Genomic DNA, 57,671 nt, shown 5'->3' on the forward strand with positions numbered 1-57,671 from the left:
GCCGGCGGGCGTTTCACCGTGCGGCTGGACAACTTCGAGGGGCCCTTCGACCTCCTCCTCCAGCTGATCTCCAAGCACCGGTTGGACGTCACCGAGGTCGCGCTGTCCAAGGTGACCGACGAGTTCATGGCGCACATCCGCGCGATGGGCCCGGACTGGGACCTGGACCAGACCACCGAGTTCCTGGTGGTGGCCGCGACCCTGCTGGACCTGAAGGCCGCGCGGCTGCTGCCCGCCGCCGAGGTGGAGGACGAGGCGGACCTGGCGCTGCTGGAGGCCCGGGACCTGCTCTTCGCGCGACTGCTCCAGTACCGCGCGTACAAGCAGATCGCCGACATCTTCAGCGGGCGGCTGGACGACGAGGCCCGGCGCCACCCGCGCACGGTGGGCCTGGAGCCGCACCACGCCGAGCTGCTGCCCGAGGTGGTCATCAGCATCGGCGCGGAGGGCTTCGCCCGGCTCGCCGTCAAGGCGATGCAGCCCAGGCCGAAGCCCCAGGTCTACGTCGATCACATCCACGCCCCCCTGGTGAGCGTCCGGGAGCAGGCGGAGGTGGTGGTCGCGCGACTGCGGGCGGCGGGGGAGGCGAGCTTCCAGGAACTGGTCGAGGACGCGCCGGACACGCTGACCGTCGTGGCGCGCTTCCTGGCCCTGCTGGAGCTCTACCGCGAGAAGGCGGTCACCCTGGACCAGGAGGAGGCGCTGGGCGCGCTCACGGTCCGCTGGGCCGGCGGCGAGGGCGCCGAGCCGCGGGTCACCGACGAGTTCGACCGCGAGCCCACCCGGGACGAGCCGGACGAACCCCACGAGGCGAACGAGACGCACGGGCGGGATCCCGACCACCGGGAGCACCGGGAGCCGGACGGAGCCCCCGTACGGGCCCCCGAGCCGCAGGAGGAGACGGCATGAGCGAGCAGCACCCGGAGACGGTCGCCGACCTCGAACTGAAGCCCGCCCTGGAGGCGGTGCTCATGGTCGTCGACGAGCCCGCCACCGAGGACCACCTGGCCAAGGTCCTCCAGCGGTCGCGGCGGGAGGTCGCCGACGCGCTGCGCGCCCTCGCGGACGAGTACACCGTCCAGGGCCGAGGATTCGAGCTGCGGCTCGTCGCCGGCGGCTGGCGCTTCTACAGTCGGCCCGACTACGCCGCCGCCGTCGAGGGCTTCGTCCTGGACGGCCAGCAGGCCCGGCTCACCCAGGCCGCGCTGGAGACCCTGGCGGTGGTCGCCTACCGCCAACCGGTCAGCCGTTCCCGCGTCTCGGCCGTGCGCGGGGTGAACTGCGACGGCGTGATGCGCACCCTTCTCCAGCGGGGTCTGGTGGCCGAGGCGGGCACGGAACCCGAAACAGGTGCGATCCTGTACACGACGACGAACTACTTTCTGGAGCGGATGGGCCTTCGTGGCCTGGACGAGCTCCCGGAGCTCGCGCCCTTCCTCCCGGAGGCGGACGCGATCGAGGCCGAGACGCAAGAGGGTGTGCCGTCGTTCGATCCGGACGCACCGGACACCGACGCAGACGACAAGACGGAACTTTGATGCGAAGCAGCGGCAGCGGCAAGAACAGCGGACGCGGTAACTACCGGGGCGCCGGCAACCAGCGCGACGACAGGCAGGGGCAGCGTCCCCGCCGTCCCCGGCCCGAAGAGCGCCGCTACGACGTCGGCGGCCCCGCCGAGGAGAGCGGCCAGCGCCGCGGTCGTGGCACGGCCGCACGCGGTGGCGCCAAGGGCGGCCCGAAGGCCCCGCAGAACCCCCAGGGCGCCCGGCGCGGCGGCCCCCAGAGCGGTCGCAGCGGCGCCCCGGCCCGTTCGCGCGAGCTCGACGCCACGATCGAGCAGCGCAACCGGGACCGGTACGCGAACAAGCCGCAGATCAAGACGCCCAAGACCTTCCCCGGCGCGGAGCAGGAGGGCGAGCGGCTGCAGAAGGTCCTCGCCCGCGCCGGCATGGGCTCCCGCCGGGCCTGCGAGGAGCTGATCGACCAGCGCCGCGTCGAGGTCAACGGCGAGATCGTCACGGAGCAGGGGCTCCGCGTGGACCCGGAGAAGGACGAGATCAAGGTCGACGGGCTGACCGTGGCCACCCAGTCGTACCTGTTCTTCGCGCTCAACAAGCCCGCCGGTGTGGTCTCCACCATGGAGGACCCGGACGGCCGCCAGTGCCTCGGCGACTACGTGACCAACCGGGAGACCCGGCTGTTCCACGTCGGCCGCCTGGACACCGAGACCGAGGGCATCATCCTGCTCACCAACCACGGTGAGCTGGCGCACCGCCTCACCCACCCCCGGTACGGCGTGCGCAAGACCTACCTCGCCGCCATCCAGGGCCCGCTCCCGCGCGAGCTGGGCAAGCGGCTCAAGGACGGCATCCCGCTGGAAGACGGCTACGCCCGCGCCGACCACTTCCGCGTGGTCCAGAACACCGGCAAGAACTACCTGGTCGAGGTGAGCCTGCACGAGGGCCGCAAGCACATCGTGCGCCGCATGCTCGCCGAGGCCGGCTTCCCGGTCGACAAGCTGGTCCGCACCCACTTCGGCCCGATCGCCCTCGGCGACCAGAAGTCCGGCTGGCTGCGGCGGCTGACCAACACGGAGGTCGGCATGCTGATGCGCGAGGTCGAGCTCTAGAGACCGCGGGCGACCGTACGGGTGCCGTGCTCCCGGCCGTGGCCGATGGTGGTCGCGGTGGGCGGATGATTCCGCCGGTCAGCACCGTCGTGGTCGCGCGCCGTCGCGGCGGGTTGGTCGGCCCCACCCGCGCACGGCGCGCGCTCCGCGCACCGCGGCGGACGTGCTCCGGCCCCCGTACGGACCGGCGAGTGAGCCGAAGGGCGCGCGGCTGCCGAAAGGGAGAGCGCGCGGAGCCTGTGAGGAACGAGCAGGCGAGCACGGTCGACCGTCGGCAGTCGCTGAGAGCGCCCGGAGGCGAACCGAGCCTCAGAGACTAAGACCAGACCGCGAGGCCGGTGGCGCGGCCCTCCGCGTCGCGTTCGACCTCCAGCATTCCCACCACCGCGGTGCGGTTGATGTGGCCGAAGACGTGCGGGAAGAGGACCTCGGGCCCCACCCCCGGCGGCGGCTCCGGGTCGGCGGCCTCCCAGCGGACCAGGACGTCCAGCCGGTGCTCGTCGATCATCAGCGCCATCAGCGGGCCCGGCACCTCGCGGAAGAAGGCGTTGGCGACGGCGAGGGTGGTGCTCTCGTCGGGCGAGCAGTGCACGAAGCCGTCCTCGGCGAGCGAGGCCGGGGCGTAGGGGCGGTCGGGCGCGACCAGCCAGTCGTCGAGGCGCACCAGGTGGTAGATCATGCCCATGGTTGTACCCGAGAAGGCGCCCGCCCGTCTCGCTGGCCGGTCGCTGCGACAGCCGGGCCGACCTGGTCGTTAGGCTGATCAGGGAAACGAACAGAGTGCGGAGGGGTGCGAGGACGTGGCGGTACGAGCGGTCCGTGGGGCCGTCCAACTGGACCGGGACGAAGCCGGGCACATGCATGAGCGGGTCGCCGAGCTGCTCACCGCCATCCTGGAGCGCAACAGCCTGGAGCCCGAGGACCTGATCAGCGTCTGGTTCACGGCCACCCCGGATCTGCACTGCGACTTCCCCGCCGTCGCCGCCCGCCGGCTCGGCATCACCGACGTGCCGCTGATCTGCGCCCAGGAGCTGGATGTCGCCGGCGCCATGCCGCGCGTGGTCCGCATCCTCGCCCACGTCGAGACCGAGCTCGCCAAGTCCGCCGTCGCGCACGTCTACCTCGGCGCCGCGGCCGCCCTCCGCAAGGACATCGCCCAGTGAGAACCGCCCTCGTCATCGGCACCGGACTGATCGGCACCTCGGCCGCGCTGGCCCTCCAGAGCCGGGGCGTCCAGGTCCACCTCGCCGACCACGACCCGGCCCAGGCCCGCACCGCGGCCGCGCTCGGCGCCGGCACGGACGAGGAGCCGGGCGGTCCGGTCGACCTGGCGATCGTCGCCGTACCGCCGGCCCACACGGCCCACACCCTCGCCGACGCGATGCGCCGCGACGTCGCGCGCGGCTACCTGGACGTCGCCAGCGTCAAGGCCGGGCCGCGCCGCGAGCTGGAGGCCCTCGGCCTGGACCTGAGCCGCTACATCGGCACCCACCCCATGGCGGGCCGTGAGCGCTCCGGCCCGCTGGCCGGCACCGCCGAGCTCTTCGAGGGCCGGCCGTGGGTGCTGACTCCCACCCGGGACACCGACACCGAGGTGCTCAACCTCGCCCTGGAGCTGGTGGCGCTGTGCCGGGCGGTGCCGGTGGTGATGGACGCGGAGGCCCACGACCGCGCGGTGGCGCTGGTCTCGCACACCCCGCAGCTGATCTCCAGCATGGTCGCGGCCCGGCTGGAGGAGGCCGACGAGACGGCGGTGCGGCTGTGCGGGCAGGGCATCCGCGACGTCACCCGGATCGCCGCGTCGAACCCCGCCATGTGGCTCGACATCCTCTCCGCCAACCCCGGCCCGGTGGCCGATGTGCTCGCTGCCGTCGCCTCCGACCTGGAGGGGACGGTACGGGCACTGCGCGCGCTCCAGTCCGCCGAGGAGGACGAGCGGGACGGCGGCGCGGCCGGCATCGAGGACGTGCTGCGGCGCGGCAACGCCGGCCGTGAGCGGGTGCCGGGAAAGCACGGCGCGGCCCCGGCGGCGTACGAGACGGTGACCGTCCACATCGGCGACCAGCCCGGTGAGCTGGCCCGCATCTTCGCCGACGCCGGCCGGGCCGGGGTCAACATCGAGGACGTGCGGATCGAGCACGCCACCGGCCAGCAGGCGGGTCTGATCCAGCTCACCGTGGAGCCCCAGGCTGCCCCGGGCCTGACCGCGACCCTGCGGGAACGGGGCTGGTCGATCAGGCAGTGACCCCGTGGCTGTCCGAGGCGGCCGTGTGAACCAGTAACCTTGTCCGAGGTTCACAGATGAGGTCATGGGGTTCGGTAGCGGGCCCCGCCCTCCGCCCCCGTGCATGAGAAAGGTGTCTGTCACCGTGGAAACCGCCGCCCGGACCGCTCCGGCAGCAGTGATCGTCGCGATCGACGGCCCCGCAGGCACGGGCAAGTCCAGCACCTCCAAGGCGGTCGCGGCCAAGCTCGGCTTCGGCTACCTGGACACCGGCGCCCAGTACCGGGCGATCACCTGGTGGATGCTGGAGAACGGCATCGACGTGGACGACCCGGTGGCGCTGGCCGACGCCGCCGACAAGCCGCAGATCGTCTCCGGCACCGACCCGTCGGGCCCGACGATCACCGTCGACGGCGTGGACGTCTCCGGCCCGATCCGCACCCAGCATGTGACCTCGCACGTCAGCGCGGTCAGCGCGGTGGCCGAGGTGCGCACCCGGATCACCGAGCTGCAGCGCGCCATCGCGACGGGCGCGGAGCGCGGCATCGTGGTCGAGGGCCGGGACATCGGCACCACCGTCCTCCCGGACGCCGACCTCAAGATCTTCCTCACCGCCTCGGCGGAGGCGCGCGCCGCCCGCCGCAGCGGCGAGCTCAAGGGCAAGGAGGCGGCCGACCTCGCCGCCACCCAGGCCGCGCTGGCCAAGCGCGACGCCGCCGACTCCGGTCGTAAGACCTCCCCGCTGGCGAAGGCGGACGACGCGGTCGAGGTGGACACCACCGAGCTGACCCTGGACCAGGTCATCGAGTGCGTGGTCACCCTCGTCGAAGAGAAGCAGCAGGCCAAGGCGTGAGCCGGACCGCGGTGGCGGTCCCCTCCGCGAGCGGGGCCGCGCTCGGCCGCCGTATCGGCATCGGCCTGATGTACGGGCTGTGGCGGCCGCGGGTGCTGGGCGCCTGGCGGGTGCCGGCGGCCGGCCCGGTGATCCTCGCGGTGAACCACGCGCACAACATCGACGGCCCGATGCTGATGGGGACGGCGCCGCGGCCGGTGCACTTCCTGATCAAGAAGGAGGCGTTCGTCGGCCCGCTGGACCCGTTCCTGCGGGGCATCGGACAGCTGAAGGTGGACCGCGCGAGCACCGACCGCGCCGCGATCACCAACGCCCTGGGCGTACTGGAGCGCGGCGGGGTGCTGGGGATCTTCCCCGAGGGCAGCCGGGGCGAGGGCGACTTCGCCTCGCTGCGCGCCGGGCTCGCCTACTTCGCGGTCCGCTCCGGCGCGCCGGTGGTCCCGGTCGCGGTGCTCGGCAGCGCCGAGGCGCGGGGCAGGCTCGTATCGGCGCTGCCGCCGCTGCGCGGCCGGATCGACGTGGTCTTCGGCGAGGCCTTCGCGGCGGGGGACGGCAGCGGTCGGCGCACCCGCAAGGCCCTGGACGAGGCCACCGAGCGCATCCAGCGGCGGCTGACCGCCCACCTGGAAAACGCCAGGCGTTCCACCGGACGCTAGGCAAGACTTGACCTGGCGCTTCGGCACCGGAGCGGCACGGACGATGAACGACGAGGAAACAGGCTTCATGAACGACCACATCCACACCGGCGACGAGCACGGTGAGCTTGGCGACGCCGAGTACGCGCAGTTCATGGAGCTCGCCACGCAGGAGGGCTTCGACGCGGAGGAGATCGAGGGCGCCCTGGAGGAGGCCGGCCACGGCCCGCTTCCGGTGCTCGCCGTCGTCGGCCGCCCCAACGTCGGCAAGTCGACCCTGGTGAACCGGATCATCGGCCGCCGCGAGGCGGTCGTCGAGGACCGCCCGGGCGTCACCCGCGACCGCGTGACGTACGAGGCCGAGTGGGCCGGCCGCCGCTTCAAGGTCGTCGACACCGGCGGCTGGGAGCAGGACGTGCTGGGCATCGACGCCTCGGTGGCCGCTCAGGCCGAGTTCGCGATCGAGGCCGCCGACGCGGTGGTCTTCGTGGTGGACGCCACCGTCGGCGCCACCGACACCGACGAGGCCGTGGTGAAGCTGCTGCGCCGGGCCGGCAAGCCGGTGGTGCTCTGCGCCAACAAGGTCGACGGCCCGTCCGGCGAGGCGGACGCGGCGATGCTGTGGTCGCTGGGCCTCGGCGAGCCGCACCCGGTCTCCGCGCTGCACGGCCGCGGCACCGGCGACCTCCTCGACGAGGTGCTCAAGGCGCTGCCCGAGGCGCCCGCGCAGACCTTCGGCGGGGGCGTCGGCGGCCCGCGCCGCGTCGCCCTCATCGGCCGGCCCAACGTCGGCAAGTCCTCGCTGCTCAACAAGGTGGCGGGCGAGGAGCGCGTGGTCGTCAACGAGCTGGCCGGCACCACCCGCGACCCGGTCGACGAGCTGATCGAGCTGGGCGGCAAGACCTGGAAGTTCGTGGACACCGCCGGCATCCGCAAGCGGGTCCACCTCCAGGAGGGCGCGGACTACTACGCGTCGCTGCGCACCGCCGCCGCCGTCGAGAAGGCGGAGGTCGCGGTCGTCCTGATCGACACCAGCGAGTCCATCAGCGTGCAGGACCAGCGGATCCTCACCATGGCCGTCGAGGCCGGCCGCGCGCTGGTCATCGCGTACAACAAGTGGGACACCCTCGACGAGGAGCGCCGGTACTACCTGGAGCGCGAGATCGAGACCGAGATGCAGCAGGTCTCGTGGGCGCCGCGGGTGAACGTCTCGGCTCAGACCGGACGGCACATGGAGAAGCTGGTCCCGGCGATCGAGACGGCGCTGGCCGGCTGGGAGACCCGCATCCCCACCGGGCGGCTGAACGCCTTCCTCGGCGAGCTCGTCTCGGCCCACCCGCACCCCATCCGGGGCGGGAAGCAGCCCCGCATCCTCTTCGGTACCCAGGCCGGCAGCAAGCCGCCGCGGTTCGTCCTCTTCGCCTCGGGCTTCCTGGAGGCGGGCTACCGGCGCTTCATCGAGCGCCGGCTGCGTGAGGAGTTCGGCTTCGAGGGCACCCCGATCCACATCTCGGTGCGGGTGCGCGAGAAGCGCGGCAAGAAGAAGTGACGGAGGCCCGGCGACGGGCTCTCCCATGACGGCAGGGGCCGCGGGTCAGTACCCGCGGCCCCTGCCGTCGCGTGGAGCGGGTGGCAGCGCCGCGGGGAGGAAGCCGCGGTAGGGCCGCCCGCCGGTGGGATCGGCGCCCGGCGGGTGGCCCCCGGGGTCCTGCGTCCGGTGCCAGCCGCTCATCCCGTGACCGGAGTGGGCATGGGGCGTGTGGGCCTGGGAGCCGTGGGAGGTGTGGGACCCAGGCGTGCCGTGCGCGACGTGCGGCGCGGAGGCGTCGTGGCCGGTACCGAAGGATCCGTGCCCGCCGAGCGAGCCGTGGCTGGTAGCGAAGGATCCGTGGCCGGTGCCGAAGGATCCGTGGCCGGTGCCGAAGGACCCGTGGCCGGTGCCGAAGGATCCGTGGCCACCGAGGGAGCCGTGCTCGGCCTGGGAGCCGTGCGACGCGGCCCCGCCGGCCGAGCCCGACCCGCCGGTCTGGCCGAGGGCCGCGAAGCCCTTGAAGCCCAGGTCCTCGTCGCCCGTGGTGTCGCCGGGCAGCGCGCGGAACAGCCGCCGGTACTCCGCGTACAGCTCGTCGTAGATCGGGGTGGCCGACCGCGCCTGCGCGTAGTCGGCCGACGCGTCCTGCGACGGCCGCATGCCGGGGATGTGGTGCTGGTAGGAGGCGCGGGAGGCGGGGTCGTATGCGTGCACGTAGGTGCCAACGACCAGGTCGCCGGGGGGATGCGGTCGCACGTCCGAATGGGCCATGGGCGGCATCCCCGGTACGCCGTGCGAGGCGCACCCGGCCCGCGCGGCGGCGCCGGTCATGTGCCGGACAGCGGCATGGCGGCGGCGACCAGCGCGCCCTTCGCGGCGGCCCGGTCCAGGGCGATGCGCAGCTGGTCCTCGCGCGGCTGGTTGCCGATGGAGCCGACCGGAGCCGCGTACACCATCACCACCGGGGACTTGCCGACCGCGGTGCGCCAGTCGTCGGTGACCGGCATCGGCCGGTGAGCCTGCCACCAGGCCACCGGGGCGGTGCCGGAGCCGCCCGGCATCAGCACGGCGTGCAGCTGGCCCATGGCCATCAGCACCGACCAGCCGGCGATCGGGGAGGGCGCCCGGGAGACGTCGCCGACCAGCCGGAAGCCCTGCTCGATGAGGAGCGGCAGGAAGTCGTCGCCGGGCCCGTCGGTGCCGGGACGGGCGATGGCCGAGGTCGGCTCCACCACCAGGGCGGGCCGCGGCTCGCCCTGGACCAGGACCAGCCCACAGGTGACGTTGAGCACCGCCTGCCGGGGCGCCGCCTCCAGGCCCGGCCCCGATGGGGCGAGCGCGGCCGGCTCCGACGCCGGGGTGACGTCGGAGAAGGACCGGACGGCCCCCTGGAGCTGCTCCTCGGCGACCGGGACGACCTGCGAGGGCACGCAGGTGGCGTGGGCGAACGCGAGGACGGCGGTCTCCTGACCGACGAAGAGCACGGTGCTGGTGCGCTCCTGCTCGGTGTGGCCCGGGGTGCGGCAGGAGGTGCAGTCGTAGCTGCCCGGGGCGTTCTCCCCGGCGAGCAGCCGGTTGGCTTCATCGTCGCCGATCTCGGCGCGTACGTCGTCGCTGACCTCGAGCATGCGCGACACGGGGGGCTCCTCGGACTCGGGGGTCTCTTGGCATGCGTCGGGGCGTGCGGGCCGCCGGCGCGTACTGCACAACGCTCGATCCGTGGCGGTGGTCACGCGCGGACCACACCGCGGGGGGACGCCGCGGGTGGGCCGGAGGCGGTTGACGGGGCGTCGGGGGACCGCGTCGCGGCGGTGCCGGGAGGCGCGGTCCGAGGAGCCGACGGGCCGTCATGTCACGCCGCCACGCCGTACGGGGACCGCTCGGCTCGCTCGTACGGGCCACCCCGGGAGCCCGAACCGGAAGATCGTGGTCCGCTCTCTTCAGAGCCTCATGCCGGCGGCCACACCGGGTGGCCGCCGGGGCATGGGGTGGAAGCGCGCCGACGGGTGGCCCGGGCGCGGAAGGAGGGAGTCCCCCCATGCCTTTGACACCCTTGACGTCCCGGCGGACCGGCCGGGCGGGGAACGCGGCCCGCGGTGGGCGATCGCGCACGGCCGCGCGCCGGACCGCCGTCGCCGCCGGGCTGGTGACGGTCGCGGCGGCGGTCCTGCCGGCCCCGTTCGCGCGCGCCGGCGACGTCGGCGTGCGGTGCTCGGCCGCCGCGCTCGTGGCGGCGATCACCACGGCCAACCAGAGCCCGGGGCCGGACATCATCCGGCTGGCCCACCGCTGTGTCTACCGGCTGGCGGTCCCCGATCCGGGCAACCCCGCCAACGGCCTGCCCGTCATCACCGGCGAGCTCACCATCGAGGGGAACGACGCCACGATCAAGCGGGTCCACTCCGCGCCCGCCTTCCGCATCCTCGCCGTCGCCCCCACCGGCGATCTGACACTCAACAAGATCACCATCGCCGGCGGCCGGGCGATCGACTGCCCGACTTTCCCGGGACTCGCGGTGTGCGGCGGCGGCATCTCCAGCCTCGGCGTACTGACCGTCAACCACAGCCTGGTGACCCGTAACGTCGCCGAGTCGGCCACGCTCTTCGCCGAGGGCGGCGGCATCGACAGCGACGGCACGGGAACCCTGAACGACACGGTGGTCAGCCACAACGCCGCCCGCTACACCGGCGCGGCCCTCAACTCCGCGGACGCCGGCGGCGTCTCCAACGACGGCCCGCTGACGGTCCGGCGCAGCCGGCTGATCCACAACAAGGTCCGGGTCTCCGACAACTCCGGGGGCTTCGCGTTCGGTGCGGGGCTGTCCAGCTTCGCCCCGACGACCGTCGCCGACAGCGAGATCAGCGGCAACCAGGCGTTCGCCCAAGGAGGCACCGCGCGCGCCGCGCTCGCCAACGCCGTACCGCAGACGTCAACGATGGTCGTGACCGACACCGTCTTCCGGCACAACACCGCCTCCGCGCCGGGCGGCACCGCCCAGGGCGCCGCCATCGCCAGCAACGCCAGGCTCTCCCTGGTCGGCGGCCTGATCAGCGAGAACCGCACCAGCGCGACGGGCGGCACCGCGCAGGGCGGCGCGCTGCGGGTCGGCCCGGTGGGCGACGTGGCCCTGTTCGAGACCACCGTCCGCGACAACAAGGCCAACGCGCCGGGCGGCACCGCCGAAGGCGGCGGGATCCAGGTCCCGATCGGCGGAACGCTCACGACCGACAAGACGTACATCGTCCACAACACCGCCAGCGCCGCCCCCGGCGGCTCCGCGCTGGGCGGCGGCCTCTTCAACGAGGGCACGTCGACCCTCAACAGGAGCCGTGTCCTCTACAACCGCGCGGACGACGGCGGCGGCATCTACGAACAGGCGGGCACCGTCACGCTGAGCGACACCATCGTGCGCTACAACCGGCCCAACAACTGCCGTCCGCCGGGCAGCGTTCCGGGCTGCGTCGACTGACGCCGACCGGAGCGGGCCCAGGGCCGGCCCGGGGTCCGCCGAAGCGGGCCGCCGGGCCGGTCGGGCGCGTCGACGGGGCCGGTGACCCGAGGGAGGGGGCGGCGGCTGCGCCGGACGGGTGGCGCCACGGGCGCGTCGCGCGCGGGAGCGAGACGGCCGGGGATCCACCCCTAGCTTGTGCGGATGACGCACAGACGTCCGACGCCGAGCCGGCCGGCCGCGCCCGCTCGGCCCCCCGTCGCGGCCGCCGCCACGACCGCCGCCCCCGCCCTGCCCGTCGCGGCCCTCCGCGCCGTGCTCCTGGTGCTGCACCTGGCCGCGCTGCTCGCCGTGACCCCCGGCCTCGCCCACGCGGTCGCCGCGCCCCCGCGGCTGTCCTGCGCCGAGGGAGACGGCTGGCCGTGGAGCTGCGTCGCCGAGTGCGAGAGCAGCGGGGACTGGCACATCAACACCGGCAACGGCTTCTACGGCGGCCTCCAGTTCACCCAGCCCACCTGGGAGGAGCACGGCGGGCGCGCCTACGCCCCGCGCGCCGACCTCGCCCCCCGCGAGCGGCAGATCGAGATCGCCGAGCGGGTGCTGACCACCCAGGGCTGGCGTGCCTGGCCGGTGTGCTCCCGGCGGTACGGGTTGTCCGGCCGGGCCCATGTGGTCCGCTCCGGCGACACGCTCGGCTCCCTCGCCCGGCACTACCGCGTGCCCGGCGGCTGGCACGCCCTGTACGAGGCCAACGTGAGGGTCATCGGCCCCGATCCGAACCTGCTGACCCGGGGGACGATGCTGGACCTCCCGCCCGACTCCGCCACTCCGCCGCCTCCCCGCTGAACACCACCGCGCCGCGCCGCAGTTCGTAGACCACGACCGTGGGGAGACGGGCCCCGGCTCGGCCCGCGGCCGAGCCGTGCGGGACGCCCCCCGCGTCGGGCCCGCCCGGCGCCCCGCCCGGCAGCCGCTGCTCCGCCACCACGACCGTGCGGCCGTCCGCCACCGCGTCGGCGAGCAGCCCGTACGTACGGGCCGCGGCCTCGGGCGACATGCCCTGCGTCGGCTCGTCCAGCAGCAGCAACCGGGCGGGGGACAGCAGCGCCCGGGCGACGGCGAGCATCCGCTGCTCGCCGCCGGAGAGTGTGCCCGCGCGGCGCGGGAGCAGCGCGCCCAGCGCCGGGAAGGCGCGCGGCGCGGCCTCCGGGTCGTCCCGCGCGGCGCGGGCGGCCAGGCGGAGGTTCTCGGCGACGGTGAGGGTGGCGAAGACCGCGCCCCGGTCCGGGACGAGGCACGCACCCCTGCGGGCGCGGGCGTACGCCGCCAGCCGGGTGACGTCCTCGCCGCCCCAGACCACGCTGCCCGACGTGAGCGGCACCGTGCCGGCGAGCGCGCGCAGCGCGGTGGTGCGGCCGGCGCCGTTGCGGCCCAACAGCACGGTCAGATGGGCGGCCGGCACCGCCAGGTCCACGCCGTGCAGGGCCTCCAGCGGTCCGTACCGCACGTGCGCCGCGCGCAGCGCGATCTCGACGGTCATGGGCGCACCCGCGCCAACACGCGCGCCGCGGGCCCGGACGCGACGATCCTGCCCGCCTCCATCGCATAGACGACGTCCGCGAGCCCGCCGATGAGCTCCAGGTCGTGCTCGACCACCAGCAGGGCCATCCCGTCCGCCGCGAGGGAGCGCAACAGCCGGGCCAGCGCGGCCGTCTCGGCGGCGTCCAGTCCGGCCGCCGGCTCGTCCAGCAGCAGCACGCGCGGCCCGCCGGCGAGCGCCCGCCCCAGCTCCACCCGGCGCAGCGTTCCCGTCGGCAGCTCCGCCGCCGGCGCGTCCCGCACCGGCCCGTCCAGCCCCAGCAGCCGCAACACCCGCTCCGCGGCCGCCGGTTCCCGCATCCGGCCCTGCTCGGCACCGAGCAGGACGTTCTCCGCCACCGTGAGCGACGGGAAGACCGCCAGCCGCTGGAACGTCCGGGCCAGGCCGAGCCGGGTGCGCGCGTAGTCCGGGCGACGGGTGATGTCCCGTCCGTCCAGCAGCACCCGCCCCGCGTCCGGCCGCACCGTGCCGCACAGACAGTGGAACAGCGTGCTCTTTCCCGCCCCGTTCGGCCCCACCAGCGCCGTCACCCGTCCCGGCGCCACCGTGATGTCCGCACCCTCCAGGGCCGTGAAACCCCCGCCGTAGGTGACCCGCAGCCCCCGCCCCGTCAACCGCCCCCGTCCGCCCGCTCCCCGCCCCGCCCCCCACGTCCGCCCGCCTTCCCGACCCCCCCTCGCCCGCCCGCCGGCCCGATCCCGTTTCGCCCGCCCGCTGTCCCGCCCCGGCCTCGCCCGCCCGCCACCCGCGCCGGTTCGCAGCCCGGCGGGTCGCCGGTCCGGGCGCGGCGGGGGCGCCGCTGTCGCGGTCCTCGGGGCCCTCCCGGCGGCCCCGCCCGCCCGCCTGCCGCCCACCGCGAGAGCCCGCCGCGGCGGCCGGCTCGGCGGGCTTCTCCCACGGCGTCACCGCGCCGCCCGGCTGGCCACCCGGGCGTCGCCGCCATGACCGAGCGCCCCGCCCCCGGGCCGCCGGGCGGACGTCTGGCGTGTCCGGCGTGCCCGCCCGGCCCTGGCTCGTAGCGGGCGTGTCGGGTGTGGGCGCCTCGCCCGGGCTCGTGGCGGATGTGTCGGGTGCGGGCGCCTCGCGCAGGCCCGTTGTGGGTGTGTCCGGTGTGCCGGGTGCGGCTGGCCGGGTCGGGGTGTGGTCTGTGGTGGGCGGAGGTGCTTCGGGGGGTTCGGGGCGGGCCCGCTCGCCCTCGGTGTGTGGCGTGGCGGTGTGGTCTCGGGCCCGTCGGTGCCATGGACGGGTGCCCTGGCGCCGGGGTTCCGGGCGGACGTCTGGCGTGTCCGGCGTGCCCGCCCGGTCCTGGCTCGCGGCGGACGGGTCGGGTGTGGGCGCCTCGGGCGGGCCCGTTGTGGGTGTGTCCGGTGCGGCGGATGTGTCCGAGCCGGCCGCCCGGCTCGGGCCCGTTGCGCGCGCGTCCGGTGTGGGCCTCACGTCCCGGCCTGCCGTGAGCGTGGCCGGGGTGTCCGAGGGGCCTGGCCGGGCCGCGGCGCGGGGCGCGTCGACGGGGCCCGGCCGGATTGACCGGCGGTCGGTGGGCGCGCCGCCGGTTCGGTGGGTTCCGCCGGGGCCCGCCGTGCTCCCGGAGGGACCTCCGAGGCGCGGCAGGCGCCGTGAGTCGCCGCCGCCGCCGCCGGCGCCGGCGAGGGCGAGCGCGGCCTGGACGCGGGCGCGGGCGCGTCGACCGGCGGGGGTGAGCACGACGTGGCGATGCGTGGTGAGGGCGCGGCGAGCGGCGTCCAGGGCCTGTTGCGGGCCGGCGGGGTAGCGGCCGAGGAGCACGGCCAGGACACCGATCACCGCCGCCGCCACACCCCCGCGGGCCCCCGCGTCCAGGCCGACCAGCAGCGCGGCGGCGGCCAGGGCGCCGAGGAGGCTGTCGGCGCCCAGCACCACGACCGCGGCGAACCACAGCAGACCGCGGACCGGGTCGAAGTCGCCCGCGTCGAAGGCCCGTACGCCCATGCCCAGCATCGCGCCGCCCAGGGCCGCCAGCGCCGCGCCCGCCACGAAGGCGGTGAGCTTCAGCGTGGGCACCCGCACCCCCGCCGCCGCCGCGCCCTCCTCGTGGTCGCGCATGGCGGCGAGCGCCCGCCCGTACGGGCCGCGGCGCAGCGTCGCCGCGCAGAGCAGCGCGACGGACAGCAGAACGAGTTCGAGGACGTAGTACGCGCGGTCGTGTCCGAAGCCGGGCGGGCGACCCAGGCCCAGGCCCGAGGTGGCGTACGGCTGGGCGAAGACGAAGCGGCTGACGGCCACCCCGATGGCCAGCGTGGCCAGCGCCAGCGCCAGCCCCCGGCGGCGGATCGCCGGCCACCCGGTGAGCAGGCCCAGCGGGGCGACCAGCGCCACCGCCACCACGAGTGCGGCCAGCTCGCCGAGCGCGGGCAGGCCGGGGAACCGTCCGGCGGCCAGCAGCGCCGTGAACAGCGCGCCGAGCCCGGCGTACGCGGCCTGGCCGAGCGAGATCTGGCCGCCCCGGCCGGTGACCACGCTCAGCGAGAGCAGCACCACGGCGATCGCCGGCACCTGCACCGAGGTGTGCAGGTCGGAGCCCGCGAACCCCAACGGCAGCAGGAACAGCACGCCGCAGACGATCCACGCCCGCGCGTCGCCGTCCATCCGCAGTCGGCCCGGGGACAGCCCCGCGCCCCAGGACACGCTGCCGCGCCCGCCCACCCCGGGCAGCGCCAGTGCCGCGATCAGCAGCGCGACCACGAACAGGTTGGCGCCCACGGCCTGCACCAGCGGCTCCGCCCACCCCCGGGGGTGGAGCCGGGTCAGCTGGCTCTGCGCCACCCCGACGGCCAGCGCCACGGCGATCGCCACCGGCAGGCTGCGCAGCGCCGCCGCCACCGCGACCGCCATCACCTCCATGACCAGCAGCGGCAGCCCGTACGGGTCCAGCCGCAGCAGCGGTGCCAGCAGCACGCCGGTGAGCCCCGCCGTGAACGCGCCGAAGGCCCAGCCGCCCGCTCCCACCCGGTCCGCGTCGATCCCGCTCAGCGCGGCGAGCCGGCGGTCGTCCACCACCGCGCGCAGCTCCCGGCCGAGCCCGGTCCACCAGGTGACGGCGCCGACCGCCGCGGCCAGCGCGACCGCGGTGCCCAGCTGCACCCAGGGGTCGGCGGGCAGCAGCGCGGGCGCGTCGTCGCGGGCCCCCGGCCCCCAGATCAGCCCCGCGGCGCCGACCAGCAGGACGAAGACGCCGAGCGAGGCCACGAGGGTCTGCGCCGGCCCGCCGCCCTCGCCCCGCTCCCCGGCGGCGGCCAGCGGCCGGAAGACCAGCCGGTCCAGCAGCAGGCCGAGACCGGGGGCGAACAGCAGCAGACTCGCCGCGGCGGCCCACCACGGCGGCCAGTCCCACTCGACCACCAGTTGGCGCATCACATACGCGGTCACCATGGCGATCGCGCCCTGCGCGAGGTTGAGCACCCCCGTGGCCCGATAGGTGACGATCAGCCCGATGCCGGTCAGCGCCGCCGCGCTGCCCACGGCGAGGCCGGCGAGGGTGAGCTCGTACGTGAGCGAGCCCACGACTCACGCCCCGGGTCCCGGCGGCCCGCACCCCGGATCGGCTTCCGACCCGCTCGTCGGGCCGGCCGGGGGCCCGTCCCGAACGGACGGGGTCTCTGCCGCGCAGATCGGGCAGGGGGTCAGCCCGGCCGTGCCGACGGCCGCGGGGTCGGCGGGCAGCACGTCGGGCTTGCCGTCGATCAGGGGGCAGCCGGGACGGTGCGCGAGGGTCCCGCCCGGGAGGACCAGAAGGCCCGCGAGGGCGTCGGCGGTCGTCGCGTCGGTGGTGGTGGGGGTGAGGGGCCCCGCTGCGGGACCGCTCGGGCCCGCGGCCCCCGGAGGGCTGCCTGCGGGTGCGTCGCGCGGCGTCGGGCTGGTGGCCGTGGGGGTGGTGGGGGTCGGGCCGGCGGTCTCCACGGCGGGAGTCTCGCCCGGCGTCGGGCCGGTGGCGGTGCGGGCGGCGGGGGTCGGGGCCGCGGTCTCCGCGGCGCGGGTGTCCCTGGCGGGAGCGGTCGGGGTGGTGGTTTCCGTGGCGCGGGTGTCTCCGGCGGGAGCGGTCGGGGTGGTGGTTTCCGTGGCGCGGGTGTCTCCGGCGGGAGCGGTCGGGGTGGTGGTTTCCGTGGCGCGGGCGTCTCCGGCGGGAGCGGCCGCGGGGTGGGCCTCCGCGGGGTGGGCCTCCACCGTGGCGGCGTCGCTGGCGGGCGCCCGCGCGTCGTCGTCCTCCGCCACCAGCAGCCGGTGCAGCTCCGCCACGCGGGCGGCCGCGAGCCCCTGCCCGCCGTGGGCGACCAGCACGGCCCCGGCGACGAGGAGCGCGGCGCCGGGGATGGTGCACGAGGCCAGATAGGGGAGCTGTCGCTCGACGAAGCGTTCACCGGAGATGCCGTACCAGCCGACCACGCACAGCACCGCGCCGCCAGCCAGCGCCGCCCACCCCGCCCATTGCACGGTTCGCATACGGCCCCCTGCACTGTTGGCTGTCCGACGACTGTGCATCCGCTCCGCTGACCGTGCAATTCCGTGCGAAGCGATGCACTATGCCTGAAGGGGCGGAATCTCCGCGGCAGCGGAGGTCTGATCTCTGGCGACCGACGACGCCCGGTGGTGAATCGGATGGCCCTTGCGAAACCGGCACGCGCGCGCACGGCCGCGTGGCTGACGGCGGCGCTGCTGCTCTTCGGGGCGGGCGCGGCCGGCTGCGGTGATGACGGCGGCGGGACGGACGAGCCGTCCCCCACCAGATCCGTGACGCCGACGAAGACGGCGTCGCCCACCGGCGACGAGCCCTCCGATCCGGAGGCCGCCGAGGAGGAGATCGAGGAGAACTGGGAGACGTTCTTCGACCCGGCCACGTCCAGGGACGAGAAGGCGGAACTGCTCCAGGACGGCTCGCGGTTGAAGCCCCTGCTGGAGGCGTTCAGCGGCGACCAGCGCGGCGAGCAGGTCAAGGCGGAGGTCACCGAGGTGACCTTCACCTCCGCGACCTCCGCGGACGTGACGTACGCGCTGACGCTCAAGGGCGCCACCGTGCTGCCCGACGCGTCCGGCGTCTCCGTGCTCCAGGACGGCGAGTGGAAGGTGTCGCACAAGACCCTCTGCGGGCTGGTGGAGCTGAGCGAGGATGCCCCCCAGGCGCCGGGCTGCTGACCGTGGGCGGCGCCTCACCCTCCTGCTTCTCGTCCTGCCGCTCGTCCTGGCCTGGCTGGCGGCGTGCGGCAGCCGCGTGCCGGAGAGCGAGTTCGGCGAACGGAGCGGGGGTCCGACCGGGGCCGGCGCGAGCGGTGACGGGGCGTCCGGCGAGCCGCTGAAGGTCGGCATCATCACCAGCGCCACCAGCCCGGTCGGCGGCAACGCCCTCACCGGTCCGCGCGACGGGGCCAGGGCGTACTTCGACCGGCTCAACCGGAACGGCGGCCTGAACGGCCGTCCGGTCGAGGTCGTGACGTGTGACGACGGCGGCAGCGGGGTGGGCAACAACGAGTGCGTCCACCGACTGGTGACGGAGAAGAAGGTGTTCGCCCTCGTCGCCACCACCGCGCTGGACTACGCGGGCGCGCCCCGGGTGAGCGGGGCCGGCGTGCCCGACATCGGCGGACAGCCGATCGGCGCGGCGTACGACACCTATCCGCACCTGTACGGGATCTACGGCAGCGTCGCCCCGCGCGACGGGGAGCCGGGCTGGGACGGGCGGCTCTACGGCGGCACCGAGGTCTACCGCTACTTCAAGCGCGAACACGGGGCCCGCAGCGCCGCCGTGGTCTCGTACAACCAGTCCGCCTCCGCCGGCTACGCCCGGCTGGTCGAGCGCGGTCTGCGCGAGGAGGGCTATGACGTCGTCTCCGAGCAGGTGGACTTCGCGCTGCCCAACTTCCGCGCGGTGGCCGCGGATCTGCGCGCCCGCGGCGTGGACCTGGTCTTCGACGCCCTGGACACCCACGGCAACGCGCGGCTGTGCCAGGCGATGGACGCCGCCGGGGTCGAGCTCACCGCCAAGGTGACCAACGTCCAGAACTGGGACTCCTCCGTGCCCGACGACTACGAGGACGCCCCGGACTGTCGCAACGCCCTGTGGGCCACGGGCGCCAGCCGCAACCACGACGACACCGGGCATCCCGCCGTACGGGAGTTCCGCGCGGCGATGGGTGACAAGCCGCTGTCGCAGTGGCAACTGGAGGGCTGGGCCGCCGCCATGTGGTTCACCGACGCGGCGAGGTCCTGCGGCCCCGCGCTCACCCGCGGCTGTGTCGAGGACTACCTCCAGCGCTCCGAGCCCTACACGGCGCGCGGTCTGCTGCTGCCCGTGCGCTTCGAACAACTCGCCCGGCCACCCGCCACCGACCACACCTGTCTCTCCGTGGCACGCTGGAAGGACGACGCGAACGGCGGGAAGGGCGGCTGGGTCTCCCAAGGGGACATGAACCGCACCTGCTTCACCGTGCCGCAGCTGGCCTACGAGCCGTGAGACCGCGGCCGGCGCGCCCGGGCCGAGCCCGTTCGGCCGACGCGTCGTGAGGACCCGGACCCCGCCCGGGCGGTGCCGAGACGGCTGGCGTACGGGCCCTCAGAGGCGTGAGATCCTTGACGGGATGACAGACCGGGCACAAAGGTTCCTCGAATCGGCTACCGATTACACATCGCTTCTGGAACAAGACGGTGATGGCGACCAACCCCGCAACCCGCGTGACGGTCTCACCCTCTGGTAGGCGGACTCCATCGTGTGTCCGCGGGGAATCGGCGGTAAACGGTGGGACACGGGGACGGATGCACATCTCATTCCTGATTCACAACGCGTACGGGATCGGCGGCACGATCCGGACCACGTACAACCTGGCTCGTACGCTGGCGGAACAGCACGACGTGGAGATCGTCTCGGTCTTCCGCCACCGGGATGAGCCGGTCTTCGACCCGGGCCGCGGGGTGACGCTGCGCCACCTGGTGGACATCCGCAAGAACAGCTCCGGTTACCAGGGCGACGACCCGGACTACACCCGTCCCGCCCAGGTCTTCCCGGCCACCGAGGGACGCTACAAGCAGTACAGCGTCCTCACCGACCGCGCCATCGGCGCCCATCTGCGGTCGCTGGAGGCGGATGTGGTGGTGGGCACCCGTCCCGGTCTCAACGTGCACATCGCCAAGGAGGCCCGGCGCGGCCCGGCGCGGGTGGGCCAGGAACACCTGACCCTCAGCACCCACTCCGACGCCCTCAAGCGCACGCTGCGCACCGCCTACCCGAGGCTGGACGCGGTCACCACCGTCACCGAGGCGGACGCCCGCACCTACCGCAAGCTCATGCGGCTGCCCGGGGTGCGCGTGGAGGCGGTGCCCAACAGCGTGCCGGAGCCGGGGCTGCCGCCCGCCGACGGCAGCGGCAAGTGGGTCATCGCGGCCGGCCGGCTCGCCCCGGTCAAGCGGTACGACCTGCTGATCAAGGCGTTCGCCAAGGTCATCAAGGAGCGGCCGGACTGGCGGCTGCGGATCTACGGCGGCGGTGCCCAGCAGCCCAAGCTGCGCGCCCTGATCGACAAGCTCGGCGTCTACAACCACGTCTTCCTGATGGGACCGGCCAACCCGCTCGACCCCGAGTGGGCCAAGGGCTCCATCGCCGCCGTCACTTCGAGCCTCGAATCCTTCGGCATGACCATCGTCGAGGCGATGCGCTGCGGTCTGCCCGTGGTCGCCACCGACTGCCCGCACGGACCGGCCGAGATCATCGACGACGGCGTCGACGGCCGGCTGGTGAAGTCCGGCGACGTGGGCGCCATCGCCGGGGCCCTGCTGGACCTGATCAACGACGACGAGCTGCGCCGGCGGATGGGCGCCAACGCCCTGGAGCGCTCCGCCCGCTTCGACCCGGCCCAGATCGCGGGGCGCTACGAGTCGCTCTTCGGCGACCTGGTCGCGCGCGGCGGGCTGCGCGGCACCCTGCACCGCACCCGCGGCACCCTGCTGAGCAACGCCTTCGCCACCAAGGACGCCGGCCGCTCGGCGCTGCGGAAGGTGCGTGCCGCGTGACCACCGCCCCGACCACCACCGAGGAGTCCACCATCGCCTCCGTGCCGCTCAGCGTCGACTGCACCGCCGACTCCGCCGGCGGACTGACCTTCGACATCGCCGACTGGCCGGCCGAGGCCGCCCCGCGCGACGCGGCGCTGCTGCTGCGCCGCCGCGGCGGCGACCCCGCCGACGAGGTGCGGTTGCCGCTGGCGACGGACGGCGCGGGGCGGCCGCGCGCCGTGCTGCCCGCCGCCGACGAGCTGCCGGAGGGACGCTGGGACGCGTACGTGGCCCATGGCGAGGAGTCGCCGACCCGGCTCGCCCCGGGCCTCAACGATCTGCGCGCCCTCGTCGACCGACAGCCGGACCCGGGCACCTCCCCGCTGGGCGTCCGCATCCCGTACCCCACCAAGTACGGCAACCTCTCGGTGCGCAGCTGGTCGCGCGCCCCGCACGCCGAGGCCGGGGAGATCGTGGTGGACCAGGCCGGGATGACCGTGCGCGGGCGGCTGCACCGGGTCGCGGACGCCGCCGGCTGGCTGTCCGGCGCGGTGGTCGAGGCCCGGTGCCGCGACGCGGCGGCGCTGGTGCGCACGGTGCCGGTGGAGGCCGGGGAGGGGCCCGAGTTCCGGTTCACCCTGGACTACGCCGAGCTGGCCGCCGCCTGGGAGGCCGGCGAGGACGCGTGGGACCTGTGGCTGAGCCCGGGCCCCGACGGGTCGGGGGACCCGGTGCGCATCGCGCGGATCCTGGACGACGTCCCGGACAAGAAGGAGATCTTCACCTACCCGACCCGCACCCTCGCCGCCCCTCACGAGGCGGTCAAGGCCGGTCCGTACTACACCGCCGACAACGATCTGTCGGTGCGGGTGAGCGCGGCCGGCTGAGTGTGACGGGCCGACCGCGGCGGCCGGCGGATCGGCCGCCGCGGTCGGTGTGACGGGCCTCCGGAGGAGTCACGAGGCCGCGGCGACTCGAGGACCACAGCTGTCCGCGAGGACTGACAGACTCGGGCCCATGCTGGAAACCTCCGCACGGCTGCTCCGTCTGCTGTCCCTGCTCCAGGCGCATCGGGAATGGTCCGGTCCGGACCTCGCCGAACGGCTCGGGGTCACCCCGCGCACGGTGCGCCGGGATGTCGAGCGACTCCGCGAGCTCGGTTACCCGGTGCACTCCTCGCCGGGCACCGCCGGCGGCTACCAACTGGGCGCCGGCGCCGCCCTGCCGCCGCTGCTGCTGGACGACGAGGAGGCGGTGGCGGTCGCGGTCGGGCTGCGGCAGGCCGCGTACGGCGGGGTCGAGGGCATCGAGGAGACCTCGGTGCGCGCCCTGGCCAAGCTGGAGCAGGTGCTGCCGGACCGACTGCGCCGCCGGGTCGGCGCGCTGACCACCTTCACCGTGCCGATGCGCGGATACGCGGGGCCCACCGTCGACCCGGCCGTCCTCACCGAGCTGGCCGGCGCCTGTCGGGACGGCGAGCGGCTGCGCTTCGCGTACCGCGACCACGACGGCGGCACCAGCCGTCGCACCGTGGAGCCGCACCGGCTGGTCTCCGCCCAGCGCCGCTGGTACCTGGTCGCCTGGGACGTGGACCGCGCCGACTGGCGGACCTTCCGGGCTGATCGCATCACGCCCACCCCACCGCACGGCCCGCGCTTCGCGCCCCGGCGGCCGCCCGCCGAGGACCTGGCCGGCTATGTCTCCCGAGGCGTCTCCGTCGCCGCGTACGCGGAGCGGGCCACCGTGCGCCTGCGGGTGTCGGCCGAGACGGCGGAGCGGCACGTCTCCGCCATGGACGGGGTGCTGGAGGCGGTGGACGAGCACAGCTGTCTGCTGCACACCGGCGCGCACCACCTGGACGTCCTGGTGATCCACATCGTGCTGCTCGGCCTCGACTTCGAGGTGGTCGAGCCCGCCGCGCTCGGCGACCGGATCCGCGAGATCAGGGACCGGCTGAGCCGCTCGCTGGGCTAGCTCGGCCCCGCGCGGCCCGGGGGCGCGGGCGCCGGCTCGGTCACTCGGCGCGGGCCCGCCGGTCGCCGTCGGCTCAGTCGGTCAGCGCCCTGGGCGGCCGCCGACCCTCCTCCACGGCGCGCGCCACCTCCGGGTGGTGCAGGTCGAAGGCGGGGGACTCGGAGCGGATGCGCGGCAGGGTGACGAAGTTGTGCCGGGGCGGCGGGCAGGAGGTCGCCCACTCCAGCGACCGGCCGTACCCCCAGGGGTCGTCGACATGGACCCGGACCCCGTAGTGCGCGGTCTTCCAGACGTTGTAGAGGAACGGCAGCGTGGACAGGCCGAGCAGGAAGGAGCCGACGGTGGAGACCATGTTGAGCGTGGTGAAGCCGTCGGCGGCCAGGTAGTCCGCGATGCGGCGCGGCATGCCCTGCACGCCCAGCCAGTGGTGCACCAGGAACGTGACGTGGAAGCCCACGAACAGCGTCCAGAAGTGGATCTTCCCCAGTCGCTCGTCGAGCAGCTTCCCGGTGAACTTGGGCCACCAGAAGTAGAAGCCCGCGAACATCGCGAAGACCACCGTGCCGAAGACCACGTAGTGGAAGTGGCCGACGACGAAGTAGGAGTCGGTGACCTGGAAGTCCATCGGAGGCGACGCCAGGACGACCCCGGTCAGCCCGCCGAACAGGAAGCTCACCAGGAAGCCGACCGCCCACAGCATCGGCGTCTCGAAGGAGAGTGAGCCGCTCAGCATGGTGCCGATCCAGTTGAAGAACTTCACCCCGGTCGGCACCGCGATGAGGAACGACAGCAGGGAGAAGTAGGGCAGCAGCACCGCCCCGGTGACGAACATGTGGTGCGCCCAGACCACCACGGAGAGCCCGGTGATGGCCATCGTGGCGGCGATCAGGGTGAGGTAGCCGAAGATCGGCTTGCGGCAGAAGACCGGGATGATCTCCGTGATGATGCCGAAGAACGGCAGCGCGATGATGTACACCTCGGGATGGCCGAAGAACCAGAACAGGTGCTGCCACAGCAGCGCCCCGCCGCTCTCGGCCTCGAAGATCAGCGCCCCGAACCGCCGGTCCGCCTCCAGGCACAGCAGCGCCGCGGCCAGCACCGGGAAGGCCATGATGATCAGGATCGAGGTGAAGAGCACGTTCCAGGTGAAGATCGGCATCCGGAACATCGTCATGCCCGGGGCGCGCATCCCGAGGATGGTGGTCAGGAAGTTCACCGCGCCGAGGATCGTGCCGAAGCCGGCCAGCGCCAGCCCCATGACCCACATGTCCGCGCCCAGGCCCGGGGAGTGGATCGTGCTGTTCAGCGGGGCGTAGGCGGTCCAGCCGAAGGCCGCGCCCCCGGAGGGCACCATCAGGGCGCCCAGGACGATCAGCCCACCGAACAGAAACAGCCAGTACGACAGCATGTTCAGCCGGGGGAAGGCGACGTCCGGGGAGCCGATCTGGAGCGGGACGATCTCGTTGGCGAACCCCGCGAACGCGGGCGTCGCGAACAGCAGCAGCATGACCGTGCCGTGCATGGTGAAGGCTTCGTCGAAGTCCTGCTGCGAGATCAGCTGGAGTCCGGGCCGGGCCAGCTCGGCCCTGACCAACAACGCCAGCACGCCGGCGACCAGGAAGAACCCGAAGGACGTGATCAGATAGAGATGGCCGATCTTCTTGTGGTCGGTGGTGGTGAGCCAGTCCACCAGCAGCCGGCCGCGGCGCGGTGCCCGTGCCGGCGCGGCGGTCGGCCGCGCGGTGTCCATCGCCATCCGGGCTCCCTCGCGTCCTCGGCTCCATCTGACGGGCTGTGGGCTCACGCCATGATGCGCGCCGCGTCGGGCGGCGTGTGAGAGCGCCCCATCCGGCGGCGGCAAGGCCCTCCGAGTGGCGCAACGCGGGCCTCTCGAGCACCCGGCGAGATGGGGCGGAATCGTGGGGAGGCCATGCCGCGGGGCGCGATATCGGCCGGGTCGCGGAATTACCTCCGACGGGGCCCTCGCGGGTGTCGCGGATACGAAATTCAGGCAGCGACGCGAGATTTCCGGACGAAGGTCGGACTATCCTCCCCCCGTCAACTCGCGACCGCTATGAGTAACCCGCCTCCAAGCGAACCCGGGCGTGTTTTCTGTGACACAAGTGTGACCGGCCTTCCCTCCGTCGGCGGCCCCCGCCTACGGTGGCGACATGGCACCGATACCCCGCCCCGTCCCCGAACCCGACGACACCGTGGACCGCTACGTCGGCATGGACGCCGAAACCGCCGCGGAGGTTGCGCGCGAGCGGGGCTGGTCCACCGTGCGCGCGGTGCCGCCGGGCGCGCTGCTCACCATGGAGTACCTGTCCGGCCGGCTGAACCTCGAGGTCGCCGACGGCGTCGTGCGGCGCTCCTGGAAGGGCTGAGCGCGGCTCGCCCGGACTCCGCGCCCGCCACGGCTCGTACGCGAACGGCCCGGACACCCTCTCGGGTGTCCGGGCCGTTCGCGTGGTGCGTGGTGCGGGGTGGGGCTGTGCGTACCGCCCCCGCGGACTGGGACGGGTCAGCCACCCGCCCCGCGGCCGGTGGCGGGACCACCCACCGGGGCCGCGGCGCGCGGTACCCGGTCGGAGTGCGGCGGCCGACGGCTGCCGGTCGGGGTGACCGGGGTCCGCTCGGAGCGCGCGGTGTGCGGGCGGGGCGCATGGTGCGGCCGGCCCTCCGAGGCCCGCGCGGGCCCACGGCCTCCCACGCTCACCGGCTCGCGGGCCGGCAGCTCGTCGTCCTGGGCGCTGCGCGGCGTGGCCACCGCGCCGACCAGGGGCGATGCGGCGGGTACGGGCGCGGGCACCAGGGTGCGACCGGTGGTGACCCGGGTGCGCAGCCAGTGCCAGACCGCCAGCAGCGGCGGTTCGGCGCGGGCCATCGCGGGCTCCAGCCACGGCAGCGCCAGCAGCACCAGCAGCCCCGCGGCCCAGCCGAGCAGCACATCGCTCACCCAGTGGGTGCCGAGGTAGACGGTCGTCATGCCCACACCCAGGGCGAAGATCGCCGCGATGACGGAGGCGACCCTGCGGGCCTGCGGGGTGGTGGCCAGATAGGCCAGCACGCCCCAGGTGACCACGGCGTTGGCGGTGTGACCCGAAGGAAATATATCGCCGCCCAGCCACATCTCGTTGGAGCCGACGGTCGTCGCGTAGTGCGGGCCGAGTCGGCCCATGCCGAGCTTCGCCGCGCCCACGGTGATGTTCAGCAGCAGCAGCGAGATGCCCAGCGCGAGCAGCGGGCGCAGGGTCCGCTGCCGCCAGCAGCACCAGCCCAGCCAGGCGGCGACCGCGACCGCCGTGGGGCCGCGCTGTCCGAGCACCACGAAGTAGTCCAGGAAGGTGTGGAACTCCGGCCACTGCTTGTACGGCCGGAACAGCATGACCTGCCAGTCGAGCTTCACCAGCCAGGAGGTGGTGAGCACGCCGATCACGGTCGCCGCGTAGACCGCGAGGGTCGACCCGAGGAGCCAGAAGCGGATACGGGTCATACGCGGTCGCGCGAGATCGTTGGGGCGCTCCTCGGTGCGAGGAAGCTTGTCATCGGTACGCACTCAATCGACGTTACATTGCGTGACAGGTGGACTTCGCCGATCACGTCGGTTTGTGATGACGATGTGATGTGGAGTGTGTCTCGTCCAAGGGATTGGAACGAGCCATTCCGCGAAATGCGGGCGACCTCTCAACATTCCCCGGAACGACCTTCCTAAGGTGTGCTCGATGCCGTTTTACGCTTTTCGTGTGATGCGGTTTATCGGGGATTAGGCACGGTGTTCCGCGGAGTTTCCCTGCCGGTCGCCCACTCGTCGGACGATGATCGGGCGGCCGTCGGTTGCACCTCGGGTGGCCGGATCTCGTCGCTGTCGGGCGGCGCCGACTCCCCGGGCGCGCCCGCGCCCCGGCCCGAGGGCGACGCGGCGGTGCGACGGTCTCCGGGCTCCTCGGGGCGCCGGACCTCAGGGGGGACCGGAACCGTGCAGCCAGAACGCTCCGTACAGCGCCGAGACGAGGCCCAGCGCGCCGAGCAGCAGGCCGGCCCGCACGGGTCTGAGTCGGGCGAGCGCGAGGGCGATCGGCAGCAACAGCGGGAAGGCGGGCAGCAGCAGCCGCGGTTTCGAGCCGAAGTAGCCCTTGGCGCTCAGCGCGAGCAGCAGCACCACGCCGCCGTAGACCAGCAGCGGCAACGGCTGGCGCTGTCGCACGCACGCCACGTACAGCCACAGCAGCAGGGCGACACCGACCAGCAGGGCGGCCCCGCCGAGGAACGTCGGACCGGTGAGCTGCTCCCCGATGAAGCCGGCGAAGGCCAGGCCGCCGTCGAAACCGTTGCCCCAGCCGCCCTGGACGTCGAGGTAGCCGGTGACGCTCTCGGTGTGGATCCCCACCCAGACCACGTAGCCGCACCAGCCGAGCGGGGCGAGGGCGAGGCCCAGCAGCATCCGGCGCCGCTCGGCGCGGTCGCGCGGTCCGCGCCGGCCCGGCAGCAGCGTGGCCGCCGCGGTCAGCCAGACCGCCGCCACCACCGCCGCGCCCACCGGTCGGGTCAGCCCGGCCAGGGCGGCGAGGACGCCCGCGGTGACCCAGCGCCCGCACAGCACCGCGTACACCCCCCACGCGGCGAGGGCGGTGAAGAGCGACTCCGAATACGCCATCGACTGCACGATGCCGACCGGCAGCGCCGCCCACAGCACGACGAGGGTGGTGCCCGCTCTTCGCCCGTACAGCAGGTCGCCGACGGCGAAGATGCCCCAGGCGGCGACCAACGAGGCGAGGGCGCTCACCAGCAGCCCGGCGTCCGCGTGGCTGAGCGGGGATATCTCCGCCAGCAGCCGCTCCAGCCAGGGGAGCAGGGGGAAGAACGCGAGGTCGGAGTGGACCCGGACGTCCGCGCCGGCGGGCACGGAGACCGAGTAGCCATAGCCGTCCGCGGCGATGCGCGCGTACCAGAGCGAGTCCCAGCGGGCGGAGAGCAGCCGGTGCGGGCTCTCGCCCGCCACGGCCGCCCAGATCGCGAGAACCGCCAGGCCCAGCAGTCGCGTCCCCGCATACGCCAGCAGCGCCGGGGCGGCCCGGCGCAGCACGGCACCCGACGCGCGCTCGGCGGAGTCGTGCGTCGCCACGAGGGGGCGGGCCAGTTCGGTCACGATCTTGATTATCGGGCATGACCGCACGGGCCCCGGCCGCCTGTGGATAACCGCGGAGGCGGCAGGAGGGTAACGGGGCAAGGTCGGCGAACAGCGGCGAGAGGTGTGGTCGGCGTCATTCCGGAGTCCTGGGTGACCTGCGCAAATCACAGAACAAAAGGGATGAGGCGCGCGTATGGGATGGCTGGCGGCCGAAGGGGTGGGCGCAAGATGACCTGGGGCACACGACGCACGCGGTGACTCGCGTACTCTGACGTCTCACTCGCCTACGCCACCAGGGTCCCGGAACCACGTGCTCACGCCGTGCACCCGATGCCCACCCTGGCTCCTCGGCCGCGAGCAACACAGGGAGGTGCGTAGATGTCCGGGACGACCACGGCCGGCGAACGGCGGTCGGCGGGCGTTTCCCGGCAGGGTCGCGGGATCCGCGCGGGCGGCAACCGATGGTTCGTGCTGGTCGTTCTCTGTGTGAGCCTGCTGCTCGTCGCCGTGGACGGCACCGTGCTGCACGTCGCCGTCCCGGCCGTCAGCGAGGATCTGCGGCCCGGCGCGATCGAGCTGCTGTGGATCGTCGACGTTTACCCCCTGGTCTGCGCCTCCCTGCTGATCCTCTTCGGCACGCTCGGCGACCGGGTCGGTCGCCGGCGCATCCTGCTGTTGGGGTACGCGCTCTTCGGCGGCGCCTCCGCGCTGGCCGCCACCGCCGACTCCCCACAGGTCCTCATCGTGGCCCGCGCGCTGCTCGGCGTCGGCGGTGCCATGATCATGCCAGCCACGCTGTCGATCCTGCGACAGGCTTTTCCCGACCGGCGCGAGCGGGCGCTGGCCATCGGCATCTGGAGCGCGGTCGCCGGCATCGGCGCCGCCGGCGGGCCGCTGGTCGGCGGCTTCCTGCTGGAGCACTTCTGGTGGGGTTCGGTCTTCCTGATCAACCTCCCGCTGATGGCGGTCGCCCTGCCCGTCGGCCGCTGGGTGCTCCCGGAGTCCACCGGTGACCGGGACGGCCCCTGGGACGTCGTCGGCGCGCTGTTGGCCGCCTTCGGCCTCTTCGGGGTCGTCCTCGGCGTGAAGCGGCTGGGCGGCGGCAGGGAACTGCTGGAGACCGGCACCCTGGGCTCGGTCCTCGTCGGCGGACTGCTGCTGACCCTGTTCGTCCGCCGCCAGCGGCGGCGCACGCACCCGCTGGTGGACCTCAGCCTCTTCGCCCGGCCCGCCTTCGGGATCTCGGTCGGCTGCATCGTCGTCACCCTGCTCGCCCTGGTGGGCCTGGAGCTCATAGCGGCCCAGTACCTCCAGCTCGTGCTCGGCCTCACCCCGCTGGAGACCGGGCTGCGGCTGCTGCCGCTGACCTTCGCCGCGATGGCGGCCGGGCTGTTCGGCTCGCGGATGCTGCAACGGCTCGGCCCGCGCGCCATGGTCGCCTGCGGCTTCCTGCTCACCGCCGTCGCCGTGCTCTCGCTCACCCGCATGGGCGAGGACGACCGGCCCGTGCTGCTCATCGGCAGCTTCGTGGTCCTCGGCTTCGGCCTCCAGATGACGCTCTTCGCCTCGTACGAGTCCATGCTCAGCGAGGCCCCCGCCAAGGCGGCGGGCGGCGCGGCGGCCATCGGCGAGACGTCCTATCAGCTCGGCGCGGGCATCGGCATCGCGTTCCTGGGCAGTGTGATGAACGCCGCCTACGCGCCCCGTGTCGCCGATGTCGCGGGTGTCCCCAGCGCCGACGGCGCCATCTCCGGGCAGTCGCTCGGCCAGGCGTACGAGGTCGCCGACCGGCTCGGCGGCGAGACCGGCGTCGCCCTGCGCATCGCGGCCCGCGAGGCGTTCGTGCACGGTCTGCGCGTCACCCTCGTCGTCAGCGCGGTCCTGCTCGCCCTCGGCGCGGTGGCGGCGCTCCGGCTGCCGCGGGTGATGGAGTGCGGCACGACCGCCCCCGGCGGGTCCCCCGACGGCGAGGCCCCCTCCTCGTGCGACCGGGCCGCGGTGTCGGCGGAGTCCAACTGACGCCACCCCGCGACCCGGGGACGGCGTGCCGACCGGTGTGGTGTCGGTCCCTGCGCTGAGGCGGGTCTGGACGCCGGGGGTTACCCGGTCGTAGCGTCGGGGTGCCGGGGTGATCACCCGGAGGCCGGGGCGGGACGCGCACCCGGTGACGGGAGCCGCACCCAGCCGGAGGCCGTACATGTCCGCATCCGCCCTGCCGCCGTTCGACCCGGCCGACCCGCTCGGCCTCGACGACCTGCTGGACGCCGAGGAGCTCGCCGTCCGGGACACCGTGCGGCGGTGGGCCGCCGACCGGGTGCTGCCGCACATCGCGGACTGGTACGAGCGCGGCGAGCTGCCCGACATCCGCGGGCTGGCCCGGGAGCTCGGCTCCATCGGCGCGCTCGGCATGTCGCTCCAGGGGTACGGCTGCGCGGGCGCCAGCGCGGTCCAGTACGGGCTGGCCTGCCTGGAGCTGGAGGCGGCCGACTCGGGCATCCGTTCGCTGGTCTCCGTCCAGGGCTCGCTGGCGATGTACGCCATCCACCGCTACGGCTCCGAGGAGCAGAAGCGGCGTTGGCTGCCCTCGATGGCCGCCGGCGAGGTCATCGGCTGCTTCGGGCTGACCGAGCCCGACGTCGGCTCCGACCCGGCCGCCATGCGCACCCACGCCCGGCGGGACGGCTCCGACTGGGTGCTGACCGGCCGCAAGATGTGGATCACCAACGGCTCGGTGGCCGGTGTGGCGGTGGTCTGGGCGCAGACCGACGAGGGCGTCCGCGGCTTCGCCGTGCCCACCGACGCACCCGGCTTCTCGGCCCCGGAGATCCGCCACAAGTGGTCCCTGCGCGCCTCGGTCACCAGTGAGCTGGTGCTGGACGAGGTCCGGCTGCCCGCCGACGCGGTGCTGCCCGGGGTCACCGGGCTGCGCGGGCCGCTGAGCTGCCTGAGCCACGCCCGCTACGGCATCGTCTGGGGCTCGATGGGCGCCGCCCGCGCCAGCTTCGAGGCCGCGCTGGAGTACGCCCGGACCCGTGAGCAGTTCGGCCGGCCCATCGGCGGCTTCCAGCTCACCCAGGCCAAGCTCGCCGACATGGCGGTGGAACTGCACAAGGGGGTTCTGCTCGCGCACCACCTCGGGCGGCGGATGGACGCCGGCCGGCTCCGTCCGGAGCAGATCAGCTTCGGCAAGCTGAACAACGTGCGCGAGGCGATCGACATCTGCCGCACGGCCCGCACCATCCTGGGGGCCAACGGGATCTCGCTGGAGTACCCCGTGATGCGGCACGCGACCAATCTGGAGTCGGTGCTCACCTACGAGGGCACCGTGGAGATGCACCAGCTGGTGCTCGGCAAGGCGCTCACCGGGCTCGACGCGTTCCGGTGAGCCGGAGTGCCGGGCGGTCCGGTGAGCGGCCTCGCCGCTAGCTCTGGTTGAAGAAGCCGCCGGACGCCCGGCCCGCCTCGCCGCTCACGATGCGGTAGTCCGCGGGGGTGAGCAGGAAGACGCGGGTGGCGACCCGCTCGATCGAACCGCGCAGACCGAAGGTGAGACCCGCCGCGAAGTCCACCACGCGCTTGGCGTCGGAGGGCTCCATCGCGGTGAGGTTCACGATCACCGGGACGCCCTCCCGGAACAGCTCCCCGATCGTGCGGGCGTCCCGGAAACCGTCCGGGGTGACCGTGGCGATCCGGGTCCCCTGGTCCTGCGCGGCCTCGTCGGCCACCCGGACCCGCGGGTCGGTCACCCAGGAGTCGCTGGGCTCGGGCCCCTCGGCGTAGTCGTCGTCGTAGTAGCGCTCGTCATCGCTGTCGTCGACGAGGCCAAGCCAAGCACTCGCCTTGCGCACCGATCCCATGGACGCCTCCTTTCACAAACCGTGTGTACTGTCCGCTCCTCTATGGTCGTCCATGATGCGGATGGTGTGCCAAGTGGTTGGCCGCCGCCCCGGTGTTTCGTGACGGTACTGGTGCATAACGCTTGGCGGCCAGTCAGAGTTCCTCCTGGCTGCGGGCGGTGACGGGGTGGATGTATAGACTCCGCCGAGCCGGACGGGTGACAACAGGGTCGTCCGAGTGAAACGGGGGAGTCGTGTTCGGAATCGTACGGCCTTGTCAGCACCGCATGTCCGCCGGGCTGCGCACCGAGTGGATGGCGCATCTGTGCGGACTGTGCCTGGCGCTACGGGGAGCACAGGGGCAGTTCGCCCGCGTGGCCACGAACTATGACGGACTGGTCATCTCCGTGCTGGTGGAGGCGCAGTCGGAGCGCACCGGCGGCTGGCGGCGCACCGCCGGCCCCTGTCCGCTGCGCGGGATGCGCACCGCGCCGGTGGCCCAGGGTGAGGGCGCGCGGCTGGCCGCGACCGTCTCCCTGGTGCTGGCCTCGGCCAAGGTGCGCGACCACGTCGTCGACCGGGACGGGCTGCTGGCCCGCCGCCCGGTCGCCGCGGCCGCCCGCAAAGTCGCCCGTAAGTGGGACCTGGCAGGAGCGCGTACCGGTGCCGGACTCGGCTTCGACACCGCCGTGCTGCTCGACGCGGTCGGGCGGCAGACGGAGGTCGAGAGCGCGGCGGGCCTCGGCACGTCGCTGCTGCACATCACCGAGCCCACCGAGACGGCGACCGCGGCCGCCTTCGGTCACACCGCCGTGCTGGCCGGGAAGCCCGGCAACCGCGCGCCCCTGGAGGAGGCGGGCCGCCTCTTCGGGCGCCTCGCCCATCTGCTCGACGCGGTCGAGGACCTCGCCGACGACGCCAAGTCCGGGGCGTGGAACCCGATCGCGGCCACCGGCACCGATCTCGCCGAGGTGCGCCGGCTGTGCGACGACGCGGTGCACGGGGTGCGGTTGGCGCTGCGCGAGGTGGAGTTCGCCGGGGAGGGGGCCGGGAAGCTGGCGCACATGCTGCTCGCGCACGAGCTGCGGCACGCGGTCGACCGGGCCTTCGGCCCCACCTGCTCGCACCAGCACCCCGGCCCCGGCAACCCGTACCAGCAGCGGGGCGGCTACGGGGATCCGTACGCCGGTCAGCAGGGCGGCGCGTACGGGGATCCGTACGCGGCGCAGCAGGGCAACCCGTACGCCGGCGGTCCGTACGGTCAGCAGCCCGGCGGCTACGGCAACCCGTACGCCGGAGGTCCCCACGGCGGCGGTCCGCAGGGCCCCGGCGGTCCCTACGGACCGGGCGGGCCGGGCGGCCCCGGTGGGCCGGGGGGTCCCCACGGAGCACCCCACGGGCCGCACGACCCCTACCCCCGCAAGCGCGGCACGATCGCCGGCTGCGCCGTCTGGCTGGGGCTGTTCTGCACCTGCCAGGTGTGCTGCCGGGAGAAGTACGACGACCCGTGGCGCAAGAACAAGAAGCGCGAGGGCTGGTGCCACAACTGCGACTGCGGCTGCGGCGGCTGCGACTGCTGCTGCCCCTGCGACGGCTGCTGACCCCGGCGAGCCCGCGCGCCGGGGTCACCTCCGCCCGACCCCGGCCCGCAGCCGCTCGGTGCTCCCGCCGGTGAGCGGGGAACCGTGACGCGAAAGAGTGGCGAGCCCCACCGGGTCGGTGCTCCGTCCGACGGGGTGACCCGAGGGGATGGGCAGGTGGCCCCGGTGAGCCTGGCGTGGCTCCCCCGGGGCCGTGTCGACGCCGGCCCAGGGCCCCGAGCGCGGGGCGCGCTCGCCGTGCGGTCGGCGAACACCCGGCGGGTCACGCGGTCTTGCGGACGACTGTTGAGTGCGCGAATACTTCCGGCAGCGCTTGTCAGGGTCACGACGGAAAGGAGGTCGCTCCACCCCCCTGGCTGCGCCTCACGGGCCCGCCCCACCCAAGCGGACCCCCGATTCCCTCGGAGGAAGAGTTGAGGATCAAGCGCAACACCCCCCGCAGCGCACGTACCCCCCGAACCCGACTGATCACCGCGTCCGCCGTGCTGGCGGCCGCGTCCGTGCTGGCCGTCCCGGCCGCCGCCAACGCCGGCGACGGCGCCGCGCCGCGCACCTTCACGGCCGCCGAGGCCAAGGCGGCGAGCGCCGGCGTGCTGAAGGCCGACGTCGCGGGCACCGCCTGGTACACCGACTCCACGACCAACACCCTGGTGGTCACCGCGGACTCCACCGTGACCTCCGCCGAGATAGCCGAGATCAGGAGAGCGGCGGGCGACAGCGCCGACGCGATACGCGTCAAGCGCACGCCCGGCACCATCCAACGGCTGATATCCGGCGGCGACGCCATCTACGCCAGCAGCTGGCGTTGCTCGCTGGGCTTCAACGTCCGCGACAGCCGCGGTGCCAACTACCTCGTGACCGCGGGACACTGCACCGACGGCGCCGGGACCTGGTACTCCAACTCCGGCCGCACCACGGTCGTCGGCCCGACCGCCGGATCCAGCTTCCCGGTCAACGACTACGGGCTGGTCCGCTACAGCGGCTCCGTCCAGCCCCAGGGCACGGTCGGCGGCCAGGACATCACCCGCGCCGCCGACCCGACCGTCGGGCAGTCGGTGACCCGCCGCGGCAGCACCACCGGCACCCACAGCGGGCGCGTCACCGCGCTCAACGCGACGGTCAACTACGGCAACGGCGATGTCGTCTACGGCATGATCCAGACGACGGTCTGCGCCGAGCCCGGCGACAGCGGCGGCCCGCTGTACTCCGGCTCCACCGCACTGGGCCTGACCTCCGGCGGCAGCGGCAATTGCTCCTCCGGTGGGACGACCTTCTTCCAGCCGGTCGTCGAGGCCCTGAACGCGTACGGCGTCAAGGTCTGGTGATCGCGGCGCGCGTGTGACGGGCGCGCGTCCCGAGGCACGACCCGCGGCCGGCGGTACGGCGGCCCCGCCCGATGCGTCGGGCGGGGCCGCTCCGCGTCCCGACGCCGAGGGCCCCGCCGGGCGCTCCGGCCCGGCGGGGCCCGGCGGCGCGGCTTTCCGGAGCGCCTTCCTCGGTCCCTTCCTCCACCTGCCCACCGTGCGAGCTCGGGACTATCGTGGACATCAGGCCCTTCAAGGGGCATCGCTCGCGATACGGACGGGCAGGTGGCCGTGATGTTCGAGGAGCTGATGGCCGCCGGGGTCGCGGCGGCGGCCTGCGGGGCCGTCTACGTCGCGGCTGCGGCGCGCGTGATCAAGCAGTACGAGCGCGGGGTGGTCTTCCGGCTCGGGAGGCTGCGCTCGGCTGTCCGAGGCCCGGGATTCACCATGATCGTCCCCCTGGTCGACCGGCTCCACAAGATCAATATGCAGATCGTGACGATGCCGGTGCCCGCCCAGGAGGGCATCACTCGCGACAACGTCACGGTGCGGGTCGACGCGGTGGTCTACTTCAAGGTCGTCGACGCGGCGGACGCGCTGATCAGGGTCGAGGACTACCGCTTCGCGGTCTCGCAGATGGCCCAGACCTCGCTGCGCTCCATCATCGGCAAGAGCGAGCTCGACGATCTGCTGTCCAACCGGGAGAAGCTCAACCAGGGCCTGGAGCTGATGATCGACAGTCCGGCGATGGGCTGGGGCGTCAGCGTCGACCGCGTCGAGATCAAGGACGTCTCGCTGCCGGAGACGATGAAGCGCTCCATGGCGCGGCAGGCCGAGGCCGATCGCGAGCGGCGGGCCCGAGTCATCAACGCGGACGCGGAGTTGCAGGCGTCCAGGAAGCTCGCGGATGCGGCCAAGCAGATGGCCGACACCCCCTCCGCGCTCCAACTGCGGCTGCTCCAGACGGTGATGGCGGTGGCCGCGGAGAAGAACTCCACGCTGGTGCTGCCCATCCCGGTGGAGCTGCTGCGCTTCCTGGAGAAGAACGCCGAGAACGCCGGGCAGGCGGCGGACCAGGCCAAGCGGGCCGCGGAGCGGGCCGGCGCGTCGACCCCGGGTGGGCCGGCGGCGGACTCCGCGCCGGCCCCGACCCCGGCCGTGGAGTCGCCGGCCGAACCGCCGGCGGTCGCGCCGGCGGCGGTCGACTCCCCGACCGTCGAGGCCATGGAGGCCGCCGATGCCGCGGGGGTGGACCGGCGCTCCGTCGACCCCGCGGCCGAGCGGGATTCCGGAAGCGGAACGACTATTACCGGACAGTTGTCCTGAGCGTCGGCCGTCCACCCGGCGATCGACCCCACCCGCTCACCCTCGCCCCTTTCGTCGCTGACGTGCCCGAAACGGGCGCGTTGGCCTCCGCGGGCGCTCCCGGACACGGATGAGCGCGTCGTGAACACGACCTTGTGTGCGCCGGACGGGCCTCGAAATACTCGGCGAGGCACTTGGCATGGACGCGCCCCGGGGGAAGAGCCGGGGGGTCGGTCCCTGCCCTATCCGCCCTCCGGGCCGACGGCACCCCACTGCCTGGTCCCACCCCCCACTGGAGGTTCGCGAGTTGAAGAAGCGACGCATAGCCGACCGGTGTGCCGTCACCGCCGGAGTGGGTCTGGCCGTCCTCGCGGTCACGGCCGGGCTCGCCCTGTCCAGCGCCAGCGCGGCGCCGCTGGCGCGGCCCGGGTCCGTCTCGGGTGTCGAGGCCGGAGAGCTCGCCGCCGACCTCCGGGTCGCCCTCGAGGGCGACGCGGCGGGTGCCTACTACGACGCCACCACCGGGCGGCTCGTGGTCAACGTCGTCGACGGCCCGGATGCCGTCCGGGTGCGGGAGGCCGGGGCGGTGGCCAGGACGGTCACGTACACGCTGGCCCAACTCGACGCCACGCGCTCGGAGTTACGACGGAAGGTCGACATCCCGGGCACCTCCTGGGCGGTGAACCCCAAGGCCAACAAGGTCGTCGTCACCGCCGACCGCACGGTCGGGGACGCCGGGCTGGCCCGCCTCACCCGGGCGGCGCGCGGCTACGGCGACAAGGTCGAGGTGCGCCGCTCGGCGGGGAGGTTCGACCGCTTCCTGCGGGACGGCGACCCCATCCACACCGAGGACGGGCGCTGCTCGCTGGGCTTCAACGTGGTCGACGGGGACGGCACCCCGTACTTCCTGACCGCCGGGCACTGCACGGACGGCAGCGGCGCCTGGTCGGACGCGAGGGGTCGGGTGATCGGGGACACGGCAGGCAGCAGTTTCCCCGGCGACGACTACGGGATCGTCCGCTACCGGCCGGGCGTCGAGCACCCGAGCGAGGTGAACCTCCACGACGGCTCGGCGCGGTCCATCACACGCGCGGCCGACGCCTACGTCGGGGAGCGGGTCTGGCGGAGCGGCAGCACCACCGGGCTGCACCAGGGCGAGGTCGTGGACCTGGATGTGACGGTCCAGTACCCGCAGGGCATCGTCGAGGGGCTGATCCAGACCACCGTCTGCGCCGAGCCCGGCGACAGCGGCGGCTCGCTCTTCGACGGCGACGCCGCGCTGGGGCTGACCTCCGGTGGCAGCGGCGACTGCTCCTCCGGCGGCGAGACCTTCTTCCAGCCGGTGGCGGAGCCGCTGGCGGCCTACGGCGTCACCATCGGCTGACCGGCGCGGCCCGACCCCCTGGCGGCGCGGGGGTGTGGCCCTGAGACGGAGAGGCCCCGGCCGGCGGGGAGCCTCCGAAAAACGGGAAGGCCCCCGGACACCCCTCTTGTGTCCGGGGGCCTTCTCATGCCTGAGGAGGCTGCGCCCGTGCGTTCCGACGTCGGGTCAGAACTCGAAGACCAGCGACTTCTGCAGGGAGTTCCGCATCACGCAGGAGTTCGGGAAGGTGTGCTCGTAGCTGACCCGGCTGCCGTCCCAGACGCCCTGGGCGGTCACGACGATGGGTCGGTACTCCTTGGTGCAGAACGCGCCCTGCGGTTCCGCCAGCGTCAGCTGGTCGAACTGGCCGTCGATGGCGGCGAGCTCGGCGCACGCCTCGCGCGGGGCCGGGTGGGTCCCGCTGAACGAGGGCCGGCAGTTGAGCGTCACCGCGCGCTGCACGGCGGTGGAGGCGGCGTCCTCTCCCTGCCCGACGGTGAGCACCAGCGCCGACGGCGCGTACAGGCTCTGCGGTTGTGCGGGTGACGCGCTCGCGACCCCGCTGGTCACCACCAGGCAACTCGTCGTCGCCGCGGCAGCCAGGCCGATCGCTCCAGCGATCTTCCGCATTCCGAACACTCCCTTGTTTCGTGGTTGACCAGATACCGGACGGGAGTCTTGCCCAAGTGGGCGCAAAGCGCACTTTGATCGATCAGTTTCCGGTCACTAAATGTGGTCGCACGGTGGCTCGTCGTGTCAACGATAGGGCTGGACGCGCCCCCGGCGCACGCCCCCGACCTGCGTCGGTGCGTCGGGGGCGTGCGCCGGGGGCGGCGGAACAGGCTCGACCGGAAAGCAGTGCCTCTTCGATGGGTCAGGCGGTGATTTCGCCGGCGATTCGGCGCTGTTTCAACAATATTTCCTGCCGTCAGGCGCTCGGTCGCAGCGCGACCCGCGCGACCGTCCCCACCTCCAGAGCGACCCAGAGGGCGCCGTCCGGGCCCACCGTGAGGCCGTGCGGCTCGGCCGACGGGGTGGGCAGGTCGTATACCCGGACCTCTCCCTCCGGGGTGACGTGCCCGACGCGGCCGCTGCCCCACTCGGTGAACCAGCAGCCGCCGGCGGGGCCGGCGACGATGGCGTGCGGCCGGGCCGTGCGGTCCGGGAGCGGGAACTCGGTGATCTCGCCGTCGGTGGTGATCCGGCCGACCTGCCCGGCGCCGATCTCCACGAACCACAGCGCCCCGTCGGTCCCGGCCGCGATGCCCACGGGCGCCGCGCCGTCGGTGGGCAGCGGATGGAGCGCGACGGTCCCGTCCAGGCCGATGCGGCCGATGGCGTTCGCCTGGTTGAGGGCGAACCAGAGGGCGCCGTCGGGGCCCGCGGTGATCGCCGAGGGGAAGCCGCCGTCAGGCAGCGGGAACTCGGTGATCTCGCCGTCGGTGGTGATCCGGCCGATCCGGCCGGCGTTCGCCTCGGTGAACCACAGCGCCCCGTCCGGGCCCGTCACGATGCCGAACGGCCCGCACTCCGGCGTGGGCAGGTCGAACGAGGTGATCTCGCCGTCGGTGGTGATCCGGCCGATGCGATGGTCCCGGTAGCGGGTGAACCACAACGCCCCGTCCGGACCGGGGGTGATGACCGTCGGCCCGCTCTCGGTCGCCCCCAGCTCATGGGCGGTGAACCCGCCGTCCGGGGTCAGTCGGGCGATCCGCCCCGCCCGCACCAGCGTCAGCCAGAGGGCGCCGTCGGGGCCGGTGGTCAGGGCGTACGGCCCGGCTTCGGGGCCGCCGGCCGGGATCTCCCGTATCTCGGGGTGGTCGTGCCCCGTGGTCTCGGGGTGGTCGTGGTGCATGGGGGAAGCGGTGTCATGTGTCGTCATCGGCGCCACCCTGACCGTTGCCGCGCGGACGCGCAAGTGCTTTTCCGGGTGGGCGCCTGACGTCCCGTCGACTCAGCGAAGCACCAGGTCAGGGCCGGGGTTTCGGCGGCCGCGCACCGCGGCGGAGACCAGGGTGAGCACCACCCCGGCGGCCGCCCAGGTGTAGAGCACCAGCAGCGGTCTGGTCGTCGCGTGCCCGTGGAAGTACGCGATCGACCGGGTGGTCCAGGTGCCCGCGCCCGGCGGCAGGGCCGGCCCGACGGCCCGCCAGAGGTCGGGGAGGAGAGGATACGGATACGCGCCGCCCGAGCCGGGGTTGCCGATCACGATCACCGCCAGCATCGCGAGGCCGATGCCGACGACGCCGGCGAGCCCCTGGAGGGCCAGGGTCGCCGCGCCGACCGCGAAGACCAACAGCGCGCCCAGCCCCCACAGCGGGAGCAGCGCGCCCGGCAGCGCGTGCAGCCACGGCCCCACGATCGCCGCGCCGGTCAGGCCCGCCACGGCCGCGTACAGCGCCATCGCGCCGAGCCGGGCGAGCGCGCGGCGCGGGTTGGCCGGCCGGACGCCATGGCTGACGGCGAGCATCGCCGCGCCCAGGCAGCCGCCCACGCACCAGCCGAGGACCAGGTAGAACGGGGTCAGCCCGCGCGCGTCCCGCTTGCCCGCGGGGACCAGGTCGACGACCCGCACGCTCCGCCGCTGCGTCGCCTCCGCTGTGCCGACCGCCTGCGAGACGGCGTCGGAGAGCGAGGCGCCGGCGGCGCCGGCGACGAACAGCCGGTCGGTGTTCGAGCGCGGATCGACCACCAGCGCGGCGTCGACGATCCGCCGTTCGACCTGACGTATCGCCTTGGCCTCGGTGGAGGCCGCGCGGGCCGCGAACGGCCGTCCCGGCAGTCCGTTGAGCCGCTCCACCATCTGGCCGCGGAGCTGCTGGGGCGCGACGGTGGCCAGGGCGACCCGATGTGGCCGGGGCTGGTGGAAGGCGCCCACGTAGGAGGCGATGAACGCGAGCTGGAGCAGCAGGGCGCCGAGCACCAGCAGCGCGGCGCGGCCCGTCACCCCGTTTCCGCTCCCGTCGGTGAAGGACACGTGGGGGCTGGAGCTCGTCCCGGTGCTCGTCCCGGTGCTCGACGAGATGCCTATCGAGGTGCCTATCGGGGCCATGCGCGTGCTCCTCGCCACGCCGTGTGGGGCGCATCTGGGGGCGTATGGGGGTGCGGGTGGTCCGTGCCCTCCATGGTGGGCGGGCGGTGGCGGCCGCGCAGGCGGCGTGGTCCGTTCAGGCGACCCGGGCAGGCGCGGGGGGAGGAGGCGGATGAGGCGGAGGAGATGGTTCCGCGCTCGTACGAATGTTCGATGATTGGTCTATGGTGGGAACAGGAAGGCCGAGCAGGGCAGGTCAGGGGGTGGACACGTACGAAGCGGCAGTGGGAGGTGCGGATGCCGGGCTTCACGCATCTGCGCACCGCCTCCGGGTTCTCGATGCGGTACGGAGCCGCGCACCCGGAGCGGCTGGCGCGGTGCGCCGCCGAGCGGGGCATGGACGCGCTCGCGCTGACCGACCGCGACAGCCTCGCCGGGGCGGTTCGCTTCGCCAAGGCGGCCGCCGCCGCCGGAGTGCGGCCGCTGTTCGGCGTCGACCTGGCGGTGCGCGAAGACCTGGCCGGAGACCCGGCCGCGGACCCGGCCGCGGACCCGGCCGTCCGGGGCGGCTCCCCCACGGGGGCGCGGCGCCGCACACCGGCGCGCGGCGGGGCGTTCCTCGACGAGTCCGCTCCGCGCGCGGTCTTCCTCGCGAGGGACGGCGCGGCCGGCTGGGCCGCGCTGTGCGGCCTGGTCTCGGCGGCGCACGCCGGCCCGACGGAGGGCCCGCGGAGCCCCGCCCCCGTCCCGCTGCTGCACTGGGCGGACCTGGCGGGCGCGGCCGCCGCGGCGCGCGCCCCGCTGACCGTGCTGCTCGGCCCCGACTCGGACGTCGGCCGGGCGCTCGCCGCCGGCCGCCCCGACCTGGCCCTCCGCCCGCTGGCGCGGTGGCGCGAGCTGTTCGGCGCCGACGCGCTGCGGCTGGAGGCGGTCTGGCACGGCCGCACCGGCACCGGCCCCGGCTCGCTGCGGCTCGCCGCCCGCACCGTCGGCTTCGCCGCCGACCAGGGTCTGCGGGCCGTGCTCAGCAACGCCGTCCGCTACGCCGACCCCGGACAGGGCCCGGTCGCCGATGTGCTGGACGCCGCCCGCCGACTGGTGCCCGTCGACCCGCGCCGCCCCGAGGCGCTGGACGGCGGGGAGCGCTGGCTCAAGGGCACACGGGAGATGACACGGATCGCCGAGCGGATCGCGGAGGCCGCCGGGGACCGCCGGGCCGCCGCACGGCGACTGCTGGAGGAGACCGCGCGCACCGCCGCCGAGTGCCGCGTCGACCCCACCGCCGACCTGGGCATCGGCGGCATCCACTTCCCCGAGCCGCACCTGGTCGGCGCCGACCGGCGGGGCGCCGCGCGGGTGCTGCGCTCGCGCTGCGCCGCCGCCATGGTGCTGCGGGGCTACGACCGCGACGCGCGGCGGTTGCGGCGACTGGAGGACGAGCTGCGCACCATCGAACGGCTCGGCTACGCCAGCTACTTCCTCACCGTCGCCCAGGTCGTCGACGACACCCGCGCGCTGGGCATCCGGGTCGCCGCCCGCGGCTCGGGCGCCGGCTCGTTCGTCAACCACCTGCTGGGGATCGCCCACGCGGACCCGGTCGAGCACGGTCTGCTGATGGAGCGCTTCCTGTCGGTGCGCCGGGCCGCCCTCCCCGACATCGACATCGACGTCGAGTCCGCGCGCCGCCTGGACGTCTACCGCGCGATCTTCGACCGCTTCGGGGCGGAGCGGGTGGCGACCGTCGCGATGCCCGAGACCTACCGGGTGCGCCACGCGGTACGGGACGTGGGCGCCGCCCTGGGCATGGACCCGGCCGAGGTGGACCGGCTCGCCAAGTCCTTCCCGCACATCCGCGCCCGGGACGCGCGGGCGGCGCTGGTCGAGCTGCCCGAGCTGCGAGAGGTGGCGGCGGAGTCGCGCCGTAAGGGCTACGACCGGCTGTGGAGCCTGGTGGAGGCGCTGGACGGGCTGCCGCGCGGGATCGCCATGCACCCGTGCGGCGTGCTGCTCTCGGACGCCGGGCTGCTGGCCCGCACCCCCGTCGTGCCCACCAGCGGCGAGGGCTTCCCCATGGCGCAGTTCGACAAGGACGACGTGGAGGACCTCGGTCTGCTCAAGCTGGACGTGCTCGGTGTGCGGATGCAGTCCGCGATGGCGCACGCCGCGCGGGAGATCGAGCGGGTCACCGGCCAGGCCCTGGACCTGGACGACCCGGCGCAGGTGCCGCCCGGCGACCGTGACACCTACGAGCTGATCCGCTCCGCCGAGACGCTCGGCTGCTTCCAGATCGAGTCGCCGGGCCAGCGCGACCTGGTCGGGCGGCTGCAACCCACCACCTTCCACGACCTGGTCGTGGACATCTCGCTGTTCCGGCCCGGCCCGGTCGCGGCCGACATGGTGCGCCCCTTCATCGAGGCGCGGCACGGCCGCCGCCCGCCGCGCTACCCGCACCCGGACCTGGCGTACACGCTGCGCGAGACCTACGGCGTCGTCGTCTTCCACGAGCAGATCATCAACATCCTCGCCACCATGACCGGCTGCGAGCGCGACCTGGCGGACGAGGCGCGGCGCGCCCTGTCCAGCCCCGAGCGGCAGAGCCGGGTGCGGGCCTGGTTCTGGGAGCGTGGGACGCGGCGCGGCTACGACCGGGAGGTGCTGACGCGCACCTGGGAGATCGTCGAGGCGTTCGGCAGCTACGGCTTCTGCAAGGCGCACGCCGTCGCGTTCGCCGTGCCGACGTACCAGTCCGCCTGGCTCAAGGCCCACCACCCGGCGGCCTTCTACGCCGGGCTGCTCACCCACGACCCCGGGATGTACCCCAAGCGGCTGCTGCTGGCGGACGCGCGGCGGCGCGGGGTGCCGATCCTGCCGTTGGACGTGAACCGCTCCGACACCGCCTATCGGATCGAACTGATGTCCGGTTCGGGTGTCGGCGGCGGGCCCGGTGGTCCGGGGCGCCTCGGCATCCGGATGGCGCTGAGCGAGGTGCACGGCATCAGCGAGGCGGAGGCCGGCCGGATCATCGCCGGACAGCCGTACACCTCGCTCCAGGACCTGTGGCGGCGCGCCCACCCCGGGCGACCGGTCGCCGAACGACTCGCGAACGTGGGCGCGCTGGACGCCTTCGGCGCCAACCGCCGCGAGCTGCTCCTGCGCATCGCCGAGCTGCACCGACAGCAGACGTCCGGGCGGCGCGGCGCCACCGGCGCGGGCCAGCTCCCGCTCGCCGAGGCCATGTCGCCGGCCCCCGCCGGCCTGCCCGACCTGGACGAGCGGGAGCGGCTCGGCGCCGAGCTCGGCGTCCTCGGCATGGACGTCTCCCGTCACCTGATGGGCGACCACCAGGGGTTCCTGGAGGAGCTGGGGGTGACATCGGCGCGGCGGCTGCGCGGGGCGCGGCACGGGGAGACGGTGCTGGTCGCCGGGGCCAAGGCGGCCACCCAGACGCCGCCGGTACGCTCCGGCCGCCGGGTCATCTTCACCACCCTCGACGACGGCACCGGCCTGGTCGACCTCGCCTTCTTCGACGACAGCCACGCCGCCTGCGCGCACACCGTCTTCCACTCCTGGCTGCTGCTCGTGCGCGGCGTGGTCCAGCGCCGCGGCCCGCGCAGCCTCAGCGTGGTCGGCTCCGCCGCGTGGAACCTCGCCGAGCTCATCGAGGTGCGGCGCACCGGCGGGCTGGAGCAGGTGGCCGCGCTGCTGGCGCGGCGGCCCCCGGCCGCCGAGGAGGGCGCGGTGGACGAGGCGGCCGCGGCCGCCGGCACGGACCGCCGTATCCACCTGTCCACCGGCTACGAGCTGCACCCCTGGGCCGACCTCCGGCCCGCCGGCGACACCTCGGCCACCGGTCGCAAGCTGTGGCACTCGAGTCCGGGGAGCGCGGGCCGATGACCCACGAGCGATGGTCCGCCGACCCACGCCCCACGGCCCCGGCCGCACCGCCGGTCGGCCGCCCGCCGGCCGCCGACCGGACCCGCGCCGAGGCTCCGGACCTCCGCCACGACCGGCCAGGCCGGCCAGGCGGGCCCGACCGGCCCGTCGGCTCCGGTGCGGACTCCGGCCGTGGTGCGGACTCCGGGCATGGCATGGACTCCGGGCGCGGTGCCGGCTTCGGCCGTGGTGCGGACTTCAGCCGTGGCGCGGACTCCGGGCATGGCATGGACTCCGGGCGCGGTGCCGGCTTCGGCCGTCGTGCGGACTTCAGCCGTGGCGCGGACTCCGGGTGGGAGCGGGCACGGGCCCGTGGGCGCGACGGCGATGTCGAGCGTGGTCGTGAGGGCGCCGGTGGTTCCGGGGCGGCCGTGGTCGCCCCGCTCGACGCGGGCCGTGTCTGGGAGCGGAGCGCCGTCGGCGGCCGTGGCGGCTGGGGCGCGGGGGCCGAGCGGGACGGGGGGCGAGTCCCGGGCCGGGCCCGGAACACCGCTGCCTCTGCCGCCGCCGGTGCCGGCGGCGCCCCGGCGCGGGCGCGCGGTGGCGAGCGCCGTCCGGTCGGTGGGGCGGGGGACCGGCTGCCGGTGCGTTCGGGGCGGGGCGGCGGCGGGCGGACGGAACCCGGGGTGCTCTTCGTGCGCTTCCACCCGACCGGGGACGAGGCGGCGCTGGGGGCCGACACCTACCAGGCGCTGCTGGGACTGCTGGCCGGGGTGACACCGATCGTGGAGGCGCTGCCGCCCGACGCGGCGCTCGTCGACGTCAGCGGGGCGCTGCGCTACTTCGGTCGGGACGCGATCGGGCTGGCCGGGATCGTACGGGTGCGGGCGCTGGCCCGGTACGGCGTGGACTGCACCATCGGGGTGGCCGCCAACCCGCTGCTCGCCCGGATGGCCGCCGCCGACAGCCCGCGCGGGGCGATCCGCGCCGTGCCCGCCGATCCGGACGCGGTCGCCGCCTTCCTCGCGCCCAAGCCCGCCGCCGCGCTGCACGGCGTCGGCCCGGCCACCGCCCGCGCCCTGGGCGCGTACGGCCTGGACAGCGTGGAGCGGATCGCGGCCACCCCGCTGCCCACCCTGCAGCGCATCCTGGGCGCGGCCGCCGGCCGCCGGGTCTACGAGGGCGCGCACGGCCTCGACCCGGCGCAGGTCACTCCGAACGCCCCGGCGCGCGCGATGGCTCTGGAACACCGCTTCGAGCTGGACGAACTGGACCCGGTGCGGCGGCGCCGGGCGCTGCTCGCCCTGACCCACCGGCTGGGCGCCGCCATGCGCCGGGAGCGGCAGGCGGCCACCGCGCTCACCCTGACCGTCCGCTACGCCGACCGCTCCACGACCACCCGCGGTCACACCCTGCCCGAGCCCACCGCCCACACCCCGGCCCTGACCGCCGCCGCCTACCGGTTGCACGAGGCCCTCGGGCTGCAACGCGCCCGCGTCCGCTCGCTCGCGCTCCGCGCGGATCTCACCGACGCCCGGCGCGCCGTCCAGCAGCTGACCTTCGACCCGCTGGACGCCCGCCGTCGACGCGTCGAGGCCGCCATGGACCGCGCCGAGGCCCGCTACGGGACGGGCGCGGTCGGGCCCGCCGCCACCTACCGCCGCCGAAGCGCGTTAGCAGCGGCGGAAGGCGTAGCCCTCCTCGCCCGCCGGCCGCACGTCCAGGTCCCGGCTCACGATGGACAGCCGCCCTCCCCAGGCGGCGCACGCCTTCCGGAAGTCCGCGTCGCTGTACTCGATGACGAAGACGCGGTCGCGGTACGCCTCCGCGTACTCCTCGCACTCGTCGTAGCGGCCGCACTCCTCCACGACGGCGAAGTCGAAGCCGATCGAGGCGCGTTCGGGCAGCAGCTCGGTGGTGTTCTTCTGACCGATAGCCAGCCCGGCCCGGTGCGCCCGGGCGGCCAGCAGCCGGGCGAAGGCGATGTTGTCGCCCTTGTCGAGCCGGCCGTCGGAGCGCTCGTAGGAGTCGAGGTTGTCGGGCTCCAGGGCCTGGTACCCGCTGCGCGCGCAGCCGTCGATCCACCGGCCGACGATCGCGGCCAGCTCGGTCCGCTTGGCCGCGGTCGAGATGTCGAGGAGCGGCTCGTCCCAGTCCTCGTCGACGATCAACTCCCCGTCGGCGTCGCGTAGCAGCAGCTCGGGGTGGTTCTTCCGCCACCAGCCGACCGCGTCGGGCTGGGCCTGGAAGGTGTTGACGTAGCAGACGTTGTAGGCGCCCTTCGCGGGCGGGGCCGTGCGGTCGCGGGCCACGGCGCGCACCCCGGCGGGCGGCGGGTAGGGGCCGCCGATCTGGTAGTCGAACGCCATGTCGGCGGTGGGCGCCTCGACCACGCGGTCCGCGGCGGGCGGCGCCGTGGTGGAGCTCGGCGGGCGGGTGCGGTCGGAGCCCTCCGACCGGCCGCCGTCGGAGCAGCCGGTGGCCGTCATGGCGAGCGCCAGCACGCCGATCGCGACGGCCGCCGCGCCGGCCGGTCGACGGCGCCGGCGCCCCGCCGGGGCCTCACCCGCCGATCCGCGTTCGCCGTGCGGCGTCCCCGTCCATGCCCGGGTCCCCGTCCGCTCCCGGCTCCGCGCCCGTCCCCGCGCCCGCATCCGCATACCCCCCGTATTCACCGCATCCGTTCCGATAAGGATCAAGATTCCATACGCGCGCCGGGGACGCGCCGCCCGCACCCCGGCGACGCCCCTCGGCGCGGGGTCGGCCGTTCTGCCAGGACAGCGAGAGTTCGGCACCCTGATGGCGATTTCCGGCCCATGGTTCCTGGATGTCCCGTGAGGATTCCGTACGGCTTTCTTCACCAGCCGATGGCTGGATGCGGATGCTACTGACTCGTAAGTTAATTAACGCGCAACACTCTTGTGATCCGGATCGCAGGTGCGCAGCTTTCAACCCCCCATCGAGGAGTTCCTATGAAGCTGCCCTGGAGACGGAACAAGCGATTCCGCGCCATAGTACCGGCGTTGACATTGGCGCTCGTCGGGGCCGTGGCGCCGGTCGCGAGCGCCGCGCCCGCGGCCGGCCCGCAGGCGGAGAGCCGCGGCTCGCAGAGCGTCGGTCAGGACCTGCGGGACGGCGCCAGCCTGAGCGAGGCCGAGGCGGCGCAGGCCCGGTCGGCGGTCGTGGCACAGGTGAACGCCCAGGCCGGCCCCGACCGCGGCTGGAACGACTACTCCTGCAAGCCCTCGGCGAAACACCCTCGCCCGGTCGTCCTCGTCCACGGCACCCTCGGCAACTCCGTGGACAACTGGCTCGGGCTCGCCCCCTACCTCGTCGCCCGCGGCTATTGCGTGTTCTCGCTCGACTACGGCCAACTGCCCGGAGTGCCGCTGTTCTACGGACTCGGCCCCGTCGCCGACTCGGCCAAGCAGCTGTCCAGGTTCGTGGACAAGGTGATCGCCGCCACCGGGAGCTCCAAGGTCGACCTCGTCGGCCACTCCCAGGGCGGGATGATGCCCCGTCACTACCTGAAGTTCCTGGGCGGCGCGGCCAAGGTGAACCACCTGGTCGGGATCGCTCCGACCAACCACGGCACGTCCCTGTCCGGGCTGACCAAGCTGCTGGACTACTTCCCCGGCGCGCGTGACCTCATCGACACCAACGCCCCGGGGCTGACCGACCAGGCCGTCGGGTCGGACTTCCTCAAGCGCCTCAACGAGGGCGGCGACACCGTCCCCGGCGTGGGTTACACCGTCATCGCGACCAAGTACGACCTGGTCGCCACCCCCTACACCACCGGGTTCCTGAACGGTCCGAACGTCAGGAACGTCGTGCTCCAGGACCTCTGTGCGGTCGACCTGTCCGGGCACGTCCTGGCCGCGATGGCCGACCGGCTCGTCTTCCACGAGACCGCCAACGCGCTCGACCCGGCCAACGCCAAGCCGACCAACTGCCTCTCGTTGACCTAGAACCGCCCCCGTGCCCGCCCGAGAGGTCGTATACGACGCGTACGCGACCCCTCGGCGGATTCCGTACGCCGGAAGGCCCCCGGTCGGGGCTCGACGGCGCTCGGGAGGGACGACGGGCCGCCACCCTCCATCGGTGGGGTGGCGGCCCGTCGCGCGTTCCCCTGCCCGTCGCGCGTTCCCATGGCGCGTCGTGGCTTCAGGCGGCGCGTCGTGGGCTCCGGCGGCGCGGGCGCGTCCGCGGCGGCGCGCGCTACTCGACGACGAGCTCGACCTCGACGTTGCCGCGGGTCGCCTTGGAGTACGGGCAGACCTGGTGGGCCTGCTCGATCAGGGCGTGGCCGGTCTCGCCCTGGAGCGCCTCGGGGAGCTCGACGCGCAGCGTGGCCTTGAGGCCGAAGCCGCCGTCCGCCTCGTCCTTGCCGATGCCGACCTCGGCGGTGACCGAGACCTCCGAGGTGTCGACCTTCGCCTGGCGGCCGACCAGGCCCAGCGCGCTGGCGAAGCAGGCGGCGTAGCCGGCGGCGAAGAGCTGCTCCGGGTTGGTGCCCTGGCCGTTCCCGCCCAGCGCCGTGGGCATCGCCAGCGGCAGATCCAGCTGGCCGTCGGAGCTCACGGCCCGACCGTCGCGCCCGCTGGCCGTGGCGACCGCGGTGTACAGAGCGTCCATGGGGACCATCCCTCTTTTCCTCGCTGTGGGGTGCTTGAACAGGAGTGAAGCACACAATTAAGTTGTGCACAACCAAAGGGTAGGCTGGGGGCATGCCTGACCGCCCCGACACCGCCCCGCAGGCCACGGCCGCCGATCTCCCCGACGAAGAGGACCTGCTCCGTCTCGACCTCCAGATCTGCTTCGCGCTGCACGCGGCCTCCCGCGCCTTCGGCGGGGTGTACCGCCAGGTCCTGCGGGACACCGGGCTCACCTACCCGCAGTACCTGGCGATGATGGTGTTGTGGGAGCACGGCGAGATGCCGGTGAAGCGGCTGGGCGACTTCCTGCGACTCGACTCCGGCACCCTGTCGCCGCTGCTCAAGCGGCTGGAGGCGGCCGGTCTGGTGCAGCGGGAGCGCAGCGTGCACGACGAGCGCTCGGTCACCGTGCGGCCGACGGCCGACGGCACGGCGCTGAAGCGGACCGCCCAGGCCGTGCCGCGCAAGGTGATAGGGGCCACCGGCCTGGACGCCGTCGAGATGACCGAGCTGAGGTCACGGCTGCGCCACCTCACGATGGCACTCGACGCGGCCCTGGACGACCTGGAGGAGACGGAGGACTGAGCCGGCCTGCCGCGCGCGGCCCGGTGCTCGCCGTGGGCGCGCGTTCTCTCCGTGGGCGGGGGCATGGCGTTCCGTGGGCGCGCGGGCATGGCGACCTCTCCGTGAGCGGACATGGCGACCTCTCCGTGAGCGCGCGGACATGGCGATCGGCCCTCATCCGCGCACGATGAGGGCCGATCGCCGGTCGAGCACCGCTCGGCCGCGGCCGGACTATGACCGACTACGGCCGGACGGAGACCTGACTACGGCCGGACTACGACCTGACTACGGGGTCGCCGCCCGCGGCTCAGGCGCGGCGGTGCTTGGCCCTCCTGCGCCGCTGCTCGTTCGCGAAGAGCAGCGCGGTCGCCGCGGCCGCCGCGACGGCCGCGGCGCCGCCCATGGACAGCCTGGAGTCGTCGCTGCTGCCGTGCGCGTCGCCCATGCCCATGCCGTCGTGGCGCACCGTGGACTTGTCGGCGCCCGCGGCGATCTGCTTCTCGGTCGGCGCCTTCGCGAGCGGACCCGCCTTCGCGGCCTTGGTGGCCTTGGCGGAGTTACCGAAGACGACGTCCGAGCAGAGGTAGAACGCCTCGGGGCTGTCGGTGCGCTGCCAGATGCCGTAGATCAGATGGCGTCCGGTCCTGGCCGGCACGTTCCCGGAGAAGTGGTAGTAGCCGTCGGGCGCGTTCAGCGTGGTGGGGGTGGTCGCGAACGGCGTCGACTCCAGGTCCGACCACTTCAGCGGCTTGGTCGGGTCATAGCCCGGCTTGGTGAGGTACAGCTCCATGGTGCCGCGGTGCTTGGCCGTGACCCGGTAGCGGAAGTCGTGCTTCCCGGCCGTCAGCCGGCTGGACGGCCAGTCGGTGCGCGGCATGTCCAGGGCCTTGTACTTGTCGCGGCCCGCGCTGCACAGCTTGCCGTCCGGTATCGCCTTGCGGTGCTGGCCGTTGACGGCCGGGAGGTTGACCTCGTTCCAGTCGTACAGCGGCTGGGTGCCGCTCATGGCGACCAGCGCCTTACAGGCCGGGGAGTCCGGGCTCTCGGGGTTCTCCGCGAAACAGGCCGAGATCCGGCTCACCGGGTCGTGCATGGAGCCGTGCGCCCCGGCCGGAACGGCGGGCAGCGCGACGAGTGCGGCCGGCACGATGCCGAGCACGGCGATGCGCGCGGCTTTGCGGCGAGCGTGCATGAAGAAGTCTCCCTCGATGGTGGGGGTGAGAGTGAAGCTGAGGCGGGTGAGGCAGATGGCTACGGCTGTGGGTTGGGGGGTGTTGTCATGGCTGAGATTTGGGGGGTTCGTGGTGTCGCGCGGCATGGGAACGGGCGCGCCGACGCCGCCGCCGTAACGCGGCATCGCGGCCCTGACTCACCCGCCGTCGCACTCAACACGCTAGCTCTGACCGGCGGTTGAGTCACTGGTCCAGACCAGATCTGTCGGATTCTTATGGCGGGGTTATGGATTGCTTGAGGCGGCCATCAGGCTGTCGCCGTGACACCGGTCGGTGGTGGCGGATTCGGGTGGCGTGGCAGGGTGGACACATGACCGGAACCCGTCCGCGCACGCCCGTCCTCCAGCTGATCGAGACCGTTGTCGACCCCGACAGCTGGCAATCCTGGGACGTGCCGGTCCAGGTCACCCCCGCCGACCCGGACTACCGAGCCGATCTGGAGCGGGCGCGCGAGCGCACCGGCCTCGACGAGTCGGTGATCACCGGCGAAGGGCGGCTGCGGGGACGCCGGGTGGCGGTCGTGGCCTGCGAGTTCGCCTTTCTGGCCGGGTCCATCGGGGTGGCCGCGGGGGAGCGGCTGGTGCGGGCCGTGGAGCGGGCCACCCGAGAGCGGCTGCCGTTGCTGGCCGCGCCCGCCTCGGGAGGCACCCGGATGCAGGAGGGCACCATCGCCTTCCTCCAGATGGTGAAGGTCGCCGCGGCGATCACCGAGCACAAGGCGGCCGGTCTGCCCTACCTCGTCTATCTGCGCCACCCCACCACCGGCGGAGTCCTCGCCTCCTGGGGCTCCCTCGGCCATGTCACCGCGGCCGAGCCGGGCGCCCTGATCGGCTTCCTGGGCCCGCGGGTCCACGAGGCCCTGTACGGCGAGGAGTTCCCGCCCGGCGTCCAACTCGCGGAGAACCTGCTGGCCAACGGTCTGGTCGACGCGGTGCTGCCCGCCGACGGACTCGCCACCGCGACCGCGCGTGCGCTGCGGGTGCTCTGCTCGGACGGCACGGACGCGGTCGACGACGACGGCGGTGTGGGCGGCGACGGCGGTGTGGGCGGCGACGGCGGTGTGGTCGGTGACGGCGGCGCGGGCGGCGGCGGCAACGTGGACGGTGACGGCGGTGGGGGCAGGGGAGTGGGCGCGGACGGCGAGACAGAGGCGGGCGTCGTCTCCGGTCCCGGCGCGACGGGGCCCGGCGCACCGTCCACCGCGGAGTCCATCCGGCGCTCCCGGCGTCCCGAACGCCCCGGTGTGGTGGAGCTGTTGCGGGTCGCGGCCCGGGACGTCACCCCGCTGAGCGGCACCGGCGCCGGCGAGCACGACCCGGGGCTGCTGCTCGCGCTGGCGCGGGTGGGCGGCGCCCCGTGCGTGGTCCTCGGGCACGACCGCGGCGACCACCCCGGCCAAGGCGTCGGGCAGGCCCTCGGCCCGGCCGGGCTGCGCACCGCCCGGCGCGGCATGCGGATCGCCGCCGAGCTCGGCCTGCCGCTGCTCACCGTGGTCGACACCGCGGGCGCGGCGCTCAGCAAGGAGGCCGAAGAGGGCGGCCTCGCGGGGGAGATCGCCCGTTGCCTGGCCGACATGGTGACGCTGCCGGCGCCGACGCTGTGCCTGCTGCTGGGCCAGGGCGCCGGCGGAGCCGCGCTCGCCCTGCTTCCCGCGGACCGCGTGGTGGCGGCCCGGCACGCCTGGCTGTCCCCGCTCCCCCCGGAGGGGGCCTCCGCGATCCTCTACCGCACCACGGACCGGGCCTACGAGGTCGCCGACCGCCAGGGGGTCAGCTCCGCGGATCTGCTCGCCCACGGCATCGTGGACCGCATCGTGGAGGAGACGGCGGAGGAGACGGCGGAGGAGACGGCGGAGGACAGGGGGGCCGAGGCCGCGGCGGACGCGTCGGCGGACGTCACTGTGACCGACGCGGCGGACCGCCCGCGCGCCTTCCTCACTCGTCTGGGTGAGGTCCTCGGCGCCGAACTCGCCGCCCTGCGCGCCCAGGACCGCACCGAGCGGCTCGCCGCCCGCCGCGCCCGGCACCGCGGCCTGGGGCTGCCGGGCTGAACCGCCGACGCCCCTCCGGCGCCGGCGCTCTCGGGGCCTCGACGCGGGGTGAGAGATGAAGCTCCCGCCCGGCGAGGCGAATTGAAACTTAGGCATGCCTAACCTAATGTCTCACCGTGCAAGAAACCGATCTTGACGCGAGACGGTCAGCTGACGCCGCCCCCACCCCCGGCGGCACCACCGGGGTGTAGCCCCGTACCGCCATCCGTACCGCGATCTGGCGCCGGGCCGCGCACCGCACACCACGGCGACGCCCCACGTCCAGACACTCCGGAACCGAACCCCTGAAAGGCACGCTCCCCGTGCGGCTTCACCTGCTGGCGCTCAACCCCACCGACTCCGTCACCCAGGGCTTCCTCCCCGCCGCGGCCCGGCTCGGGTTGGCCGTGACGTTGCTCACCGACCAGCCGGCCGCCCATGAGCTGGCCTACCGGCGCCATGCCGCGGCCGGCGGCGAGCTGCCCCCACTGACCGTCGTCCACTGCGACGTACGCGACGCCCGCGTGGTCATCAGCCACCTCTCCGCGGCCTCCGCGCGGGAGGGCAGACGGCCGGACGCCGTCTTCACCAACAGCGACCACCTCCAGGTCCAGGCGGCGCTCGCCGCGGAGTTCTTCGGGCTGCCGGGCAAGGACTGGCGGGCGGCGCTGCGCGCCAAGGACAAGGCGGAGCTGCGCCGGACCCTCACGGAGACCGGCGCGGACACCGTCTGGTCCGCGGAGCTCCTCCCCGGCGCGGACCCGGAGGAGCTGGCCGCGGCCGAGGTGCCGTACCCCTGTGTCGTCAAGCCGCGCGAGGGGGTGGCCAGCGAGGACGTGGTGCTGGTCGCGGACCGCGCGGAGCTCGTGGCGCGCTGCCGCGCCATCCAGGACCGACGCCCCGGACAGGCCCTGGTCGTCGAGGAGTTCCTGGACGGGCCGCTGCGGACCCTGGAGACCCTCGGCGACGGCACCATTCTGCACGCCCTCGCCGCCTTCCACACCGAACTCTCCCCGCCCCCTTACTTCCTGGAGGAGCGGCTCGAACTGCTCCCCGAACCGCCGCGGCCCCACACCGGCCAGGTGCTCGCCCAACTGCGGGCGCTCGGCGTCGGCTTCGGCGCCTGCCACACCGAGTACGTCGTCCAGAACGACCAGGCCCGGTTGATAGAGGTCAACTACCGGGCCATCGGCGACCAGTGCGACCTGATGCTGGCCGAGCTGCTCGACATACCGCTGTTCGCGCACATCCTCCGCACCCACCTGGGCGAGCCGCTCCCCGCCGACCTCGGGGCGCGCACCGACGGCAGGGCGCGCATGGAGTACGTCATGGCCGACCGCGCCGGCCGGCTCGTCGCCGCGCCCCCCGCGAGCGTGCGCGTCGTCGACGGCGTACGGCTGGACTACCGCCCGCTGCGGGAGATCGGCGAGGAACACCCGCGCTACCACACCAACCGCGACTTCCTCGGCGTGCTGCGCGCCACCGGCACCGACCAGGGGCGCATCGACGAGGCGGTGGCCGGCTTCCTCGCCGCCCACCGCTGGGAGATCGCGTCATGAGGGCCGAGGCCGACCCGACGGCCGACACCGACCCGACGGCCGACACCGACCCGACGGCCGACACCGACCCTCAGACGCCGCCCGCGCCCGCGCGGCCCACGCCCACGTCCTCACCCGCCGCGCCAGCGCGGCCCACGCCCACGCCCGCCGCGCCCGCGCGGCTCAACGGCGCGCCCCCGGCCACCGGCGCGGCCACCCCCGCCGACCCCGCCGAAGCCGGCCTCCTCCAGCGCGTCCTCAGCACCCTGCTCCGGGAGGACGCCTACGGGCTGCGCGCCCGCGCCCGCGCGCTGCGCCGCCCGGACGGCGACTGGCTGCGCACCCCGCTGCGCGGAGCCGGACACCTGCTGCTGCCGGTCGGGCCCGACGGCTTCCAGGGCGATCTCGCCGTCCGTCGCCCGCTGTTGGAGTACGAGCCGCCGCCCGGCGGCATGGCGCCCACCACCCACACCACGCTCGACGGGGCGCTGGCCCGGCTCAAGCAGGCCGTCGCGCCCGAGGACCACGGCCGCTACGACACCTTCGTCGCCGAGTGCCGCCGGGAGCTGGAGTCGGCGCGGGTGCTGGGCCGGGTGCGCCCCGGGGTGCTCGCCCGGCTGGCCGGCCAGTACGGCGAGCGGCCGGCCGAACAGTGGGCGGGGCCGTCCGGCGCCGTCGCCTACGACACCCTCGCCGCCTTCCGTGGCCACCCGGTCCACCCCACCGGCCGCGCCCGCTCCGGCCTCTCGGCGGAGCAGATCCGCACCCACGCCGCCGAGTTCCACCCCGCCTTCGCGCTGCGCTGGCTCGCCCTGCCGCGCGAGGCCGTCACCGGGGACCCTGCCCAGCTGCCCGCGTGGTGGCCGTCGCCAGGGGCGCTGGGGCTGCCGCCCTTCCTGGACCACAGCCACCTCGCCCTCCCGGTCCACCCGCTGACCGCCGGGCGGGCGCTGGCCGCCGCGCGCCGCGCCTGCGGACCGTACGAGGCCCACCTGGCCGAGCGCCCCTGGCTGGACGTACGGCCGACGCTGTCGATGCGGACGGTCGCCGTCGCCGCCGATCCCACGGTGCACCTCAAACTGCCGCTGGCCACCGCCACCCTGGGCGCACGCAACCGGCGCTCCATCAAGCCCGGCACGCTCACCGACGGGGCGGTGGCGCAGCGGCTGCTGGAGGCGGTGCTCGCCCGCGAACCCCGGCTGGCCGCGACCGTGCTGCTCGCCGACGAGACCACCCACCTCCACGCCGACCAGGAGTTCCTGGCCGCGCTCATACGTCGACAGCCCACCGGACTCGGCCACTGCCAGGTGGTGCCCATAGCCGCGCTGCTGGCCCGCACCCCGAGCGGGGCGCTGGTCGCCGACGCGCTCGCCGACCGCTTCTACGGCGGAGACCTGACCGCGTTCCTCGACGCCTACCTGACCGTCCTGTTCGACGTCCACACCACGCTCTTCGGCTACGGCATCGCGCTGGAGTCGCACCAGCAGAACACCTCCCTGGTGGTGGACGCCCCGGACGGGCGCCCCCGACTGCGGCTGCTGATCAAGGACCACGACGGACCGCGGGTCTTCGCCGTACGACTGGCCGGCGTGCTCGGCGGAGCGGCCGCCGCCGACCTGTGCGGGTTCGACGACCGCAGGATCCTCACCCGCGGCGACGGGCCGGTCGCCGACGTCTTCACCACCATCACCGTGCACCTGTGCGCCGCCGCGCTCGCCTTCGAACTCGCCGCGCTGGGCCGGCTGCCGCTCGACCCGCTGCTGCGGCTGCTGCGTACCCGGCTCGCCGAGGCCGTCCACCGGCTGGACGGCACCGCGCCCGGCGCGCCCGGGGCCGTGCTGCGCGCCAGGGTGCTGGACGCCCGCCGGCTGCCGGTCAAGGCGATGGTCACCGCGGGCACCCTCTACACCAAGGAGCGCTCCCGCGCCGCCGACATCAACAAGCACTACACCAGCGGGCCGAACTACCTGCTGCGTGGACGCCCCCGGTGACCCTCGCCCGCCGGCCGGCGCCGCAGCCCGGCCCGCCGCCACCCGCCACCCGCTCCCCCCGCCGTACCGCACCCGTCGGAGCCGCCGCATGCCCCCGTCCCGAACCGTCGTGGCCCACCCCGACCACGTCGTCGCCCACACCCTCCTCAACTGCCTGCTCCGCGAGGTCTCGACACCCGAGCGCCACACCACCGTCGTCGACGGCCGGCTGCTGCTGCGGCTGCCGCACAGCGACACGGTGCTGCGGGTCGCGCTGCGTCGCACCTCGCTGATCGGCGCGCACCGGTTCAACGGGCCGGTCACCGAGCGGCGCGACGCCGGCTGGGCCGAGCTCGGCTGGCGGGAGCTGGCCGAACGGATCGACCGGGAGCTGCGGCTGCGCACCGGCGCCGCCAACGACGAGTTCCTGGAGCAGGTCGCCGCCAGCCACGCCGGGGTCAGCGCCGCGCTGGACCTGGCGGACCGCCCGGCGGCCGACGACGCGCCCGACGACCCGTATCTGGAGTCGGAGCAGTCGCTGGCCTTCGGACACCGCTTCCACCCCACCCCCAAGGCGCGCACCGGCAGCGCCGGGCAGTGGCGGCGCTTCGCCCCCGAGGCCCGGGCCCGCTTCCCGCTGCACCACCTGGCGGTGCGGCGGGAGCTGGTGCGGGAGGAGACGGCGCGGGCCGGCGCGCTGGCCGCCCTCGATCGGCAGCGGACCGTCCCCGACGGCTACCGACTACTGCCCGCGCACCCCTGGCAGTACGCCATGCTGCGCGACCACCCCGCGCTGCGCGCCGCGCAGGCCCGCGGCGATGTGCTCGACCTCGGCCCCGGCGGCGGCGACTTCGCGCCCACCGCCTCCGTCCGCACCCTCTACGACGGTCGCGACTTCCTCAAGTTCAGCCTCAACGTGCGGATCACCAACTGCCTGCGCAAGAACGCCGACTACGAGCTGTCCGGCGCGGTGGCGCTGACCCGGCTGCTGGAGCCGGTCGCCCACGACCTCGCCGCCCGCTTCGACGGCTGCGAACTGCTGCGCGAACCCGGCTACCGCACGCTCGACCTGGGGGAGCGCTCTCTCACCGAGGGGCTCGGCGTCATCGTGCGGGAGGGGCTGGCCGCCCGGCTGCGCCCCGGCCTCACCGGGCTGCTGGCGGCCGCGGTCGCCGACGAGTACCCGACCGGGCGCGCCCAGGTGTCCCGGCTGCTCGACGGCGCCGGACCCGAGGAGACGCTCGCCTGGTGGGAGGCGTACCTCGCGCTGCTGGTGCCGCCCGTGCTGGCCGCCTACCTCGACCACGGCGTGGTCCTCGAACCGCACCTGCA

General features: G+C 74.3%; 42 protein-coding genes and 5 pseudogenes (2 of these 47 only partly in view). 30 read left to right on the forward strand and 17 right to left on the reverse strand.

The window, feature by feature from the left end:
• The 3 genes in view from LRS74_RS26870 to LRS74_RS26880 are tightly spaced (each overlapping or abutting the next) and all read left to right on the forward strand, a layout consistent with a single transcriptional unit that may run on beyond the window.
• On the forward strand, positions 1–909 hold the 3' portion of the coding sequence (locus tag LRS74_RS26870; protein ID WP_277743405.1) for a segregation/condensation protein A. 381 nt of this gene lie to the left of the window's left edge; the window shows 909 of its 1,290 coding nt (coding positions 382–1,290); its start codon lies off the left edge, out of view; the stop codon is at positions 907–909.
• Positions 906–1,538 (forward strand): SMC-Scp complex subunit ScpB, encoded by a 633-nt coding sequence (gene scpB, locus LRS74_RS26875; protein WP_144385049.1) that lies wholly within the window; start codon positions 906–908, stop codon positions 1,536–1,538. The genes LRS74_RS26870 and scpB overlap by 4 nt, the downstream gene beginning before the upstream one ends.
• A complete protein-coding gene (locus LRS74_RS26880) occupies positions 1,538–2,629 on the forward strand; it encodes a pseudouridine synthase (RefSeq protein ID WP_277743406.1) in 1,092 nt (363 codons plus the stop codon). The genes scpB and LRS74_RS26880 overlap by 1 nt, the downstream gene beginning before the upstream one ends.
• A gap of 316 nt (positions 2,630–2,945) precedes the next feature.
• On the opposite strand, the gene LRS74_RS26885 is transcribed toward LRS74_RS26880, so the two are convergent.
• Positions 2,946–3,308 (reverse strand): DUF952 domain-containing protein, encoded by a 363-nt coding sequence (locus LRS74_RS26885; protein ID WP_277743407.1) that lies wholly within the window; start codon positions 3,306–3,308, stop codon positions 2,946–2,948.
• A gap of 121 nt (positions 3,309–3,429) precedes the next feature.
• On the opposite strand from LRS74_RS26885, the gene aroH reads away from it, so the two are divergent.
• The 5 genes from aroH to der all read left to right on the forward strand — a co-directional run bounded on the left by aroH (position 3,430) and on the right by der (position 7,890).
• Positions 3,430–3,792: a chorismate mutase gene (gene aroH, locus LRS74_RS26890; RefSeq protein WP_277743408.1), complete on the forward strand. Its 363-nt coding sequence runs from the start codon at positions 3,430–3,432 to the stop codon at positions 3,790–3,792.
• Positions 3,789–4,874, forward strand: a complete 1,086-nt coding sequence (locus LRS74_RS26895; protein ID WP_277743409.1) for a prephenate dehydrogenase — start codon at positions 3,789–3,791, stop codon at positions 4,872–4,874. The genes aroH and LRS74_RS26895 overlap by 4 nt, the downstream gene beginning before the upstream one ends.
• Positions 4,875–4,986: 112 nt before the next feature.
• Entirely contained in the window at positions 4,987–5,706 is a 720-nt protein-coding gene (cmk, locus tag LRS74_RS26900) for a (d)CMP kinase (protein WP_277743410.1), read from the forward strand.
• A 68-nt stretch (positions 5,707–5,774) separates the two neighbouring features.
• Positions 5,775–6,362, forward strand: a complete 588-nt coding sequence (locus LRS74_RS26905; RefSeq protein WP_277744959.1) for a lysophospholipid acyltransferase family protein — start codon at positions 5,775–5,777, stop codon at positions 6,360–6,362.
• A gap of 67 nt (positions 6,363–6,429) precedes the next feature.
• Positions 6,430–7,890: a ribosome biogenesis GTPase Der gene (der, locus tag LRS74_RS26910; RefSeq protein ID WP_277743411.1), complete on the forward strand. Its 1,461-nt coding sequence runs from the start codon at positions 6,430–6,432 to the stop codon at positions 7,888–7,890.
• A 501-nt stretch (positions 7,891–8,391) separates the two neighbouring features.
• Here the strand turns inward: der and LRS74_RS33670 are convergent.
• Both LRS74_RS33670 and LRS74_RS26920 read right to left on the reverse strand, forming a co-directional pair.
• Positions 8,392–8,586, reverse strand: a pseudogene (locus LRS74_RS33670) (hypothetical protein); the annotation flags it as partial.
• A 113-nt stretch (positions 8,587–8,699) separates the two neighbouring features.
• Positions 8,700–9,509, reverse strand: coding sequence for a hypothetical protein (locus LRS74_RS26920; RefSeq protein WP_277743412.1), 810 nt, complete (start codon positions 9,507–9,509; stop codon positions 8,700–8,702).
• 401 nt (positions 9,510–9,910) lie between these two features.
• Between LRS74_RS26920 and LRS74_RS26925 the strand changes: the two genes are divergently transcribed.
• Both LRS74_RS26925 and LRS74_RS26930 read left to right on the forward strand, forming a co-directional pair.
• On the forward strand, positions 9,911–11,341 hold the full coding sequence (locus tag LRS74_RS26925) for a hypothetical protein (RefSeq protein WP_277743413.1): 1,431 nt from the start codon (positions 9,911–9,913) through the stop codon (positions 11,339–11,341).
• A gap of 183 nt (positions 11,342–11,524) precedes the next feature.
• Positions 11,525–12,166 (forward strand): transglycosylase family protein, encoded by a 642-nt coding sequence (locus tag LRS74_RS26930; RefSeq protein ID WP_277743414.1) that lies wholly within the window; start codon positions 11,525–11,527, stop codon positions 12,164–12,166.
• On the opposite strand, the gene LRS74_RS26935 is transcribed toward LRS74_RS26930, so the two are convergent.
• The 4 genes and pseudogenes from LRS74_RS26935 to LRS74_RS26950 form a co-directional block, all read right to left on the reverse strand.
• Complete coding sequence (locus LRS74_RS26935; protein WP_277744960.1) at positions 12,081–12,860, reverse strand: ATP-binding cassette domain-containing protein; 780 nt, start codon at positions 12,858–12,860, stop codon at positions 12,081–12,083. The genes LRS74_RS26930 and LRS74_RS26935 overlap by 86 nt on opposite strands.
• Positions 12,857–13,525 (reverse strand): annotated as a pseudogene (locus LRS74_RS26940) (ABC transporter ATP-binding protein); the annotation flags it as partial. The gene LRS74_RS26935 and the pseudogene LRS74_RS26940, both read right to left, overlap by 4 nt.
• 1,051 nt (positions 13,526–14,576) lie before the next feature.
• Positions 14,577–16,460: pseudogene (locus LRS74_RS26945) on the reverse strand (ABC transporter permease); the annotation flags it as partial.
• A 696-nt stretch (positions 16,461–17,156) separates the two neighbouring features.
• A pseudogene (locus tag LRS74_RS26950) lies at positions 17,157–17,396 on the reverse strand (hypothetical protein); the annotation flags it as partial.
• A 156-nt stretch (positions 17,397–17,552) separates the two neighbouring features.
• Between LRS74_RS26950 and LRS74_RS26955 the strand changes: the two are divergent.
• The 5 genes from LRS74_RS26955 (at position 17,553) to LRS74_RS26975 (ending at position 22,907) form a co-directional block, all read left to right on the forward strand.
• Positions 17,553–18,086, forward strand: coding sequence for a hypothetical protein (locus LRS74_RS26955; RefSeq protein WP_277743415.1), 534 nt, complete (start codon positions 17,553–17,555; stop codon positions 18,084–18,086).
• Positions 18,061–19,401 carry an ABC transporter substrate-binding protein gene (locus LRS74_RS26960; protein ID WP_277743416.1) on the forward strand — a complete coding sequence of 447 codons (1,341 nt, stop codon included), beginning with the start codon at positions 18,061–18,063 and terminating at the stop codon, positions 19,399–19,401. The genes LRS74_RS26955 and LRS74_RS26960 overlap by 26 nt, the downstream gene beginning before the upstream one ends.
• Before the next feature lie 299 nt (positions 19,402–19,700).
• Positions 19,701–20,951 (forward strand): glycosyltransferase family 4 protein, encoded by a 1,251-nt coding sequence (locus LRS74_RS26965; protein WP_277743417.1) that lies wholly within the window; start codon positions 19,701–19,703, stop codon positions 20,949–20,951.
• On the forward strand, positions 20,948–21,820 hold the full coding sequence (locus LRS74_RS26970) for a hypothetical protein (protein WP_277743418.1): 873 nt from the start codon (positions 20,948–20,950) through the stop codon (positions 21,818–21,820). Before LRS74_RS26965 ends, LRS74_RS26970 begins: the two co-directional genes overlap by 4 nt.
• Positions 21,821–21,950: 130 nt before the next feature.
• On the forward strand, positions 21,951–22,907 hold the full coding sequence (locus LRS74_RS26975) for a YafY family protein (protein WP_277743419.1): 957 nt from the start codon (positions 21,951–21,953) through the stop codon (positions 22,905–22,907).
• A gap of 73 nt (positions 22,908–22,980) precedes the next feature.
• Here LRS74_RS26975 and ctaD read toward each other — a convergent pair whose 3' ends face one another.
• A complete protein-coding gene (gene ctaD / locus LRS74_RS26980; RefSeq protein ID WP_277743420.1) occupies positions 22,981–24,663 on the reverse strand; it encodes a cytochrome c oxidase subunit I in 1,683 nt (560 codons plus the stop codon).
• Between the two features lie 415 nt (positions 24,664–25,078).
• On the opposite strand from ctaD, the gene LRS74_RS26985 reads away from it, so the two are divergent.
• Positions 25,079–25,294: an I78 family peptidase inhibitor gene (locus LRS74_RS26985; RefSeq protein ID WP_277743421.1), complete on the forward strand. Its 216-nt coding sequence runs from the start codon at positions 25,079–25,081 to the stop codon at positions 25,292–25,294.
• 137 nt (positions 25,295–25,431) lie between these two features.
• Here LRS74_RS26985 and LRS74_RS26990 read toward each other — a convergent pair whose 3' ends face one another.
• Complete coding sequence (locus LRS74_RS26990) at positions 25,432–26,466, reverse strand: phosphatase PAP2 family protein (protein WP_277743422.1); 1,035 nt, start codon at positions 26,464–26,466, stop codon at positions 25,432–25,434.
• 402 nt (positions 26,467–26,868) lie between these two features.
• On the reverse strand, positions 26,869–28,047 hold the full coding sequence (locus tag LRS74_RS26995; protein WP_277744961.1) for a glycosyltransferase family 39 protein: 1,179 nt from the start codon (positions 28,045–28,047) through the stop codon (positions 26,869–26,871).
• A 369-nt stretch (positions 28,048–28,416) separates the two neighbouring features.
• Here LRS74_RS26995 and LRS74_RS27000 point away from each other — a divergent pair, with 369 nt between their 5' ends.
• Together LRS74_RS27000 and LRS74_RS27005 are read left to right on the forward strand one after the other, a co-directional pair.
• A complete protein-coding gene (locus LRS74_RS27000) occupies positions 28,417–30,057 on the forward strand; it encodes an MFS transporter (protein WP_277743423.1) in 1,641 nt (546 codons plus the stop codon).
• A gap of 178 nt (positions 30,058–30,235) precedes the next feature.
• Positions 30,236–31,423: an acyl-CoA dehydrogenase family protein gene (locus LRS74_RS27005; protein WP_144385029.1), complete on the forward strand. Its 1,188-nt coding sequence runs from the start codon at positions 30,236–30,238 to the stop codon at positions 31,421–31,423.
• A 37-nt stretch (positions 31,424–31,460) separates the two neighbouring features.
• Here LRS74_RS27005 and sepF read toward each other — a convergent pair whose 3' ends face one another.
• On the reverse strand, positions 31,461–31,895 hold the full coding sequence (gene sepF, locus LRS74_RS27010; protein WP_277743424.1) for a cell division protein SepF: 435 nt from the start codon (positions 31,893–31,895) through the stop codon (positions 31,461–31,463).
• A 233-nt stretch (positions 31,896–32,128) separates the two neighbouring features.
• On the opposite strand from sepF, the gene LRS74_RS27015 reads away from it, so the two are divergent.
• The 4 genes from LRS74_RS27015 (at position 32,129) to LRS74_RS27030 (ending at position 37,468) form a co-directional block, all read left to right on the forward strand.
• Positions 32,129–33,475: a DUF5685 family protein gene (locus LRS74_RS27015; RefSeq protein ID WP_277743425.1), complete on the forward strand. Its 1,347-nt coding sequence runs from the start codon at positions 32,129–32,131 to the stop codon at positions 33,473–33,475.
• A 413-nt stretch (positions 33,476–33,888) separates the two neighbouring features.
• On the forward strand, positions 33,889–34,800 hold the full coding sequence (locus LRS74_RS27020) for a S1 family peptidase (protein ID WP_277743426.1): 912 nt from the start codon (positions 33,889–33,891) through the stop codon (positions 34,798–34,800).
• A 273-nt stretch (positions 34,801–35,073) separates the two neighbouring features.
• Complete coding sequence (locus LRS74_RS27025) at positions 35,074–36,105, forward strand: slipin family protein (RefSeq protein WP_277744962.1); 1,032 nt, start codon at positions 35,074–35,076, stop codon at positions 36,103–36,105.
• 286 nt (positions 36,106–36,391) lie between these two features.
• Complete coding sequence (locus tag LRS74_RS27030; protein ID WP_277743427.1) at positions 36,392–37,468, forward strand: S1 family peptidase; 1,077 nt, start codon at positions 36,392–36,394, stop codon at positions 37,466–37,468.
• 165 nt (positions 37,469–37,633) lie between these two features.
• Here LRS74_RS27030 and LRS74_RS27035 read toward each other — a convergent pair whose 3' ends face one another.
• The 3 genes from LRS74_RS27035 to LRS74_RS27045 all read right to left on the reverse strand — a co-directional run bounded on the left by LRS74_RS27035 (position 37,634) and on the right by LRS74_RS27045 (position 40,499).
• Positions 37,634–38,077, reverse strand: coding sequence for a subtilase-type protease inhibitor (locus LRS74_RS27035; protein ID WP_277743428.1), 444 nt, complete (start codon positions 38,075–38,077; stop codon positions 37,634–37,636).
• A gap of 298 nt (positions 38,078–38,375) precedes the next feature.
• A complete protein-coding gene (locus LRS74_RS27040; RefSeq protein WP_277743429.1) occupies positions 38,376–39,329 on the reverse strand; it encodes a virginiamycin B lyase in 954 nt (317 codons plus the stop codon).
• Between the two features lie 72 nt (positions 39,330–39,401).
• A complete protein-coding gene (locus tag LRS74_RS27045) occupies positions 39,402–40,499 on the reverse strand; it encodes an ABC transporter permease (RefSeq protein ID WP_277743430.1) in 1,098 nt (365 codons plus the stop codon).
• Positions 40,500–40,775: 276 nt separating this feature from the next.
• Here LRS74_RS27045 and dnaE point away from each other — a divergent pair, with 276 nt between their 5' ends.
• Entirely contained in the window at positions 40,776–44,372 is a 3,597-nt protein-coding gene (gene dnaE, locus LRS74_RS27050) for a DNA polymerase III subunit alpha (protein WP_277743431.1), read from the forward strand.
• A gap of 707 nt (positions 44,373–45,079) precedes the next feature.
• Positions 45,080–46,000, forward strand: a pseudogene (locus LRS74_RS27055) (hypothetical protein); the annotation flags it as partial.
• A 24-nt stretch (positions 46,001–46,024) separates the two neighbouring features.
• Here the strand turns inward: LRS74_RS27055 and LRS74_RS27060 are convergent.
• Positions 46,025–46,840, reverse strand: coding sequence for an endo alpha-1,4 polygalactosaminidase (locus tag LRS74_RS27060; RefSeq protein WP_277744963.1), 816 nt, complete (start codon positions 46,838–46,840; stop codon positions 46,025–46,027).
• A 534-nt stretch (positions 46,841–47,374) separates the two neighbouring features.
• Here LRS74_RS27060 and LRS74_RS27065 point away from each other — a divergent pair.
• Positions 47,375–48,319 carry an alpha/beta fold hydrolase gene (locus LRS74_RS27065; RefSeq protein ID WP_277743432.1) on the forward strand — a complete coding sequence of 315 codons (945 nt, stop codon included), beginning with the start codon at positions 47,375–47,377 and terminating at the stop codon, positions 48,317–48,319.
• A gap of 250 nt (positions 48,320–48,569) precedes the next feature.
• Here LRS74_RS27065 and LRS74_RS27070 read toward each other — a convergent pair whose 3' ends face one another.
• Positions 48,570–48,986 (reverse strand): organic hydroperoxide resistance protein, encoded by a 417-nt coding sequence (locus LRS74_RS27070; protein WP_277743433.1) that lies wholly within the window; start codon positions 48,984–48,986, stop codon positions 48,570–48,572.
• A 92-nt stretch (positions 48,987–49,078) separates the two neighbouring features.
• Here LRS74_RS27070 and LRS74_RS27075 point away from each other — a divergent pair, with 92 nt between their 5' ends.
• Positions 49,079–49,591 (forward strand): MarR family transcriptional regulator, encoded by a 513-nt coding sequence (locus LRS74_RS27075; RefSeq protein ID WP_277743434.1) that lies wholly within the window; start codon positions 49,079–49,081, stop codon positions 49,589–49,591.
• A 286-nt stretch (positions 49,592–49,877) separates the two neighbouring features.
• Here the strand turns inward: LRS74_RS27075 and LRS74_RS27080 are convergent, their stop codons facing one another.
• The gene (locus LRS74_RS27080; RefSeq protein WP_277743435.1) at positions 49,878–50,762 is read right to left on the reverse strand and encodes a lytic polysaccharide monooxygenase; all 885 of its coding nucleotides are present in this window, start codon (positions 50,760–50,762) and stop codon (positions 49,878–49,880) included.
• A 350-nt stretch (positions 50,763–51,112) separates the two neighbouring features.
• Here LRS74_RS27080 and LRS74_RS27085 point away from each other — a divergent pair, with 350 nt between their 5' ends.
• The 4 genes from LRS74_RS27085 to LRS74_RS27100 form a co-directional block, all read left to right on the forward strand.
• A complete protein-coding gene (locus LRS74_RS27085) occupies positions 51,113–52,852 on the forward strand; it encodes a carboxyl transferase domain-containing protein (RefSeq protein ID WP_277743436.1) in 1,740 nt (579 codons plus the stop codon).
• 302 nt (positions 52,853–53,154) lie between these two features.
• A complete protein-coding gene (locus tag LRS74_RS27090) occupies positions 53,155–54,390 on the forward strand; it encodes an ATP-grasp domain-containing protein (RefSeq protein WP_277743437.1) in 1,236 nt (411 codons plus the stop codon).
• Positions 54,387–56,360, forward strand: coding sequence for an IucA/IucC family protein (locus LRS74_RS27095; protein ID WP_277743438.1), 1,974 nt, complete (start codon positions 54,387–54,389; stop codon positions 56,358–56,360). Before LRS74_RS27090 ends, LRS74_RS27095 begins: the two co-directional genes overlap by 4 nt.
• 88 nt (positions 56,361–56,448) lie before the next feature.
• Positions 56,449–57,671, forward strand: partial view of an IucA/IucC family protein gene (locus LRS74_RS27100; RefSeq protein WP_277743439.1) — the 5' portion only. It continues 517 nt past the right edge of the window; the window shows 1,223 of its 1,740 coding nt (coding positions 1–1,223); the start codon lies at positions 56,449–56,451; its stop codon lies off the right edge, out of view.

It is taken from the genome of Streptomyces sp. LX-29 (assembly GCF_029541745.1).
GTDB lineage: Bacteria > Actinomycetota > Actinomycetes > Streptomycetales > Streptomycetaceae > Streptomyces.

Excerpts from the sequence above, each read along its gene's own strand:
- scpB (WP_144385049.1), top strand. The coding sequence starts at position 906 with ATGAGCGAGCAGCACCCGGAGACGGTCGCCGACCTCGAACTGAAGCCC.
- LRS74_RS26880 (WP_277743406.1), top strand. The coding sequence starts at position 1,538 with ATGCGAAGCAGCGGCAGCGGCAAGAACAGCGGACGCGGTAACTACCGG.
- LRS74_RS26885 (WP_277743407.1), bottom strand. The coding sequence starts at position 3,308 with ATGATCTACCACCTGGTGCGCCTCGACGACTGGCTGGTCGCGCCCGAC.
- LRS74_RS26905 (WP_277744959.1), top strand. The coding sequence starts at position 5,775 with ATGTACGGGCTGTGGCGGCCGCGGGTGCTGGGCGCCTGGCGGGTGCCG.
- der (WP_277743411.1), top strand. The coding sequence starts at position 6,430 with ATGAACGACCACATCCACACCGGCGACGAGCACGGTGAGCTTGGCGAC.
- LRS74_RS26925 (WP_277743413.1), top strand. The coding sequence starts at position 9,911 with ATGCCTTTGACACCCTTGACGTCCCGGCGGACCGGCCGGGCGGGGAAC.
- LRS74_RS26930 (WP_277743414.1), top strand. The coding sequence starts at position 11,525 with ATGACGCACAGACGTCCGACGCCGAGCCGGCCGGCCGCGCCCGCTCGG.
- LRS74_RS26935 (WP_277744960.1), bottom strand. The coding sequence starts at position 12,860 with ATGACCGTCGAGATCGCGCTGCGCGCGGCGCACGTGCGGTACGGACCG.
- LRS74_RS26955 (WP_277743415.1), top strand. The coding sequence starts at position 17,553 with ATGGCCCTTGCGAAACCGGCACGCGCGCGCACGGCCGCGTGGCTGACG.
- LRS74_RS26960 (WP_277743416.1), top strand. The coding sequence starts at position 18,061 with ATGCCCCCCAGGCGCCGGGCTGCTGACCGTGGGCGGCGCCTCACCCTC.
- LRS74_RS26965 (WP_277743417.1), top strand. The coding sequence starts at position 19,701 with ATGCACATCTCATTCCTGATTCACAACGCGTACGGGATCGGCGGCACG.
- LRS74_RS26975 (WP_277743419.1), top strand. The coding sequence starts at position 21,951 with ATGCTGGAAACCTCCGCACGGCTGCTCCGTCTGCTGTCCCTGCTCCAG.
- ctaD (WP_277743420.1), bottom strand. The coding sequence starts at position 24,663 with ATGGCGATGGACACCGCGCGGCCGACCGCCGCGCCGGCACGGGCACCG.
- LRS74_RS26985 (WP_277743421.1), top strand. The coding sequence starts at position 25,079 with ATGGCACCGATACCCCGCCCCGTCCCCGAACCCGACGACACCGTGGAC.
- LRS74_RS27000 (WP_277743423.1), top strand. The coding sequence starts at position 28,417 with ATGTCCGGGACGACCACGGCCGGCGAACGGCGGTCGGCGGGCGTTTCC.
- LRS74_RS27005 (WP_144385029.1), top strand. The coding sequence starts at position 30,236 with ATGTCCGCATCCGCCCTGCCGCCGTTCGACCCGGCCGACCCGCTCGGC.
- sepF (WP_277743424.1), bottom strand. The coding sequence starts at position 31,895 with ATGGGATCGGTGCGCAAGGCGAGTGCTTGGCTTGGCCTCGTCGACGAC.
- LRS74_RS27025 (WP_277744962.1), top strand. The coding sequence starts at position 35,074 with ATGTTCGAGGAGCTGATGGCCGCCGGGGTCGCGGCGGCGGCCTGCGGG.
- LRS74_RS27035 (WP_277743428.1), bottom strand. The coding sequence starts at position 38,077 with ATGCGGAAGATCGCTGGAGCGATCGGCCTGGCTGCCGCGGCGACGACG.
- LRS74_RS27040 (WP_277743429.1), bottom strand. The coding sequence starts at position 39,329 with ATGACGACACATGACACCGCTTCCCCCATGCACCACGACCACCCCGAG.
- LRS74_RS27045 (WP_277743430.1), bottom strand. The coding sequence starts at position 40,499 with ATGGCCCCGATAGGCACCTCGATAGGCATCTCGTCGAGCACCGGGACG.
- dnaE (WP_277743431.1), top strand. The coding sequence starts at position 40,776 with ATGCCGGGCTTCACGCATCTGCGCACCGCCTCCGGGTTCTCGATGCGG.
- LRS74_RS27060 (WP_277744963.1), bottom strand. The coding sequence starts at position 46,840 with ATGACGGCCACCGGCTGCTCCGACGGCGGCCGGTCGGAGGGCTCCGAC.
- LRS74_RS27070 (WP_277743433.1), bottom strand. The coding sequence starts at position 48,986 with ATGGACGCTCTGTACACCGCGGTCGCCACGGCCAGCGGGCGCGACGGT.
- LRS74_RS27075 (WP_277743434.1), top strand. The coding sequence starts at position 49,079 with ATGCCTGACCGCCCCGACACCGCCCCGCAGGCCACGGCCGCCGATCTC.
- LRS74_RS27080 (WP_277743435.1), bottom strand. The coding sequence starts at position 50,762 with ATGCACGCTCGCCGCAAAGCCGCGCGCATCGCCGTGCTCGGCATCGTG.
- LRS74_RS27085 (WP_277743436.1), top strand. The coding sequence starts at position 51,113 with ATGACCGGAACCCGTCCGCGCACGCCCGTCCTCCAGCTGATCGAGACC.
- LRS74_RS27095 (WP_277743438.1), top strand. The coding sequence starts at position 54,387 with ATGAGGGCCGAGGCCGACCCGACGGCCGACACCGACCCGACGGCCGAC.